This is a genomic window from Mesorhizobium sp. B2-7-3 (assembly GCF_006440715.1).
In the GTDB taxonomy this organism is placed as follows: domain Bacteria; phylum Pseudomonadota; class Alphaproteobacteria; order Rhizobiales; family Rhizobiaceae; genus Mesorhizobium; species Mesorhizobium australicum.
This window is the reverse complement of the sequence record NZ_VFTY01000010.1, coordinates 54603-109011: the sequence shown is the minus strand read 5'-3', so window position 1 is coordinate 109011 and position 54409 is coordinate 54603. Positions and strand designations below refer to the sequence as shown.

The following is a 54409-nucleotide window of genomic DNA, read 5'->3' as shown; positions in this document are numbered from 1 at the left end:
TGGGATCGATCTCGTGCAGCGGCACGCCGCGGTCGACCGCCTCGCGCACCAGCCGGTAGTTGTTGGCGATGCCGCCGACAAAATGCTCGCCAAGGATTTCCTGGACGTCCGCCTGCTTGATGCCGTTGTCGAACATCTTCTGCTCGAAACGGTTGACGATCACGTTCGGCTTCACTTCCTTGCCGGCGGTCTCGTAGACGGCCTGGATCAGCCGTTGCGTATGGCGCAGGCACGGCACCGTCATTTCGGCAACGATGTAAAGCTTGTTGGAACCGAGCAGCACAGTTTCCGTCCACGGAAACCAGGTGCGCGGCATGTCGATGACGACATTGTCGAAATAGGCCGAAACGAGGTCCAGCATGCGCACCACGACATCGGTCTTGAACGAGCGCATTTCGGACGGATGCGTCGGTGCCGCCAGCACACACAGTCCGCTGGCGTGCTTGGACAGCATCACATCGAGCAGTTGCCGGTCGAGGCGCTCAGGCTGGTTCTCGATTTCAGTGATGTCGAAACGCGGCTCGAGATCGAGATATTCGGCGCAGGCACCTTGCTGGAAATTGAGGTCGACCACGCAGGTCGAGGCGCCGCGCGTCACCGAATGATGCAGCTGGAACGCGGTCTGCAGTGCCAGTGTCGTGGTGCCGACGCCGCCGGCGGCGGGCATGAAGGTATAGATCTGCGACTCGGTGTTTTCCTCGCGCCCGGGTCCCTGCAGAGCCCGCACGACCGAACGCACGAGGTCTGCCGTGGTGATCGGCTTGACCAGGAAATCGGCGACCTTGAGCTGCACCAGGATGCGCACGGCCGCGGCGTTGAACTCCTGGGTGACCACGATCACAGGTGCCTTGCCCTCGAGCCGGCGCATGACGCGCTGCAGTGACTCGATCTCCTCGAGTTTCGCCGCATCCATGTCGACGATGACGACGCCGAACTCGGCCTCCTGGACCTCGCCGCGCAGCTCGGTGACGTTCTTCTCCACCGTCATGAGCTGGATGATCTCGGAGGCGGCGAAGGCCGTCTTCGTGTCCTGCGCGAAGGTCCGGTCTGTCGATACGAGCAGGATTTTCTTGGTGCTGTTTGCCATTCTCGCCGCCTGTGAGGTCGATCGCCGTCTGGATCAGTTGTCGGTGGTCGTTTGCGCTGCCTTGGCACCGGCCGCCTGATCGGGCGTGACGGGTCCGGCACTGCCACGCTTGGCAGGCACGAGAAGTCTCGTGTTCTGGACGCCGTACTTCCACGGGTCGACCATCTGCATGACGGTGTTGGCGGCCTGCGCCTCGCCGGCGCCGGACGTCACCCCTTCGCTGCGCACGTAGTCGTCGCTGGTGCAGCCGCTTGCCAGGCCGGCAAGAAGCAGGCCGATGCACGATCTCAGGATCAGACGCATGGCTCAGTCCTTCGGCAGGTCGAGGAAATGACCGACTTTGGTGGCAGGAGCGGCCCGTGCGGCACTGCCGTCGGCCAGCGCCAGCGCGCGGCCCGTATCCGGCGCCTTCACCTCCTCGGTGTTGTTGAGGAAATAGTCGACATTGCTGGCTGGCTGCGTGCCATCGGTCGGCTCAGCCATTTTCTTCGACGGATCGACCGGCTTGACCAGATAGGGCGTGACGATGATGACCAGGTCGGTCTCGCGCCGCTGATAGGATTTCGACGAAAACAGCGCTCCAAGCACCGGCATCTTGCCAAGGCCGGGAATGCGAGACGTGGTGATGTCGTTCTGGGACTGCAAAAGCCCGGCGATCATGAAGCTCTGGCCGTTCTTCAGGTCGACCGAGGTCTTGGCGCGGCGCACGATAAAGCCGGGCACGGAAATGTTGCCGATATTGTAGGACGCCGACGCATCGATCGAGGAGACTTCCGGCGCGATGTCAAGACTCACCAGCCCGTCCTTGAGTACGGTCGGCTTGAAATCCAGGCTAACGCCATATTTCTTGTAGCTGACCGAAATCTTGCCGTTGTCCTCCGAAACCGGGATCGGAAATTCGCCGCCGGCCAGGAAGCTCGCTGTCTCCCCTGAACGCGCGATCAGGTTCGGCTCAGCCAGCCGACGGGCAAGGCCGCGCTCTTCCAGCGCCTTAATGGCAATGTCTATCGAGACGCCGTTCGACAGCAGTCGGCCGATGATCTCGCCGGTCCCCGCCGCTGGGACCGTGCCCGGATCCAGTGAAATGTCGCGACCGCCGAAGCCGTAGGCGAAATTGGCGCTGTATTTCGCGCCCAGGTCCTGCCCTGCCTGGCGGTTGATCTCGACGAACCGGACATTGAGCTGAACCTGCTGCGACGAAGAGATATTGACCGAGTTGATCACTTCCTCATTGCCGGAAAAGCGGCTGGCGATCTTGCTTGCCTTATCCGCTGCAACCGCGTCATCCGCCTCACCCGACAGCACGACACGGCCGTTGGCCGAGCCGACCTTGATCTTGGCGTCCGGCACACTGGCACGGATAGTGTTCGCCAATTGCTCGGTGTCGAGCGTCACCTCGATGTCCACGGTGCCGACGAGCTGCTTGTTTTGGTCGAACAGCGCAATGCCGGTGGTGCCGAGATTGTTGCCCAGCACATAGAAGGATTTGTCGGTCAGCGGGTTGACGTTGGCGATCTCCGGATCACCGATGACGATCTGGTAGAAGGCCGCGCTCGTCATGATCGTCTTGGGCTTGCCCTTGGCAACCTTGATCGACGCATTCTTGGTCGACGAGACATAGACGATGTCGTTGTCCGCCTTCGCCGCTCCGGGCAAGGCAAGCACGCCGCTCGCAGCCAGGGTAAACGCCATTGCCAGGGCGCGCACCAAGCGCGACCGAGCCGTCATTCGATATAGGGTACGCATCAACATTGTCCCGTCCCGCCCGGTCCCCACCGGTCTTTACTTCTGGTCCCGCGTTGGAACCTGATATTCCTCGGCCTGCGTGCCGCGCGTCACGATGATCGTCTTGAATTTCGGCTTCTCCGGCTCCTTCGCTATGGCATCGAACAAGGAGCCGGCCACGGCCTGCGTCTTGGAAGCGACGGATCCGCCGAAGGAAGAGATGGTGGTGACGCCGTTCTTGCCATCGCCGCCTTCGCTGGCGGAGCGAAGCGACAGCGACAGCGTTCCGACGGTGCGGGCAAGCGCCACTTTCTGCGCGCCGTCGCTCGTCACCTCGAGGGTCACGGAATTGGCCACCTGCGGCGTCGTCTGGCGCTCGTCGGCGCCCTGCCCGACGCTGAGCACCTTGGCGTCGGCAACGACGATCTCCGAGGTGATGGTCGAACCGGCAGCCCCTTGCGCGTTCTTGGCGACTTCCTGGATTTCGCCGGCATCGCGCGTCAGCACGACATCGACCCGGTCGCCCGGCGTCACGAAGCCACCGACGCCGGCGATCTCGTCGGTGCGGATGGTGACCGCCCGCATTCCGGGCGTCAGCATGTTGGACAGCGTCGCGCGGCCGTTCGGTCCCGACAGCTTGGCGAGCAGCACCGGCTCGTTGATCTCGATCGGCGACAGCGCGACCCGGCCGCCTTCGCCGAGCAATCCATCGATGGTGGCAAAGGCGCCCTGCGGAAGGGAATCCTGCGGCCACGGGATTTCGCTGAGCTTGGCGCGGTCGAGCTCCATGCCGTAGCGCAACGGCGCGTTCGCCACCACGATGGTCTTGAACTCGATCCTGGGCGCGGCCGGAGCGGCGATCGAGGCCGTTTTCTCCTGGGCATCGGCCTTCGCTTGGCTCTTGACCCAGAAATCCGCGGCAAAGATCGAGATCGCGCCGAAAACGGCGGCGATGCCGATCATCGTTATGGCCTTGCCCCTCACGCCGAAAACCCCTGATGCCCGTCGTTTCTTGTTATGTTGGGCTCACGCTAGGCGGCATTGTTAAAGAATCAGGAATATTGCGCGGCGGCATTTGACCTATTTCCGCCCGCTTGGTTATCGAATGGTTTTAGGGTAAGAGCAGTTAAATCCCCGAACGTAACAGGAACCTCCGTCGCTTGGCGCTGAAAAGCGTGGCAGTATCGACGGGGTGATTCGCAGCTTGGACTCTATGGCAGGCATGGACGACAACAACGATCTTTTCGGCAATCTGGAGAAACAGCCGCAGCCGGTTCGCACGCCGGCGCGCCCGGCGGATCCGCTGGTGCAGGCGGCCGCCAGGCGCCCAGCCGCAACCAAGGATGGCAGCGAGGGCTACAGCGCCGCCGACATCGAGGTGCTTGAGGGCCTTGAGCCGGTGCGCCGCCGGCCAGGCATGTATATTGGCGGCACTGACGACAAGGCGATGCACCATCTGTTCGCCGAGGTCATCGACAATTCGATGGACGAAGCGGTTGCCGGCCACGCCACCTTCATCGATGTCGAACTCTCCGCCGACGGCCATCTCACGGTTACCGACAATGGCCGCGGCATTCCGGTCGACATGCACCCAAAATTCAAGAAGCCGGCGCTCGAAGTCATCATGACGACGCTGCATTCGGGCGGCAAGTTCGACTCCAAGGTCTACGAGACATCAGGCGGCCTGCACGGCGTTGGCGTCTCCGTCGTCAACGCCCTGTCGGATCATCTTGAGGTCGAGGTGGCACGTGGGCGCCAGCTCTATCGCCAGCGCTTTTCGCGCGGCGTCCCGGTGACCGGACTGGAGCAGCTCGGCGAAGTCCACAACCGGCGCGGCACAAAAATCCGCTTCCATCCCGACGAGCAGATTTTCGGCAAGGGCGCGGCCTTCGAGCCGGCGCGTCTCTACCGCATGACGCGTTCGAAGGCGTACCTGTTTGGCGGCGTCGAGATCCGCTGGACCTGCGATCCCTCCCTCATCAAGGAAAAGGATCAGACACCGGCCAAGGCGGAATTCCATTTCCCAGGCGGCCTCAAGGATTATCTGAAGGCGTCGCTCGGCGACGATTTCCAGGTGACGCGCGAAATCTTCGCCGGCAAGAGCGACAAGCAAGGCGGCCATGGCTCGCTCGAATGGGCGGTCACCTGGTTCGGTGGCGACGGCTTCATCAATTCCTACTGCAACACCATCCCGACCGGTGAAGGCGGCACCCACGAAGCCGGCTTCCGAAACGTGCTGACGCGCGGTCTGCGCGCCTATGCCGACCTCGTCGGCAACAAGCGCGCCTCGATCGTCACCTCGGAAGACGTCATGATTTCGGCCGCCGGCATGCTGTCGGTGTTCATCCGCGAGCCGGAATTCGTCGGCCAGACCAAGGACAGGCTGGCGACGATCGAAGCGATACGCATCGTCGAGACCGCGATCCGCGACCCATTCGACCATTGGCTGGCCGACAATCCGCAGGAAGCCTCGAAGCTGCTCGACTGGGTGATCGCGCGCGCCGACGAACGGGTGCGCCGCCGCCAGGAAAAGGAAGTGTCGCGCAAGAGCGCGGTGCGCAAGCTGCGCTTGCCGGGCAAGCTCGCCGACTGCACGCAGAACGCGGCGGCGGGTGCCGAACTCTTCATCGTCGAAGGCGATTCCGCCGGCGGCTCGGCCAAGCAGGCGCGCGATCGTGCCAGCCAGGCCGTCTTGCCGCTGCGCGGAAAAATCCTCAACGTCGCCAGCGCCGGCAATGACAAGCTGGCCGCCAACCAGCAGATATCGGACCTGATCCAGGCGCTCGGCTGCGGCACACGGTCAAAATACCGTGACGAGGATTTGCGCTACGACCGCGTCATCATCATGACCGACGCCGACGTCGACGGCGCACACATCGCTTCGCTGCTGATCACCTTCTTCTACCAGGAGATGCCGGCGCTGGTGCGCGGCGGCCATCTCTATCTGGCGGTGCCGCCGCTTTACTCGATCAGGCAAGGCGGCAAGGTCGCCTATGCCCGCGACGACGCCCACAAGGACGAGCTTCTGCGCACCGAATTCACCGGGCGCGGCAAGGTCGAGCTTGGCCGCTTCAAGGGCCTGGGCGAAATGATGGCCGCGCAGCTCAAGGAAACCACCATGGATCCAAGGAAGCGCACCTTGCTCAGGGTCGATGTGAACGAAATCGATTCCGCCACCAAGGACAGGGTCGACGAGCTGATGGGCACCAAACCCGAAGCCCGCTTCCGCTTCATCCAGGAACGCGCCGAATTCGCCGAGACGGAAGTGCTGGATATCTAGCCGCTGGCGCGTTTAGCTTGCGTTCCTGACATGGAGACCAGCATGTGACCTGGGCGCGGCTGAAAACCTATTTCGAGACGAGCCTGGCCGGGCTGACGCAACCGACACGCTCGGACTGGATTTTCGCGCTGCGCACCGTTTCGGCCGGCATGATCGCATTGCTGGCCGCTTACGCGCTGAAGCTCGACCATCCGCAATGGGCGATGATGACGGTGTTCATCGTCGCCCAGCCGGTTGCCGGCATGGTGCTGGCGAAAGGCTTCTACCGCCTGCTCGGCACGCTGGCCGGCGGTGTCGCGGCAATCGGCATCACCACGGCATTCGGCACCGGCCCGTGGATTCTGGTGACGGTGCTTGCTATCTGGATTGGCATTTGCACCTTCGTCTCGTCGCTGCTGCGCAATCCCGAAGCCTATGGCGCGGCTCTTGCAGGCTACACCGCAATGATCATCGGCCTGCCCGCTTTCGGACAACCGCATCTGGTCGTAGACCTCGCGGTCGCGCGTTGTGCCGAGATCGTGCTCGGCATCGTCTGCGCCGGCCTCACCAGCCGGCTGATCCTGCCAAAACTGGCCAGCGACGCCATCGTCTCGCGGCTGAAACGCTGCATTCTCGACCTCGCCACCTATGCCGGCGGTGCGTTTTCAGGCGGCGACCGGGCAACGCTGATCGGCCTGCACCGGAAGCTTGTCGCCGATACCCAGACGCTTGGCGAGATGCGCGCCTATGCCAGGCTCGAAGCGCCGAGCTTCGCGCCGCGCGCGCATCCGGTGCGGCGCACTATCGGACAACTGCTTTCGGCACTTTCGGCGGCGCGCGCGCTCTATTCGCATGCCGCTCCCAAAAACGCCGCCCTCATCCCGGTGCGCTCGGAACTGCAGGCCCTTGTCAGCGAACTGGCAGCCAAGCCGGGAGCGCTGGACGATACCTCATCCTGGGTGGCGCGGCTCGACGCGATCTCGATCAGGGCCAGGCAAATGCCCGACGCCTCGATAGAGCCGGGTGAGGACAGGGTCGGCACCATTACCCGCCTTACCATAGCGGCCGATTTCGCCGAGGCGCTGAAACAGGTGCTGCGTGGCCTCGACGCCTTGCGCGCGCCGGTCACGCGCCGTCCAGGTCCCGGCAGCCAGCAGCCGGCCCTGGTGGTGCATCGCGATTATCCCGGTGCAGCGCGCAACGCCATCCGCGCGGCCGTTGCCACGCTGCTGGTGGCGGCTTTCTGGCTGACGACGAAGTGGTCGGAGGCGGCCGGCACCGTCATCCTCGTTGCCGTCGTGTCGAGCCTGTTTGCCGCTCGCCCCGACCCCGTGCAAGTATCCTGGGGATTCTTCAAGGGAACGCTGCTCGCTTTGCCTTTTGCCTTTCTCGTCGGGCAGGTTGCGCTCCCTGCTCTGCCCGGCTTCGGCTGGTTCATGCTGTTCGTCGTGCCGATCATGGTGCCGGCGGCACTCGCCATGGCCAATCCGCGCCATGTCGGCGTGGCGACGGCCTTCGCCATCAACTTCCTGGCCTTCCTCAGCCCACATCAGGCGATGACCTATGATCCCGGCCCCTTCTTCGCCGGCTCGGCATCGATCCTGGTCGGCATCCTCTTGGCCATCGGCGTCTTCATCGTCGTATTGCCGGCCGATCCATGGCTCGCGGCCGACCGCATCGTGCGGGCCATGCGGGAGGATCTGGCGCGGCTTTGCCTGCATGAGCGCGTGCCGAGGCGCTCAGCCTTCGAGAGCCTCGCTTACGACCGGGTCAATCAGTTGATGCCGCTGGTGCAGAATTCCGGCAGGAAGGGCGAGGCGGTGCTGGGCGGCGGCGTCGCTTCCGTCACGGTCGGCCTGGAAATCCTGCGGCTGCGCACTGCCAGCCAAAACCATGCCCTCCCATCGGAAACGACGCTTTCAATCGCCACCTTCCTGAGGGGACTGGCGCGCGAGCTGCTTTTCCGTGCCCCTGGCGATCCGCAAACAGCGACCATTGCCGTCGCCCGGCAGTATGCGGCAGGCATCGCCCAGCGAAACGCCACCGGCGACATGCTGCAGATCGCGGCGTCCCTGCGCATCATCGCCGCGGCGATGGAAGATTTCCCGGATTTCTTCGCGAGGGAGAAAACCTAAGCCGCGGCGATCGCCAGTGCATGGCCGCGTGCGTTCTCACGCAGGGCGTCTAGGTGGATCGATTTGATCAATGCGGCAAGATCGCCTTCGGCGGATTGCCCGCCCAATTCCTTGAGCATCAGCCAACTGACTTCCTGCACGCCGGCGACGCGCTTGCCGTTGGCGACCTCGCGCCAGATCTTCAGGGCGCGCAGGATGACGGCATGCGTGGCGGCAGCCATGCCGGCACTGCGGAACAGCGCCTGCAGGGCCACGTCGTGCCCGCCGGCCAGCAGCGCCCTCACCCGTGGTTCGGATTGCTGGCTGAGCGCCACCAGCGCCGAGCCGAAGAAATCGACCTTGCCGTGCGCGATGGTGCGGATCAGGAAGCTCGCGGTCAGATCGCCGCGCAGCCTGAGATGCTCGATCAGCGCGGCGTGCTCTTCTTGGCGCGTGCCCTCGATCAGCGTCACCGAGGCCTTGACGCAAGCATCGCGCATGACCCGGTCGGCACGCGCGGCTCCCATCAATGCCATGACCAGCGGCGATGTCTTCAATGTCTCGCCGAGCTTGACGAGCAGCATATGCCGGCAATCGGCAGGCAGCCTGATATCCGATATCAGCGCCTCGCGCACCAGAGGCAGATGCCCGTGGCGTTCCGCCATGCGCCGGAAGCTGAGTGACGCGATGTCGGCGCCGCTATTGGCCAAAAGCACGGCGCATGCCTCCGCCTCCCCGACCTCGGCGATGGCCGCCGAAAGCGCCATCGAGACTACAGGCCGGTCGGCGATCAGCTTCTGCGTTGCCTTCTGGCTCGCCGCCACGCGATTGATCAGGTCGGCGTCGGTGAGCAGCGGCGAGCGCGCCAGCACGACCCCGGCGACCTCCGGCTGGTCAGCGGCAAGCGCACTGATGATCTGCAACGGTGCGTGATGGCTCATCGAGAACGCTTCCGCCATCGCCAGCCGCACTTTCGACGAGGCGTCGTCGAGCAGCAGCGTCAGCGCGGCCTCGGCGGCGCAGCGATCCTCGAACGGCAATTCGCAATTCACATAGGCTCGGGCCAGCGCATGAGCGGCGGCGGCGCGCTCCGAAACCCTGGCCGTGTAGATCCATTTCAGGAAATGCGAAACAACTACCATGCCCGTCTGCTTACGCCCCATGCCGGAAGGTTTCCGGCCCCGTGAGAAGGGTAGGCAGAAATGGTTTACGAACGGTTCACCATGTTCATTAACTGGCTTGCGAGCGCCTGAAGCAGCGCCTATCAACCGTCAGACAGCGCAGGAGGCGGAAGATGGCCGGGCTATATCTGGAGGAGTTTGTTGTCGGCCATGTCTTCCGGCACACGCTGCGCAAGACTGTCACCGAGAGCGACAACATGCTGTTTTCGGTGATGACGCTGAACCCGCAGCCGCTGCATATCGACTTCGATTTCGCCGCTAGGAGCGAATGGGGCAAGCCGCTGGTCAACTCGCTGTTCACGCTCGGCCTGATGATCGGCATTTCGGTCAACGACATCACGGTCGGCACGACGGTTGCCAATCTCGGCATGAAGGAAACCGTGTTTCCTCACCCGGTCTTCCATGGCGACACCATCCGCGTCGAAACATCTGTCGTCTCGGTGCGCGAATCCAGGTCGAAGCCCGACCGCGGCATCGTCGAATTCGAGCACCGCGCCTACAACCAGCATGGCGATCTGGTCGCCAAATGCATCAGGCAAGCGATGATGCTGAAGAAGGCAGACTGATGCGCTCGCTGCTATTCGTTCCAGGCGATTCCGAACGGAAGCTGGAAAAGGGATTTGGCGCCGGCGCCGACGTGGTTATCGTCGATCTCGAGGACTCCGTGGCGCCGCAGAACAAGGCGCGGGCGCGCGAGATCGCGGCGCGCTTTATCCTCGAACGCAGGGGGCAAACCAACTCGGCGCTTTATGTCAGGGTCAACGACCTCTCGACCGGAATGACGGACGATGATCTTGCCAAGCTCGTTCCGGCAAGACCGGACGGCATCATGCTGCCTAAATCGAACAGCGGCCAGGATGTGCAGCAGCTCGCGGCCAAGCTCAGGGTTTGGGAAGCCGAAAACGGCCTGCCCGACGGGTCGATAAAAATCCTGCCGATCATCACCGAAACTCCGGCGGGCGTGCTCGCCGCCGCCACCTATGCCGGGACAAGCGCACGGCTCGCCGGTCTCACCTGGGGCGCGGAAGACCTGTCGGCGGCGATCGGCGCACGCTCTGCCCGCGACGAGCACGGCCGCTACACCGATCTCTTCCGTCACGCCCGCCTGACGACCATTCTCGCGGCCGGAGCCGCGGAAGTCGCCGCGATCGACACCGTATTTCCTGGCTTTCGCGACATGGTGGCCTTCGCCGCGGAATGTGCCGACGCCGAGCGTGACGGTTTCACCGGCAAAATGGCGATCCACCCCGATCAGGTGCCCGTCATCAACACCGCCTTCACGCCCTCTGCCGAGGCGGTGAGACAGTCGGCGGCCATCGTGGCGGCCTTCGAGGCGGCCGGAAATCCGGGCGTCGTCGGCATCGACGGCAAGATGTTCGACCGTCCGCATCTGCGGCTGGCCGAACGCCTTCTGGCCCGCGCGAAAGCGGCCGGGATATCCGCCTGACGGCTACTCCTTGCCCCAGCGTGGCCGCCGCATCGAAAAGACCTCGTCGACGCTGGCATAATCCATGTAGCCGAGACGCGCGACATTGCCGGCCTTGGTGATGTCGAACAGGCCGTCTTTCAGGAAAGCATCGTCGATGTGAACGCCGATCACCTCACCGGCGACGACAAAGGCACTCGTCGGCGATCCGTCCAGCGCCTTCGGGCGAAACACTTCCGTCACCCGGCATTCGAGCGCCGCGGGTGCCGCCGCCACGCGCGGCGGCTTGACGAGACGCGAGGGCGCCATGGCGAGATCGGCATAGACGAACTCGTTGACGCCACGCGGTGCATCGACGGATGTGTAGTTCATCTTGTCCGCAAGATCGCGGCTGACCAGATTGGCGACGAACTCGCCGGTTTCCTGGGCAAACGAGGCGCTGTCCTTCTCACCCTCCGAGGAAAACCAGACAATGAAAGGTCGCGTCGAAAAGGCGTTGAAGAAGGAGTATGGCGCCAGATTGACCTCGCCGGCCTGGTTCAGCGTCGATATCCAGCCGATCGGGCGCGGCGCGACGATCGCCTTCGAAGGATCGTGCGGCAGGCCATGCCCCTTGGACGGCTCGTAGAACATTCAGCCCGCCCAAGGTCCGGCGTAATCGGTGTAGAGCTTGGCCGGATCGGGCCGTGGCCGCTCCGGCGCCGGACCGGCGTAGGAGCCGATATGGACGAAACCGACGACGCGCTCCTGCGGCGCCAGTCCGAGAATCGCCCTGCCCTCCGGCACGTCGGAATACCAGTTGCTGATCATGTTCGTGCCATAGCCCAGCGCAGTGGCCGCGATCATCAGGTTCATCGCCGCCATGCCTCCGGACAGGAACATCTCCCATTGCGGGATTTTTGGGTTCTCCCTCGGAATAGATACGACACCGATCACCAGCGGCGCGCGCGAGAACCGCGCCAGTTCCTGGTTGCGACGGCCTTCCGGCAACGGCCCCTCGCGCTGTTCGGCCAAGGCCGCTAGTTTTTTGCCGATCTCGATGCGGGCTTCGCCGCGATAAAGGATGAAGCGCCAGGGTTCGAGCCGTCCATGGTCGGGCACGCGCGTGGCGGCGGCGATCATCGTGGCGATATCGGCGTCGCTGGGCGCCGGTTCCCTGAGGTCGGGTATCGGCGCTGAATTTCGGGTCAATAGAAAGTCGATGATCGGCGACGCCATGGGCGCAAGTCTCCTGAAACACTCTGTTTTGAGCTGAAGCGCACCATCGGGAATTCGGGCGGCTCGGGCAAAGGCGCGCAAACGCCGGGCTGAAGAGTCCCGGATCGGACTCTTAAGCCTTGAAATTGCCACCGCCATGGGCTTCAACGCAAGGCATGTTTGAGGGGCGACTGCGTCTTTTCCTGGTTCGGCTCTGCGCCGCGCTGTTCCTGCTGCCGGTCTCCATGGCTGTCGCGCAGGAAAAGGACGGCGTCGGCGACCTGAAACTTCCCGGAATTTCGAGCTATGCAACGCCGAAGAGCGAGACCCCGCTGGCGCTTGGCGGCGGTGGCGCCATCACGCTCTCGGCCCAGTTGACCGACAAGGGCACCGACATCACCCGTGGACTCGTCTGGCGTGTCTTCAAGCCCGAAGCGGTGAACGGCAAATTGCCAATGGTCGCCTCCTCCCATGGCGGCAGCGCCGTCTTCCAGCTCGAGCCCGGCAGTTACCTGGTCCACGCTTCCTATGGCCGCGCCGGCGCCACCAAGCGCATCACCGTCGGCAAGGAAGCCAAGCGAGAAAGCCTCGTGCTCGATGCCGGCGGCCTGAAGCTGGACGCGGTTCTGTCCGGCGGCATGCGCATACCGCCGAAGAAACTGCGCTTTTCGATCTATGAGGGCACCGCCGAGGCCAATGGCGACCGCGCGCTGATCATTCCCGATGTCGAACCCAACAGCGTCGTGCGGCTCAATGCCGGCATCTATCATGTCGTCTCGACTTACGGCGCGGTCAACGCCGTCATCCGATCCGACATCCGCGTCGAGGCGGGCAAGCTGACGGAAGCCACCGTCGAGCATCACGCCGCTGAAATCACCATGAAGCTGGTACGCGAGACGGGCGGCGAAGCGATTGCCGACACCTCGTGGTCGCTGCTCAACGAATCCGGCGATCCGATCAAGGAAACCGTCGGCGCCTTCGCCTCGATGGTGCTGGCCGAAGGCGACTACACCATCATCGCCAAGAACCGCGATCGCATCTACCAGAAGGATTTCACGGTCGTTGGCGGGCAGAACCAGGAAATCGAGGTTCTCGCCACCGAAGCAGCAGCGATGGATCCCGAGGAAGGCGCCGATTAGCCTTCAGGCGGCGAGCTTGGTTCGCGCCGGGAGGAACGGAATGCGACGGCGCGGCAGGCTCGGCGCCAGGTCGAATACACCGCGATAGAGACGATCGAGCAACGTTTTGCGGTCGCGCAACGGCTCCAGTTCATTCCAGCTCAGCACGTTGCCGACGCGCACGTCGATCGCCCTGCCGGACAGCCGCGCGAATTCACGAATGAGCAGCGAGGTGCGCAAGGTCAGCGAGGCCTTGCCGACGAATTTGGCCACCCGCCCGTCGCGCTCGGCCATGTTCATCGGCCCGCTGACGAGATGGAAAAGCCTGCCGTTCTGGCCGGAGAAATGCATAGGGATGACCGATGCCTTGGCCTCCTGGACGAGACGGGCCGGAAACATCTTCCACGGCAGGTCGCGCGCGCGGCCAAAACCCTTGGGCGCAGTGGCCACGCCGCCGGCCGGAAACACCACGATGGTGACACCTTCCCTGAGCAGCCGGACCGCCTCATGGCGCACCGCCATGTTGTTCTTCACCGCGTCCTTGGTCTCGGAAAAGTCGATCGGCAGCGAATAGGGCTCCATCTCGCGGATCCTGAGCAGGTCCTTGTGGATCATCACCCGGAAAGGCCGGCCGAGTTGCTCTGCCAGCGATAGCACGGCAATGCCGTCGCCGATGCCGAAGGGATGGTTGGCGACGATTACCAGTGGCGTGTCGGGCAATTGCGCGGGCGGCCATTGGTCGGGAATTCGCACGCGCACGTCAATGAGGTCCAGCATGCGGCTGAACACACGCTCGCCCGTCGGCACCACCTGGCGGCGCCAGAAATCATAAAGCGCGGCAAAGCGATCGCGGCCCGACAGGCCTTCGACCGAATGGATGAACCAGCGCGCCAGCGCCGGCTGGTGCGGATTGGCGTAGGAAAGCTCTGGGAACGGTCGTTCGCGCGATTTCAGCTTGAGCATAGGGGCTCGTTACAACGTTGCCGTGACAGGGATATGAAAATGGCGGTGGATCGCTCCACCGCCATTCGATCGAAAAACACTCCGATTCAAGCAGCGCGCTTGCGTCGGCGATCAGGCGTGATCGCTTCTTCGGTCAGCCGTTCGATTGCTTCGGCAAGACCAAGCGATTCCTGATCGCGCGAGCCGAGCCGGCGGATGTTGACCGTCTGCTCCTCCGCCTCGCGCTTGCCGCAGACGAGGATGACCGGCACCTTGGCCAGGCTGTGCTCACGGACCTTGTAGTTGATCTTCTCGTTGCGCAGATCGGCTTCCGCCAACAGCCCGGCGGCCTTCAGCTTTGCCACGACCTCGGTCGCATAGCTGTCGGCGTCCGAAGTGATCGTCGCCACCATCACCTGCAGCGGAGCGAACCATAGCGGGAAATGGCCGGAATAGTTCTCGATCAGGATGCCGAGGAAACGCTCCATCGAACCGCAGATGGCGCGGTGCACCATGACCGGCTGCTTCTTCTCCGAATCCGAGCCGATGTAGAAGGCGCCAAAACGCTCCGGCAGGTTGAAGTCGACCTGCGTCGTCCCGCATTGCCATTCGCGGCCGATGGCATCCTTCAACACATATTCGAACTTCGGCCCGTAGAAGGCGCCCTCGCCCGGATTGATCGAGGTCTTGATCCGATTGCCGGACCTTGTCCTGATCGTCTCCAGCACGCCGCCCATGATCGCCTCGGCATGATCCCAGGCCTCGTCCGTGCCGACGCGCTTTTCGGGCCGTGTCGACAGTTTGACGCTGATTTCGTCGAAACCAAAATCGGCATAGGTCGACAGGATCAGGTCATTGATGCGCAGGCACTCGGCCGCCAGCTGTTCCTCGGTGCAGAAGATATGCGCATCGTCTTGCGTGAAGCCGCGCACGCGCATCAGCCCGTGCAGCGCGCCCGACGGCTCGTAGCGATGCACATTGCCGAACTCCGCCAGCTTCACCGGCAGATCGCGATAGGATTTCAGCCCATGCTTGAAAATCTGCACGTGGCCCGGGCAGTTCATCGGCTTCAGCGCAAAGATGCGGTCATCGTCGGTTTCATCGCCGGCGACCGTCACCTTGAACATGGCGTCGCGGTACCAGCCCCAGTGGCCTGACGTCTCCCACAGGCTCTTGTCGAGCACCTGCGGGGCGTTGACCTCCTGGTAGCCCTGCTCGTCGAGCCGGCGCCGCATGTAGTTGACCAGGTTCTGGAACATCTTCCAGCCCTTGGCGTGCCAGAAGACCACGCCAGGCCCCTCTTCCTGGAAATGGAAAAGGTCCATTTCGCGGCCGAGCTTGCGGTGGTCGCGCTTCTCGGCCTCTTCCAGCATCGTTTGGTAGGCTTCGAGCTGCGCCTGGTCGGCCCAGGCCGTGCCGTAGATGCGCGTCAGCATCGGATTGTTGGAATCGCCGCGCCAATAGGCGCCGGCCACCTTCATCAGCTTGAAGGCGTTGCCGATCTGGCCGGTCGAGGCCATGTGCGGACCACGGCAAAGGTCGAACCAGTCGCCCTGCGCATAGATCTTGAGATGCTGGTCCTCGGGAATGGCATCGATCAGTTCGAGCTTGTAGCGCTCGCCCTTGTCGGCGAAGACTTGTCTCGCCTTGTCGCGCGACCAGACCTCCTTGGTGAACGGCTTGTTGCGCGCGATGATCTCGCGCATCTTCTTCTCGATCACCGGGAAATCGTCCGGGGTGAACGGCTCGTTGCGGGCAAAGTCGTAATAGAATCCGTTCTCGATCACCGGCCCGATGGTGACCTGCGTTCCCGGCCACAGCTCCTGAACAGCTTCGGCGAGCACGTGCGCGGTGTCATGGCGGATGAGTTCCAGCGCGCGCGGATCGTCGCGGGTGATGATCTCCACCTTGCCGGATTTGCCTAGGGGATCACTGAGGTCGCGCACGGTGCCGTCAATGGCGTAGGCGACGGCCTTCTTGGCCAGCGACTTCGAGATCGATTCGGCGAGACCCGCACCGGTCATCGCCGCGTCGTAGTCGCGGACGGAGCCATCGGGAAATGTCAGGGAAACGGAATTCAGCATATGGTTCTCCTATCCAGTCCCGCAAACGAGCGCGGGTGGTAAATGCAGATCATCAGCGGTTCGGGGCTGCGACCTGCCAGGGTGCCGGATGCGTCCGGCGGCGGCAGTCTTTTATGAGCAGATGCCGCCGCCGTAAAGCCCGGCTCACTTAATCAGCCGTGGCAGGTCCTTCAGGAACGCGGCCCGTGTCGCCAACCCCTTCGGCATGTCGGTGCGTTTCGTATCGACGACGAGCCGGGCGAACACGATCTGGCGGCCGTCTTTCCCAGCCCAGCCGACAAACCATCCGAGCGAGCGCTTGTCCTTGCCGCCCGCGCCCAGCCTGGTCGTGCCGGTCTTGCCCTGAACGACCCAGTCCCCAGCCTTGAAGTTCGGCATGATGGCGCGTGTCATTTCATGCGCCTTGGCCGACACCGGCATTGTGCCGGCGAGCAGTTGCCGCAGGAAGGCAACCTGTTCGACTGGCGTGATCTTAAGCGAGGAGTTGACCCAGGAATGGGTGAGCCCGTCATCCTTGCCAGGATTGCCGGAAACGTCACCATTGCCATAGTTGAACTTCGATACGTAGCCGGCAAATTTCTGAGTTCCGAGCTTGCGGGTGATCTCGCGCGAGAACCAGATGATGGAATCGCGTTCCCAGATCGTCGGATCGACGGTTTTCTGGTCGCGTTTCACCGCGTTGAACTCGGGCTTGTAGTCCCATGCCGGGGTATGTTCATCGGCAAGGATGCCCGCGTCGTAGCCGATCAGCGAAAGCGGCACCTTGAACGTCGAGGCCGGGCTGAAGCGCTGGTCGCAGGTACCGTCCTGGTAAAGCGTCTTGCCGCTCTGGGCATCGGCGATCAGCGTGCACTGCACATCCGCTAGCGGCGCGGACTGCGCGCGCATCGGAAATCCCAGCAGCCAGGCGAGCAGGAACAGGACACCAGCCATGATAAAGGGAAGACGATCGACATTGCGCATTTTCTGCTCGCTCCAGAAGGGGGTTCGCGAGCGGGCTTAGCGGGGTCTCTTGTCTCGATTTTGTCTCAAATGCGCAGTTGTTGTGCAGGCTTGCGTTAACCCTACCGGAGCGTAAACAGCGCGGCGTGACCAGCCACCCTAGCCCTGCGCTTCGCCGCGCTTGCGGCCGACCCGCCAATAACGCCAGGGCATGAACCAGACGTAACGGTCCGCCAGCGCTTCCGGAACCAGATCGATGCCATGCGTGCCGAATGGGCCGCAGCGCAGCACGCGGAACAACCCCATCCAGCCGCCGGCCCAAAGGCCATGGCGGGCGATCGCCTCATGCGCGTATTCCGAACAGGTCGGCAGATGGCGGCAGGAATTGCCGACAAAGCCGGACAGCGTCAATTGGTAAAGCCGCACTATCGAGGTGCCGAGCAAGCGGCCCGGCGTCTTGCGCCAGGGGCCGGGCCAGTTGCGGCCGCGCCTCGACGCTCCGGCTGTATGCGCATGCCTGTGCTGGTCGCCCACTGCGATCTCCGCGTTTTCCAGCTGATAGATGTGCGCTTGCACCGGAGAACGCAATCCCGATCGCCGTGCGGTCACGGGCGGGAACGGCGAAATGGCCCTCGGTCGGCTGGCGGCGCCCAGCGGCCAGGATGAGACCATTCTTCGTGATGCCTTGTAGCGCGTCTTTCGTCGCGCCATTGGAACGTCGCGATCCGTATGACGTCGCCAAGGATCTCAAGCAACTGCATCATGGCGGCATCTCCTTGAAGACGATTAGACCGCCGCTGGCCTTCGCCTTCAAACGAGTATAATTTCCGCTTCGGATAATCCTGGGTTATGCGAAATGAAGCGTGGACGCTTGCCCCTGACGGCGTTGAGGAGCTTCGAGGCGGCGGGGCGGCATTTGAGCTTCAGCAACGCCGCCGAGGAGCTTTTCGTCTCACAGGCGGCGATCAGCCGGCAGATCCGCGAACTCGAAACCTTCCTGCGCCAACCGCTTTTCGAACGGCACCATCGCCGCGTCGAACTGACGGATGCAGGCCGTCGGCTGCTTGCTCAACTGGTCAGAAGTTTCGACGACATCGACAAACTACTCTCGGAACTGGTTGCGGTTCCCGCGCAGGCCGTGGTTCGTGTCAGCGTCGAGCCGTCGATTGCATCCGTCTGGCTGGTACCCCGGCTCAACCGGTTTCGCCAGTTGCGGCCCGATATCGACGTCTCCCTCGAAGTGGACCCAAGGCTGATCGAATTCCGCAGCGACCAGCCCGAACTTGCCTTGCGTTTCAGCTCGAACGCGACGTCATGGCCCCGCAGCGAAGCCGAGCGGCTGGCCTCGACAGTCGATTCGCCAGTTCTGTCGCCGGCGCTGCTTTCATCAGGCCCAGCCCTCGAGAAGCCGGCCGATCTTGCTCGCTTCACGCTTTTGCACGAGGAAAACCGCCAGGGTTGGACGCGCTGGTTCGAGGCGGCGGGCGTACCCGCCAACGCCATGCCCACGCGCGGGCCGATGCTTGCGGACGCCTCACTCTCCAAGCAGGCCGCGCTGCTCGGCCACGGCGTGGCGCTGGGCGATCTCCTGCAGATTGGAGAAGAATTGGAGACCGGAGCACTGGTCAAACCGTTCGACATCGATGTCGCATCCGGGGCCTATTGGCTGGTGGCCAGGAGTTTGCGCAGTCTCTCCGAACCGGCCGCGGCCTTCGCCGACTGGCTAAGAAGCGAATTCAGCGAAAGCAGGCGAGCGCTGAAAGCCCCGGCCTGAGCCGTGCGCTGGCCGGAGCCGGCTACTTTACCTTCTTGTTTTTTCCGAGAAGTTTATTGAGGTCGTCGATGTCCACGGACGGATGTCCCGCCGCCGGGTCGACCGCCGGGTTGAATGTGACGACGATGTCGCGCCATAAATCATAGTCGGCGCCGTAGGACGCCAGCCCGGGAAACGGCGCGCAACGCGTGATCGCGCGAATGGCGGCTTCGGCAACCTTATGCCTTGCCGATGTCACAGGGCCGACGATTTTTGGCGGTCCGGCGAGCGATCCGTCCTTGTTCAGGCTGATCCGGACGCGTGCAGTACTTGTGGCATTTGCGGGCACGTTCCAACAGGGCTGGACGGCCCTCATGAGATAGTCGCCGATATCGCGCTCGACTGCTGGTTCCGCCCCGCTTGAGCCACCGGCCGACACAAGTGAAGCGGCAAGAGTACCGGCGAACACCAAGCCATGGCATGAACGACCGCTCTGGCGCGATCCGCTCACCTTAAGGTCGAAGCCCACTCTCAGGCCGCTTCGTCGGCGCGCTTCTTCTCGATCTGACCGATGGCGTCGACCACGGCGTCGAAAGTCAGCATGGTCGACGCATGACGCGCCTTGTAGTCGCGCACCGGCTCCAGATAGCCGAGGTCGGCGAAGCGGCCTTCCGGCGGCGCGCCGTTCTCCTTCAGCATCTTCAGCATGGTCTCGCGCACCGCGCGCAATTCCTCGGCGCTGGCGCCGACGACATGTTGCGCCATGATCGAGGACGATGCCTGTCCGAGCGCACAGGCCTTCACGTCGTGGGCGAAGTCGGTGACCACGCCGTCCTCCATCTTGAGGTCGACGGTAACGGTCGACCCGCACAGCTTGGAATGCGCCTTCGCGGTCGCGTCGGGATGATCGAGCCGGCCGATGCGGGCGATATTTCCGGCAAAACCGAGAATTTTCGCGTTGTAGACGTCGTTGATCATTATTTTCCAATCCGTCGCCGCCAAGCGAACAGCGATTGCCGTTGTTGCGTCTTTCATTCGCTCGGCACGACCATATATAATGCTGGCAGTCCGGTATCGACAAGGCGGCGAACGCCACTGTCCTTGCCGGGAAGTTCACGCCGCTTACGGGGCTGGAAACGGGGCGAGTTTCCGACACCGAAAGGTCGTGGTCCGTTCAACTCGTTCCTCCTCAGAGAGGAACTACGGGAGACGCCTTTTATGGATGCCGTCATCAAGAAACTAATGCCCCAGTCCGCCTATATGGAAAAGCCGGTCACCGACCGCCCGAGCGAGGCCGAAGTCGAGGCCGCCGTACGCACCTTGCTGCGCTGGACCGGCGACAATCCGGATCGCGAGGGTTTGATCGACACGCCCAAGCGCGTGACCAAGGCCTATCGCGAAATGTTCGGCGGCTACGACATGTGCCCGGCCGAGGAGCTTGGCCGTACTTTCGAGGAGGTCGCCGGCTACGATGACCTGGTCATCGTCAAGGACATCCAGTTCCATTCGCATTGCGAACATCACATGGTGCCGATCATCGGCAAGGCGCATGTCGGCTATCTGCCCGACGGCAAGGTCGTCGGCCTGTCCAAGATCGCGCGCGTCGTCGATATCTTTGCCCATCGGCTGCAGACGCAGGAAGCCCTGACCGCCCAGATTGCCGGCGTCATCCAGGACGTGCTCAACCCGCGCGGCGTTGCCGTCATGATCGAGGCCGAGCACATGTGCATGGCCATGCGCGGCATCCGCAAGCAAGGTTCCACCACGCTGACCTCCACCTTCACGGGCGTCTTCAAGGATACGCCCGAAGAGCAGGTTCGTTTTGTCACCATGGTGCGCGGCGGCAGGGCGTAAGCCCCTTGCCGACGTCGCGGTCAACAGGAAGATAGACCGGCAATGTCGGCACTGGAATTTCCGGAAGCTCCCTCGGACAAAAAAGCCTTGGAGGAAGGCGCGGTGTTTTCGCCGCGCTTCGATGCCGCCGGTCTTGTCACCGTCGTCGTCACCGATGCCGCCGACGGCATGCTGCTGATGGTCGCGCATATGAATGCACGGGCGCTGGCTCTGACGCTGGAAACAGGCATTGCCCATTACTGGTCGCGCTCGCGCAACACGCTCTGGAAGAAGGGCGAAACCTCGGGCAATTTCCAGCATGTTGTCGAGATGCTCACGGATTGTGACCAGGATGCGGTGTGGCTTCGCGTGAAAGTGTTGGGCCACGACGCAACCTGTCACACCGGCCGGCGTTCATGCTTTTATCGGACGGTGGGGCTGATCGACGGTAAGGGGACGCTTGCCGACGACGGCAGCAAGCCGCTGTTCGATGCGGAAAACACGTATCGGAAGCCATCAGCTTGAACCTTCTGCCTGACACCGACCACATAGATTCATCATTTCGATACGGCCCGTCCGTATACTAGCTTGGGACAAGGGAGATCATGATGCTCGAATGGGCGTCATTGCGTAACAGACCAGATGTCAGGGAGGCCAATGGCCTGTCCTCGGCAGGCGGCGCATCCGAAACAACCTCCCCCAAGAAAACAGGTATATCGCTCGCGCTCGGTGGCGGTTGCGCCAGAGGCTGGGCTCATATCGGCGTGCTGCGCGCGCTCGATGAAGCCGGCATCGAAGTCTCGATGATCGCTGGCACCTCGATCGGCGCCCTGGTCGGAGGCTGTTATCTCGCCGGCAAACTGGATGAGCTGGAAGAGTTCGCCCGCAGCCTCACCAGACGACGTATCTTCGGCCTGCTCGATCTCAACCTGCGCGGCAGCGGCCTCTTCGGCGGCATGAAGCTGGACGCGCGCCTGCGCGAGCACGTGGCCGGCATCCGCTTCGACGATCTGCCCAAGCCATTTGTCTGCGTCGCGTCGGAAATCCGCACCGGCCACGAGATCTGGCTGTCGAGCGGTTCGCTGATCACCGCCATGCGCGCGTCCTACGCGCTGCCCGGCGTGTTCGAGCCTGTCGATTGCAACGGCCGCGTGCTGGTGGACGGAGCGCTGGTCAACCCGGTGCCCGTTTCGGTCTGCCGCGCCTACGAGCAGCCGCTCGTCGTGGCGGTCAACCTCCACTACGACCTGTTCGGCCGCGCCGCCGTGATCAAGCACAGCGCTGGCGAGCTGGTTATCGAAAAGGATGCGCCAAGGCCCGGCCAGGTCGACGCCCAACACCAATCGCACCAGACGCGTTTGGGCATCACCGGCGTGATGGTCGAAGCCTTCAACATCATCCAGGACCGTATTTCACGGGCGAGACTTGCCGGCGATCCGCCTGACATGTCGCTGCAACCCAAGCTCAGCCATATCGGCCTTACCGAATTCCACCGGGCCGACGAGGCGATCCAGCTCGGCTACCAGGCGACGATGGCGCAGATCGGCGAACTGACGCGGCTGCAGACGGTTCTCGCCTAGACCGTTCCTCAAGTTGTATTGGCCTCAGGACAAACTGATTGCAAAACGCAATTGGTTATGGTGATCTGCGTCGATCGAGGCGGAGGTGCCGATGGCCAGGATTGTCTATTCCATGCTGACGTCGTTGGACGGCTATATCGCCCGATCGAACGAGGACATCGGCTTGCCAGTGCCCGAGGCGGAACTGCACCAGCACTTCAACGACATGATGAGGCAGGCTTCCGCCGTGCTCGCCGGACGGCGCATGTACGAAACCATGCGCTTCTGGGACAGCCCTGAACGCGAGACCGGCGCCACCGAGGTCGAGCGGAATTTTGCCCATGCATGGCGCGAAACGCCGAAGATCGTCTTCTCGACCACGCTTCGGCAAGTCGGGCTCAATGCCCGGCTGATGGATGGCGATGCGGAGGATGCGGTACGATCTCTCAAGGCGCAGGCCGATGGCCTCGTCATCCTTGGCGGCGCCGATCTTGCCGCCTCTCTGGCACGAGCCGGCCTCATCGACGAATACCGGCTCTATATGCATCCCGTGGTGCTGGGTGGCGGCAAGCCATATTTTCAATCCGGCCTGTCGCTGGCGCTGACCCCGCTCGGCACGCAAAGTCTCCCCCAGGGCGTGACGTTGCTGCGTTATGCGCCGGCCGGCTGAATTGCGCGGGTTTCCGGCGCGCCCTACGCCCGCGCGGCGTCGATGATGCGAAACTGCACCGTACGGTTGCCGTTCCAGTAATTGCCCGACAGCGAGCCGGCGACATGCACCGTCTTGCCGCGGTTCTTGGAAAGGAACTCGCCAAGCACCGTATCGACGGCGCGAAAGGCGATCGCCTGGATGCGGCCGCCGCTCTCCGACTGTAAATCGGCGCGAATATGGTTGGTGCCGACCGGCCTGATGTCGGCCAGCCGATGGCGCGGCAGCACGAAAACAGGCGCGACATGCCCGGCACCGAAGGGCCCCGCCTTTTCCAACGCATCGAGCAGGCCGAGCGTCGCGCCTTCGGCGGCAAGCGCGCCGTCTATCGCCAGGCTTTCCTCATCCTGCAACCTGAAAACGTCGGCGGCTGCCCGCTCCTCGAAGAAGGCCCTGAGCTCACCCAGTCTTGCCCGCTCGACGGTGATGCCGGCAGCCATGCCATGGCCGCCGCCCTTGACGATGAGCCCGGCATTAGCGGCTTCGCGCACCAGCCGGCCAAGGTCGAAACCCGACACCGAACGGCCCGAGCCCGTGCCGGTGCCGTTGGCGTTGAAGGCGATGGCGAAGGCCGGCCGCCGTGCGTGATCCTTCAGTCGTGAGGCAAGCAGGCCTACGATGCCGGGGTGCCAGCTGTTGCTGGCGGTGACGACGATCGCCGGCCCGCTGCCGCCCGCGAGCTCGGCATCGGCTTCGGCGCGCGCGGCGGCGAGCATCTCCTGCTCCATCAGCTGCCGCTCCTGGTTCAGCCGGTCTAGCGTCTCGGCGATGGTCTGCGCCTCGACGGGATCGTCCGTTGCAAGCAGCCGGCTGCCGAGTGCCGCATCGCCAATGCGCCCGCCCGCATTGATGCGCGGGCCGATCAGATAGGCGAGATGGAAGGTGCTGATCGGCTCGCCAACGCGCGACACTCGTGCCAGCGCGGCCATGCCTTCATTCTTCTGCTGTCGCGCCACTTGCAAACCCTTGACGACGAAGGCGCGATTGACGCCCGTGAGCGGCACCACGTCGCAGACGGTGGCAAGCGCCACGAGATCGAGCAGGGAAAGCAGGTCGGGCGGCGTGACATCGCTCAGGCCACGCAGCACCTTTGCGGTCTGGACCAAGGCGAGGAACACGACACCGGCGGCACAGAGATGGCCCTGTCCGGAAAGGTCGTCGTCGCGGTTTGGATTGACGACGGCAATTGCCGCAGGCAAGACGCCGCCGACCTGGTGGTGGTCGAGCACCACGACATCGGCGCCGGCGGCATTGGCCGCGTCGATCGAAACGGCGCTGTTGGTGCCGCAATCGACTGTGACGATCAGCGTCGCGCCGCGCGATACCAGTTCGCGCATGGCATCGGGATTGGGACCGTAGCCCTCGAAAATACGATCCGGGATATAGATTTCCGACGGCACCGAGAAATGCGTGAGAAACCGCTTCAGCAAGGCCGACGAGGCCGCGCCATCTACGTCGTAATCGCCGAAGATCGCAATTTTCTCCCGCGCCATGACGGCGGCGGCGATGCGGATGGCGGCCTTGTCCATATCGGTCAGCGAGGCCGGGTTCGGCAACAGGTCGCGGATCGTCGGGTCCAGAAACCGCTCGGTCTCGTCGGCGGCCACGCCGCGTCCGGCAAGAACGCGCGCGACGATGTCGGGCACGCCATGACCCTGTGCGATGGCGAGCGCGATCATGTCCTGCCGTTCGGTCAGCCGGTGCTCCCAGGAGAGACCGGTTGCCGACTGCCTGACATCGAGGAAGAGGCGCCTTTCGCCCATCATGCGCTTTGCCAACTCATGGTTGGCGGTAGGATAAGCCAAAGGCCGCGGGAGACTTCAAGAAAAACTACGCTTTCCGCCTTTCAGCCGTGCACCCACCGTTCGCTGGCCGCCCGAGACATCAGAGGCCGCATGCCGATCAGGCGGTGTCATCGTTAAACCCTTGCCGCCATCGGAGGCAGCCAGATGGCTAACAACTGCGGCCCGGCTTCGCAAGCGGGTCTAGAACTTATCCATATCCTGGTGCCTGGCCTTGATCTCGCGCACGGTCCGCGATGACGATCGCAGCACGATCGTGTGGGTGGTGATGTATGTGCGGCCGAACTTGACGCCAGCCAGCATGTTGCCATCGGTGACACCGGTGGCCGCAAACAGCACGTCGCCGCGCGCCATGTCTTCCGCTTGATAGATCCGCTTCGGATTGGAAATGCCCATCTTTGCGGCACGTGCGACCTTTTCCGGCGTATCAAGGATCAGCCTGCCTTGCATCTGGCCGCCGGTGCAGCGCAACGCCGCAGCGGCCAGCACGCCTTCCGGCGCGCCCCCGGTGCCGAGATAGATATCGATGCCGGTTTCTTCCGCGTCCGTGGTGTGGATGACGCCGGCGACGTCGCCGTCGCCGATCAGCCGGATCGCGGCGCCCGTGGCGCGCACGGCATCGATCAGCTTGGCGTGGCGCGGACGGTCGAGAATGCAGGCCGTGATGTCGGACACAGCAACGCCCTTCGCTCGCGCAAGGCTGGCGACGTTTTCGGCCGGCGAGGCGTCGATATCGATGACTCCGTCGGCGTAACCGGGACCGACCGCGATCTTGTCCATGTAGACGTCGGGCGCGAACAGCAGGCTGCCCTTCTCGGCGATCGCGATCACGGCGAGCGCGTTCGGCAGGTTCTTGGCGCAGATCGTCGTGCCTTCGAGCGGATCAAGCGCGATATCGACCGCGGGCCCTTTGCCGGTCCCGACCTCCTCGCCGATATAGAGCATCGGCGCCTCGTCCCGCTCGCCCTCGCCGATCACCACCGTGCCCTTGATCGCGAGGCGGTTGAGCTCCTCACGCATGGCATCGACGGCGACCTGGTCGGCAGCCTTTTCGTCGCCGCGGCCGCGCAGCCTGGCGGCCGCGACCGCGGCCCGTTCGGTGACGCGCACCAGTTCCATGGTGAGTATCCGGTCAAGGCCGGCGACGATGTTCTGGGCCACATTCATTCGACAAATCCTCGTTTGATGCCGCCTCCCGCCAAGAGGCGTGCTTGTTTTGTCAAACGACCATGACAACGGCAAGACCTGCCGGATGGTTTATCGAAAGGATAGCAATATCAATCGATTGAACCGAATTTTTGAAAACAATGCCGGCCCGGTTTGAGATGAACCGAGCCGGCACGAAACAGAAATTGCCGTCTTCGTGGTCCTAGAAAACCGCGAGGTATTTGAGCAGCGAAATAATGCCGATGATGATGACGATGACCTGGACGATCTGCCTCATCCTGGCATCAAGCGGCAGCCGCTGCACCAGGTAGAGAACGAGAATGATGACGAGAAATGTGATCAGGATGCCGATTAACACGGACGAAGCCATAATGCCCTCCTTAAATGACTTGCTGAAACGGAGAAATGAGCCGGCATTGCCGGCTCAATATCGGCGCGGTCAATACCAGCGGCGCGAGGTGTCGTTCATCGACTGGCCGACGGCAATCCCGGCCAGAAACCCGAGCAGGCCGATCACGCCAACCACGGCGGTCGTCGTGCCCGGATTTTCACGCGCGACTTCCGAAACGGACTGGGCCTGGCTGCGCAACTGCTGCGCTGTCCGCGAGGCGCGGGAAGCGGCAGTATCGTAGAAATCCGATGCTTGCTCACTGGCATCATCGAGCATTTCCGCGCTGCGCTGCGAAATGCTCTTGTTGATCTTGGTGATCTCCTTGCGCAGGTCGGCGATCTGCTTTTCCAGCGTCTTCTGGATGTCGCCGATGTCAGGGGCGTCGGATTTGTTGGTGTCGGCCATGAAGCGGCTCCCTTGGTTGCTGACCAAGAGAACGGTACCGACGCCAATTCGTTCCGGCGGCAGCGGGACGTCCTCACCGAACCGAGATACACCGCCGGTGGTTATGCCCACGGCAACGAGGCTGCCTGCTACCCTGCCCGCTCGATGCGGATGACCTGTGGCTTGTCGGTCAGATGGCCGTCCTTGGTAATGCCGTCGACAGCCTTGCGCACGGCGGCCTCGGTAGTCTCGTGGGTGACGAGGATCACCGTCTTCTGCGCCGCCGCCTCGCCGCTGACCGCATGCTGGACGATCGATTCCAGCGAAATATCGTTGTCGGCCATGCGCTTGGCGATCGCCGCGAACACGCCGATGCGGTCGTGCACGGTCAGCCGGATGAAGTAGCCGCCGGCATGGCTGCGCATCTGCGCCTTCTTATACGGTCTCAGCTCCTTCGCCGGCCGGCCGAAGACGGGACCATGCTGGAAGCCGGGCCGGCTCTTGGCGATGTCGGCGATGTCGCCGATGACCGCCGAGGCGGTGGCATTGCCGCCGGCGCCGGGGCCCGAGAGCAGCAACTCGCCCAGGATATCGGTCTCGATCGCCACCGCGTTGGTGACACCATGCACCTGCGCGATGACCGAAGCAGTCGGCACCATGGTTGGGTGCACACGCTGCTCGATGCCGCTTTCGGTGCGCTGGGCGACGCCGAGCAGCTTGATCCGGTAGCCGAGATCGCCGGCGGCACGGATGTCGGCCTGGGTAATGTTAGAAATGCCTTCCATGTAGATGTCGTTGGCGGCGATTTTGGTGCCGAAGGCAAGGCTGGTCAGGATCGACAGCTTGTGCGCGGTGTCATGGCCCTCGATGTCGAAGGTCGGGTCGGCTTCGGCATAACCCAGCCGCTGCGCGTCCTTCAGCACGACGTCGAAGGAGACGCCCTCGGCCTCCATGCGGGTCAGGATATAGTTGCAGGTGCCGTTGAGGATGCCGAAGACACGAGTGACGGAATTGCCGGCCATCGCCTCGCGCATCGTCTTGATGACCGGGATGCCGCCTGCCACCGCGGCCTCGTAATTGAGCAGCACGCCCTTCTTTTCAGCGATTTCGGCAAGCGCCACGCCATGCTTGGCAAGCAGCGCCTTGTTGGCGGTGACGACATGGCGGCCGGCTTCGAGCGCGGCCTTCACAGAGGCGCGCGCCGACCCCTCATCGCCGCCGATCAGCTCGACGAACACGTCGATCTCGGCGGTCTGCGCCATCTTGACCGGATCGTCGAACCAATTCGCGGAGCTCAGATCGATGCCACGCTCGCGTTTCCGGTCGCGTGCGGAAATCGCCGACACGATGATGTCGCGCCCGCATTGGCGGGTCAGTTCCGCCGCCTTGTCGCGCAACACGCGCGCCACCGATGCACCGACCGTGCCAAGTCCAGCAATTCCAACACGCAGTGCTTCAGCCATGGAAGGCGACGCCCCTCAAATAAGATCGAATTTGTATTTACCGGTGGGCGGACAGCGGCACCACATTGTTGGGCTGCTTGGCGCTGGCCGACAGGAAGCGCTTGATGTTGCGTGCCGCCTGGCGAATCCGGTGTTCGTTCTCGACCAGTGCTACGCGCACGAAATCGTCGCCATGTTCGCCGAAGCCGACACCGGGCGCCACCGCCACATCGGCGTGCTCGATGAGCAGCTTGGAGAATTCGAGCGAGCCCAGATGACGGAACGGCTCAGGGATCGGCGCCCAGGCGAACATCGAGGCCGCGGGGGCCGGAATGGTCCATCCCGCGCGGCCGAACGCATCGACCATCACGTCGCGGCGTTTGCGATAGATGTCGCGCACCTCGGCGATATCGGCGCCGTCGCCATTGAGCGCGTGCGCCGCCGCCACCTGGATCGGCGTGAAGGCACCGTAGTCGAGATAGGATTTGACCCGGGTCAGCGCCGAGATCAGCCGTTCGTTTCCGACAGCGAAGCCCATGCGCCAGCCGGGCATGGAGAAGGTCTTCGACATCGAGGTGAACTCGACGCACACGTCGATGGCGCCCGGCACCTGCAGCACGGAAGGCGGCGGATTGCCGTCGAAGTAGATTTCCGAATAGGCGAGATCGGACAGGATGATGATGTCGTTCTTCTTGGCGAAGGCCACCACGTCCTTGTAGAAATCGAGCGAGGCGACCAGTGCCGTCGGGTTCGATGGATAGTTGAGGATCAGCGCCAGCGGCTTCGGGATCGAATGGCGGACGCCGCGCTCGAGCGCCGGAATGAAGCCGTCATCGGGCTCGACTTGCAGCGAGCGGATGACCCCGCCCGACATGATGAAGCCGAAGGCATGGATCGGATAGGTCGGGTTGGGGCACAGGATCACGTCGCCGGGCGCGGTGATCGCCTGCGCCATGTTGGCGAAGCCTTCCTTCGAACCGAGCGTGGCCACCACCTGGGTGTCGGGGTTGAGCTTCACGCCGAAGCGGCGGGCATAGTAGTTTGCCTGGGCGCGGCGCAAACCGGGAATCCCGCGCGACGAGGAATAGCGGTGCGTGCGCGGATCGCGCACGACCTCGCACAATTTGTCGACGATGGCCTTGGGCGTCGGCAGGTCCGGGTTGCCCATGCCGAGGTCGACGATGTCGGCGCCCCGCGAACGGGCGCTCGCCTTGAGCCGGTTGACCTGCTCGAACACGTAAGGCGGAAGCCGGCGGACCTTGTGAAATTCTTCCATGGCAGTTCCAGACAGCAAGGGAGCGTTGGGCGCGCGCTATATACTCATTTGCAGGTAGGGTCGAGGGCGGGGTCGCATTTGCCTTCGATCTGCTTCAGGGTCTGCGGACCATGTTTCTTGGCGAGATCGGTCAGCGCCGCCTGGTTGGTGACGGCCGCGCCGCCGCCCTTGGCGCCCTGCCCGTTCTCGTCGGCCTTCAACTGGGCGAGCTTGGCTTTCTTCTCGGCCTCGGTGAATTGTTTCGCCGCCACCTGCGGCGGGATGTTGAGGTTCGGAAAGGTGCCGGTGTCCTTCGGGCCCGCGTCGGTGGCCATCGGCACCGGACCGCTGGTATTCGTGCTCGAGCATCCGGCAACGGCCAGGAGCATGAGGGCCGCGCTGATGCGGCAAAAGTGGCCGGCACCGAAAAAAACAGTCTCGCCAAACTTAATCGTCATATTGTTTCCTTGGCAGCCGGGGTAGAGCGAGATTGGACCCTGTCGGATGTCCCATGTTAATATGTCAAGAAAACGCTTCCGGAGGAACCCCGCGAACCATGTCCAAAACACCCGATTCGGGCAAAGCGGAAGATGGCGGACCTTCGACGGTCGAGCAATATCTGGTGAAGGACCCGGAACGCTTCGCGCTGAACATGGCGCGGATGATCGAGCAGGCTGGCAAGGCGGCTTCCGCGTGGGCCGAACCGCGCGAAAAAGGTGAGGTGCGCGACCAAGTCGCCGAGCCGGTGGTCGACATGGTCAAGACCTTCTCCAAGCTCAGCGAATACTGGCTCGCCGATCCGCAGCGGGCGCTCGAAGCGCAGACGCGGCTGTTCGCTGGCTACATGACGGTTTGGGCGAACGCCATCCAGCGCGTCAGCCCCAATGCCGAGGGCGCCGACGATGCCGTCAAGCCGGAGCGCGGCGACAAGCGGTTCCAGGACCCGGAATGGGGCCGCAACGCCTTCTTCGACTTCTTGAAACAGGCCTATCTGGTCACCTCGCGCTGGGCGTCCGAACTGGTCGACCATGCCGAAGGCCTGGACGAGCATACCCGCCACAAGGCGAGCTTCTACGTCAAGCAAGTATCCAACGCCATCTCGCCGTCCAATTTCATCCTGACCAATCCCGAACTGTTTCGCGAAACCGTCGCCTCCAACGGCGAAAACCTGGTGCGCGGCATGAAGATGCTGGCTGAGGACATCGCCGCCGGCAAAGGCGACCTCAAACTGCGTCAGGCTGACTATTCACCCTTCGAGATCGGCAGGAACATCGCCACCACGCCCGGCAAGGTGGTCGGCCGCAGCGATGTCGCCGAGATCATCCAGTATGATGCGGCGACCGAGACGGTGCTGAAGCGCCCGCTGCTGATCTGCCCGCCTTGGATCAATAAGTTCTATATACTCGACCTCAACCCGCAGAAATCCTTCATCCGCTGGGCGATCGAGCAAGGTCACACCGTTTTCGTCATCTCCTGGATCAATCCGGATGAACGCCACGGCGCCAAGAACTGGGAAGCGTATATCAGGGAAGGCCTGCAATACGGCCTCGACACGATCGAGAAGGCGACCGGCGAGCGCGACGTCAATGCTATAGGCTACTGCGTCGGTGGCACGTTGCTGGCGGCGGCCTTGGCGCTGATGGCTGGGGAAGGCGACGACCGCATCAAGTCGGCGACCTTCTTCACCACACAGGTCGACTTCACCCATGCCGGCGATCTGAAAGTGTTCGTCGACGAGGAACAGGTCGCGGCGGTGGAAAAGTCGATGAACGAAAAGGGCTATCTCGACGGCACCAAGATGGCGACCGCCTTCAACATGCTGCGCTCGGGTGACCTGATCTGGCCCTATGTTGTCAACAACTACATGCGCGGCAAGGACCCCCTGCCCTTCGACCTGCTCTACTGGAACGCCGATTCGACCCGCATGGCGGCGGCCAACCACTCCTTCTACCTGCGCAACTGCTATCTCGAGAACAACCTCTCGCGCGGCACGATGGAACTGGCGGGCCACACGATCTCGCTCGGCGATGTCACTATTCCGGTCTACAATCTCGCCTCCCGGGAAGATCACATCGCGCCGGCTCTGTCCGTCTTCCTTGGCTCGAAATATTTCGGCGGCCCGGTCGAGTACGTGATGGCGGGATCGGGCCATATAGCTGGCGTCGTCAATCCGCCCGCATCCAACAAATATCAGTACTGGACCGGCGGTCCGCCGAAGGGCGACTTCGACCAGTGGATAGCCTCCGCCACCGACCATCCGGGATCCTGGTGGCCGCACTGGCAAGGCTGGATAGAGGCCAAGGACAACACCCGTGTGCCTGCCCGCAAACCCGGCAAGCATATGAAAACCTTGGGCGATGCTCCCGGGACCTATGTCAAGGTGCGTGTGTAACGGACTGTAATGTCTGGTGAGTTGACGCCCCCGCAAAAGCGGGCGAAATGGTGTCGTCAACCATCAAGCGGCCGCAATTCGGCAATCGCTGCAAAAATACTTACAGGCTTGCTGATTTGACACAGGTCTCGTTTCCGGATCGGAGACAAAGGTCCACCTGACGCGGACATACCAGTCGGCGCCAGGTATATACCGATCGGACACCGAGGGGGAATTTGACTTTGAAATCAGCAGGATGGAGCCTCGCAAAGGGAGAACGCCGCGCCATTGTGGCAGCGCTCTGCTCCATACTTCTGGCCTCCTGCACATCGGCTGGCGATCCGACAATGTCGGTTGGAATGCCCGGCTATAATGCTTCCGAATCGGACCTCCACGCCGCCTCCGCGGGCAAGCCTCTCGCCGCTGATTCGTCGTCGCAAGTGGCGACAGAGCAGACGACCGTGATGAGCGAAAGCGACACGGCACTCCCCGAAAAGGTTGCTTACGTACCGATTGCCAAGCCTGGGGCCACTTTCCCGCTCACCATACCGGCCGGCGCGGAAACGATCGCGGGACAGACACCGCAGTCCTTGCAGCAGCCGGTACAGACGGCGCGGCAGACAGACGCGGTCGCCCAGAAGATCGCCGCCGCCGATGCCGCCGCGACGGCGCCGACGCCAGCCGCGGCACCGGTGATGAACAATCCGGTGTACGTGACCGCCGGCGAGGCGCCGCAAGCCGACGCGCCGAAGAAAAAAGGCTTCCTGGCCTCGATGTTTGGCGCCACCCCGGCTTCGGCGACGCCTGCTCCGCTGGTCAACACCCGATCGGGCGAACAGCCTGCCGTGCAGCCTAAGCCTGCCCCGGCCGCGGCAAAACCGATCATCACATTTGCCTCTGCTGATTCCACGCAGAAGCCACTGCAACTGGCTTCACTCGGCGGCGATGCCGGTCACATCACCGGCAGTGACGCCTTGCCCGGCGTGCGCCAGACGGCCCTGTTCGAGATCAAGCGCAAATCCGGCCTCGACGATGAAAGCGACGTCGACCTCAACGAGGACGAAGGCTCGGGCGGCTCCTATCAGGTTGCCTCCGCCGCCGGCATGGCTCGGCTCGCGCCCAACGGTCTCTTGAAGCAGAATGAGAGCGTCGACGTGGCCTGCTTGAAGCCGTCCCTTGTGCGCGTGCTGAAGACGATCGAAGGCCATTACGGCCGCAAGATGATGGTGACCTCGGGCTATCGCGATCCGGCCCGCAACCGTCGCGCCAACGGCGCCAAGAATTCGCTGCACATGTATTGCGCCGCCGCCGACATCCAGGTGCCCGGCGTCTCCAAGTGGGAGCTTGCGAATTACATCAGGACCATGCCCGGCCGCGGCGGCGTCGGCACCTACTGCCACACCGAATCGGTTCATGTCGACGTCGGCCCCGAGCGTGACTGGAACTGGCGCTGCCGCCGGCGCAGCGGCGGTGACGACGGCTAGCGGCGATTTGGCAGGCTGGAGCCTGCCAGCGGAAGTCCCCGACTTCGTCATCCACCGGCAGAGCAGGAGCGAAGCTCCATCGCGGACACCCGAGGATGCCGGGGCGCCTGACGTCACCGCAAATCGCAAGCTCTTCCGCCCCCGCGAAAACGCTGATTTGGCAGGCTGGAAAAAAGTTGTCCAAGGCGGCACCTAACGGGTTGCCGGTTGCGCGCAACGCCAGTATAAGCCGCTTCGTCTGAGCGCGCCCATCGTCTAGCGGTTAGGACACCGCCCTTTCACGGCGGTAACAGGGGTTCGATTCCCCTTGGGCGTACCAGGTTTTTCAAGCACTTAGCTGTTTTCTTTCGGCTCTTGTCCAAGATTTGGCCAATATTCATCCAGAATCGCGCGTTTGCCGGCAGGTCCATACGAAGATGCTAGATGCGCCTAGTGCTGTTCTCTCGGCTACCAAAATGCCGCGTCGGCATAGGCCGATCGCCGCTTCGCTCTTGGACTGATCCGCCGCCCACCTCAATGATTCCGACCAGTGCGCGAACAAACTGAACCATGTCGTTGGCCGTTACGGCTGCCTCGTCAGGGCTTTGCCCAATGTGCTCGGCGGCCGCGCAACATGACAGACGGATGAGATCGTAGTGTGAATCCCTTTCATCCTCCGGAAACGCCGCTATTTTAAGGGCTCGGCGATAAATCAACCGCAGCAATTGTTCGAGAGCTGTTCCGACGACACTCATGCGTTTTGCTCCGCATTGGTCGAGCGTTTTCCGGCGTCCAGAGCGCGCGTTGTAACGTCGATGAGGGAGGTGGTTTTCCCGTCCCGTGATGTGGAAGGGTGCGTCACAGCCGTTAACATATCGTTTCTTGCTAATATAAGACGCGTCGCAGAAGCCGCCCTGCAATTAGGCTGGGGCCACGTCTCCTCAGAAATCGTTCGTGTGTAGGACCCATGACGGGGCTTCGCGGGCCGATTCTACAATTGACGATGATCTTACGTAGCGTTAACTTCTTATTAGCTTTTGCTAACAAAGAGGGCTTCCAATGAAAACCGCTATCGTTTGCGCGGCGATTGTGAGCAGTCCCCAGGTGTTCTCTTTCGGGCTCTAGGGGTTGATGGTCGATTTTAGGGAGACGCTCACGCACGAGGCCGGCGAGTTGGCTTTCGCCGAGGAAAGGCGGGCCGGAGCATTACGGCGCAAGCTCGCGCTTCACGATGAAACGGGGGCAAAGCTTAAATCTGCCTTGGACTACGCTGCCTCTGCGGCTGCTCGCATTCATAGATTTCACCCCCTCATTGAGGAATCCCCGCAATGCCCGCGCTGCTGGATATTGCGGGCAAAAAAGGAGCCTTTGAGCAATCAAGTGAGCGGCGAAAAAAACCATTTGTTCAAGTGCCGCGAATGCGGGTACGAGGTGTCCTCGGAGCCTTGAGGCCCGGAAGCCGAAGCCGCCGGGCCAAATCAATCAACCTGTTTCTGGTTAATAGTGGTCGGGCTGCTCGCGGTCGACGCAAACCTCCCGCTCATGGTCGCCACGGGCTCCAGCCGCCCAATGCTCTTGATTGTGGTGGCGGTTCGGCGCGCCTAGTGTCGGCTCCATCGTGCCGTCGTCCTCGTCGTCGCTGTTGTCCAGTTCGCGATCGTCGTAAGGGCTGCCCCTGCCCTCATGGAAGCCACTACTGACGGTCTGCGGGCCGAGCGTACACCAGCCAAGCCACGGTTCGGCATCCGCGCCGTCCTCCAGGTCGCAGTCGGCTTCCATCAGGTCGAGCGCCGTAATGAGGCTCATGGCGCGGTCTAGGAGGTCGTTAAGCTGCTTCTCGACGGCTTGCCGCCATGTCCGGGGATCTACCCCGGCAGGCATCCCGTATGGCTTGAGAAGGCTGACAGGCGCATTCATAGCGTCGTCCCCGACAATGCCGCCTTGAATCGATCGAAGACTTCATCGTTGTACCTCATGCTGCGAATGTAGGCGTGAATTTCAGCGCGAGGCGCGCCGCTCTCATGCATCCATGCAATATGGTCAATCCACCCGTACAGTTGCGCACGATAGGCGGCGGCGATTTCTGGCGGCAGCGTGTCTAACAGGGCTTCGAGGCGCCCAAGTTTGGCATGAGCGCTTTCCCTGGTCGGCAGTGTCGGCGGTGTGATCAGAAGGGCCAGCGGTGCCGGTAACGCCGCTGTAGCGCCAGCTATGGCCGGCAGAGAGGCAAGCCCGGCCAGGATGAGCCGGCGGGAAAACCTTCCGGTGATGATGTGCATTTCCTCAGCAGCGGGCATAGCTTCGCCGGCCGCCGGAAACGTCAGTTTCGGCATGTGGATTGCTCCTGTGTTTATAAAAAGACTACACTGTTCTTTTAACGTGACGCCGTGATAACGTCAATCTGAAATGATAACAGGGTTATAATGCTGCCAATTCAATGCAAGATGGCGCGGGTTGCGCTAGGTCTGGGTGTGAGGGATTTGGCCGCCATCGCGAAGGTGGCGCAGGCTACGATTTCCCGATTCGAAGCTGGCGAGGAACTGAAGGAAAGAACAGTTGATGCCATCCGCACTGCGCTGGAAGCAGCCGGCGTCCAGTTCATCCCGGAGAACGGTGGCGGCGCTGGCGTGAGACTGCGCAATCCCCAGGCATCCGGCGGTATCGTCGGCAACGGCTGAAATCGACAAGCCGCTCCCTTCGGGGAGCCTGCTTGCGTGCGCGCCTTGTTTGCGCAATTGTTGGCCGGGGAAATAAACAGGGGGGATTACACTATGCCGCATATAGAGCGCATCGAGAAACGTAAGCGCGGTTTCTTCGGAATGATTTTCTGGTGGATGTTCCTGGCCTTCAACGCGCTGATGGGGCTCTGGATATTCTACGCCATCAAGCTTTCCAGCGAGCACTACCAAGCCACAACAGATGCAGCCGGACAGGCTGGCACTGCGATCGGCGGGACACTTGCGGTTGGCATGCTGCTTTGGCTGTGGGTGTTCGGCGACATCATTCTCGGACTGCTTGTCGCTCTTTCACGCGGGAAGAAAGTCACGATCGAGAGGACGGTGGGATGACGCCTTTTCGCGCAATCCATGCAGATGCGATGACATTAGAGGCCTTGGAAGGCTTCGACGACATGATGATGGAATGCGTGGCGAAGGTCGAAAACTTCGCTTCACTCGCCGTCATGGTGTGGTCCGACGTTTTGAAAGAACTCGACAAGCGCGGTCGGGTTCGGCTGGTGTCGGGGTCTTACGACGAAGTTGGAAGCGCGATCATCCAGCGTCTTAGGTGAGCATCCTTCGTGTTTCGAACACGCCAACACAGGCGCCAGCAAATCACCACGATGCGTTGATGCTCCACGGCTAATGCCCGCTCTGCCGGGGAATCGCAATTAACGGATCGTTGACCGCGCTGTCCTATTCTGAGACAGCGCGGTCAGATCCCAACCCGGACTGCGCAGGCGGCTTCGGCAACCCAGCATCCCCATGCACTGTCGGAGCCGCCACCACACTCTGGGATAAATACCAGCAATGGTTGAATCAACCGTTACTGCAGTTGTTAAAAAGCTGACGGCTCAGGCGGGCGCTGAGAACAAACCGGGGATTCACATTTGCCCGGTTCCGATCTAGATTCTAGGCATGGACCATGCTTTTGATGATATCGCCAGCGCCCTGAAAGCCCCTCAGAACAGCCAGGGGAGCCGCTACAGCGCGTTTGCCCTGAAGATGGCAGCGAACTTGGTGCTGGGCTTCGCAATCGGCCTAGGAATCGCCATAGGTCACGCTGTAGCCGGGTAACGGCCCCGACTTCGGCTTTTAGATCGCCTTTGCCATTGCCTCTTTGCGCTGCTTGGTCTCGTTCATCTGCTCACCACGGTGATGGTTGCAGTGCCAGCAGGCGGCGGCGAGGTTCTTAAGGTCATCCTTGCCACCCTTCATCTTGGCCTTCCGGTGCTCGATGGTCATTCGGGTTGGGCCGCTCTTGGTGAACTCGCGGTTGCAGTAAACACACCTCCCGCCCTGCCGTCTATAAAGCTCACGGCGTGCAAACGCGCGGTATTGTGGATCTCTCAGTGTCGGCATGCTGCCCCCACCGAAAAGAGGACCATGGTCGCGACCAGAGGTCAAGTTCCTACATTAGCAACTCCTTGACGAAGAAGGCGCCGGCCGCACCGGTCCGGTGGTGTTCCACTGGATGAACTCGACTTCCTTCCCCGTCACTTCCCGCACTGACTTCAACAGCGCCTCATGCAGGGTTCGCGTGGCGCGGTAATGCTCACAGTGTGGTGATATAAACGGCTCTATGATGCTCTTGTGCAGCGCTTCCGCCGCGACGAGAAAGCGCTCGATTTCAGCTTGGGAAAGCTGTTTTGATGGTTTGGACCTGGCCATTGGCGATCTCCGTTTCGTTGAAGGGTCGCCGCAACAGAGAGGATTATATTCCTTTTCTCGACATGGTTGGCAAGCCCTATCGTCAATCGGCCAAGCTGCCATCGCGGTGCTGGCAACACCTTCGCGATCATTTGCCATCGGTGGCTGGAACATACCCGTCCGTTCATTGTTGGAAAGGATTCGCGCGCCAACGCTCAACGGACGGTCCACGATGCATGGCTGCAAAGTCCTGGTTGCCGAAGACGAGCCGGTCATATTGCTTGACCTTGAATTCGCACTCGCCTCAGCGGGCTTCGAAGTGCTCCTCGCCAGCAATGCCGAAATTGCAATGATGGTTTTCGACGGCCAACCATCGCAAATCGGCGCTCTCGTCACGGATATTCATCTCGGGCCAGGAAAACAGCGGGGCTGGGAAGTTGCCCGATACGCTCGGCTGGGAAATCCCAAGATTGCAGTCGTCTACGTCACCGCCGACCCCGCTGCTTCACGTGGGGGAGTGTCGAATAGCATCATGATCCACAAACCCTTTTTCATGGCTCAGGTGGTCACAGCGCTGACGACGTTACTCAAGGCCCCGGTGTGACATGAGCAAGGCAAGGAACGGGTGGCGTGTAGTAACGCCGACGTCAGACTCCCGCACAGATTTTAAGGGAGAATTCGCCAATGTTTGGACTCTGGGAGTTCCGTAAGATTGCGGCGACACGAGGTGACGGCTTACGTCCAGAGTTCCTCAGGCTGTTTCCGGGACAGCCCGTGAGCGAAGGGCTGACATGCACCCAAGGTGGGATAGCCGACACTGAGCGCATGTCGCCTGCTGCTGATGCGAACCGCGAGCGGTCGGCTTCGATGTCGCCGATCCAATCCGAATTCCAACTGACCTGCCGATGTGAGCGGGCCAGTCAGTCGGCCAACCCGGCATTGTGGTGGACGATCGCATCAAGGACCGTCTCATAGACGCTGCCGGTGTCTTCCTCGATCTCAGTGCTGCTGATGCCGAGCGTTTTGGCATCGGCGAAAAGCTTTTGTGTCAGCTCGGCGACTGAGATGACGTCCGCACCGACTGTCGTCGGAACGTTGGACCGGATCCACTGGTCGAGGAAGTTCGTGCCGCGCGTACTCATGCAGCGATAAAGCTCACAGTGACGTTAGGTTCCGCTAATTGACAGTCCGAGAGGCCGTACCAGTTCAGCCAATGACCATTCCAGCGAATATCACAGTGAGGAGCAGTGACACTGGCACGGCTATAAGACAGCACATCTCGATGGTTCTCGTATTTTGCCGCTTGTCCATTTTCGCCGTCTCGCATTGTTCGCTGTCATTTTGACGCTAACGGGTGGCCCGATGGAAGCCGTTCCGCGCGAGACCGATTGAGAAGCAGTCGGGGTGCTGTATATTAGCAACACCTTGCCGATCCCAGGAATATCTTTCATCGTCGTCTCTCCGACTGCGATCGGTGAAGCGCATTAATATTGTGCCGGGTCGCCTTGCCTAGCGTGTCGATGGGTTCGTGGGCCATCAGAACAAAAAAGGAACAAATTCCTTGCCCGTCAAGCCGTCTTGTGGAATCTTTCGGCGATGAGCGACGAACCGATCAGGCTTCCCGACGGCATAACACCAGCGCCGCGCGAGCGCGCCAGAGTTTTATGGCACATGTGCGAGCACACGGGTTGCGCGAAGCACGGAGGGTTCGGCTTTGCTCGGCCTCGCCACGAGCCGCATTGGTTCTGTTTCGAGCACCGAGGCGACGGCGAACGCTATCTCTGAAGGAGGAAACCCATGGCAGATAGACCACCGTATATGCCCACCGGAATTGGCATCGGCATGCTGCGGGACGACGAAACGAAGGTCGGCGTCCTGATTTTCGAGACGGCCGAAGGTAATTTCGATTTCGCACTCAATTTGCAGGCGGTCGACGTCATTCGGAAGGCGCTCAGCAAGATCGAGACGCACCTCACGAACGGCAGAACCTAGACCTCAAACAGATCAGTAGGCCCGCGACCGATCTCGTCGATGATATCGGGCGTGTTGTTGCGCGGCGAACCGACCTTGCTGTCGATCGGCCACATCTTCATCAGATCGGACGGGAAAGGCTTCATCAGATCGCGAGGGTCTTGCTCCGGCCCAAGCCAGCGCATGTAGTTGGCCGGCGCCAGGATCACCGGCATGCGGTCGTGGATGGTCGCCATAAGCGAATTCGGCTCGCAGGTGGCAATGGCAAAGGTCCGCACCAGTTCGCCGGTGACCTTGTCGGCATACTCTTCCCAGATGCCCGCCATGGCGAAGGGCTCATCAGACTTCATCGCGATGGCGTAGGGCTGCTTTTTCTTGCCCGACGCGTCCAGCTTCTGCCATTCGAAATAGCCGTCGACGGGCACCAGGCAGCGGCGCGAATTGTAAGCCTTGCGGAACAAGCCATTGCTGGCGATGGTCTCGCAGCGGGCGTTGACAGGTGGCGGGCGCCCGCCACCGTCGCGAGCCCAACCGGGGACCAAGCCCCAGCGCGCCGAAACGAAGCCGGCCATGCTGGTCGAGAGCTCTTCACGGATGATGATCGGATAGGTCAGGCTGGGTGCGCCGTTCCACAGCGGGAAGCTGTTGCCGAGCCGTTCGACCTCGCCGGGATGGGCGAATTCGAACCGACGAACCATGTCGGGGATTGTGGTCTTTACGAATACGCGTCCGCACATGCACCAGAGATAGGGACCCGAAAGGCAAGAGTCTACTTCGGGACGGCTACTCGATCGCGCCGCCCTCGCCGACAGCCTCCGCCTTCCTGACGGCAGGCAAGCGTTGGCTATTGCTTATCCCGGAAATCGAGCAGCTTGGCGTGACGTAGCTTCTCCTCGCCCTTCAGGAACCGCACGCGGCCGACCAGACCCGGCTTCAGCCATTCTGCCTTGTCGCTCTTAAGCCCCTTTGGAACAGGTCCGCCGACCTTCCCCTGCACGCGATCCCATAACGCTTGCCGTTTGTGAGCCTTGACAGTGACGAAGGCGCCACCGGCATAGCGGCCTTTGTCGGCCATGAGCACCATCGCGGGTTTCCCCGCCTCACGCTGCACGCCAATGATGTCCATTTCCTTTTCGGCATAGCACTTGATCTTGCGCCAGTTCATCGTCGGCCCGCTGCGGTATGTACTGTCCTTGCGCTTTGAAACCATGCCCTCCAGGCCGGCTTGGTCGACAAGGTGATAAACGGCATCGCCGGTCCCCGGCATTGCTTCGCTGAACTGGATGCGGCCGCCGGTCGGGATCAATGCCTGGAGAATGTCGCGGCGGTCTTCCACCGGCATGTCGCGCAAATCGTGACCATTGAGGTGCAGGAGGTCGAACGCCACCAGATAGAGGTCGCGAGATGGCGTTCGGCTGGTGACGGCTGACTGCATTGCATGGAAGTCAGACAGGCCGGCTTCGTTGATGGTGATCGCCTCGCCGTCGATGATGAAGTCTTTCGCTTCGATCGCTGCTGCTTCGCCGGCAAGCTGGATATAGCGGCCGGTCCAGTCATAGCCGTTTTTGGTGATCAGCCGAATCCCGTCGTCATCCTTGATGACCTGGGTCCTGTACCCATCGAATTTTATCTCATGGATCCACTCATCGCCTTGTGGCGGGGTATCGACCAGTTCGGGCTCCATTGGCTTAACAAACTTCAGACGCATCAACTCACTCACGACCACCGTCGATTCAATAAGCTTTAGCTAAAATAGTTCCGGAACGTTTGGCGTGGCCGGATGTTGCCACCCGCATGACGAAGCTATCTGACCTTGGCCCCCCGATTCCCGGCAAATTGCATGGAGGGAGGCACATTGAAGAGCATCTGCACTTCTACAAGTGCCCGCACTGCGGTCAGCGGGTCGACCAACGCGATCTGCGGCAAGTCTTCTGGCATGAGCGGCCCGGTCATGAGCCGCTGGAGCCAGAGCCTGAGGCGAAGGTGATCGCATTTCCAAAGCGGAAATCCAGCGAGGACGGAAATCCATGATGGGCGCGAGTCAGTCGGCCAAGCTGCCATCGCGGTGCTGCATCGCCTCCAGAATGACTTCGAAGACGCTGCCGACTTCGTCGGTGATCTCCGCCGGGTCGATGCCCTCGCGCTCGGCCGCCCGCATTGCCTCGTCGGCGAGGTCGCTCGCCGCGATCGGATCGTCCGTGATCGCATTTGGCAGATGCTCTGCCATCCACCGGTCGAGGAAATTGGCGCCGCGAGTGCTCATCGGGGCATAAGCCGCCGGGAGATATTAGGTTCCGCTTATCCTTCCAGCCACCGAAGGGCGGCCTGCGCGGATTTTAGATTTTCGACTAAGCTTTCAAGCAGCCGCTCGTGCTATGCCTTTCACATGACGCAGAGGAACGACGATTTAGGCTGGCGTGTCCCAGCGGGCTTTGCCGCCGTCGCCGTGGCCGCCCTGCTGCTTTCAAGGATCTGGCCAGACTATTCGACCATTTGCCGTGACGGAGAAGGTGGCGCGATATGCGCCAGAGAATGGATCGGCGCAGCGAGCGGATGGATGGCCGCCATCGCGGCGGCGATCGCAGTCCGGCCGTTGTTGGGTCAGTTACGGGAGCAGCGTAGACAGACGGAATTTGCCCTGGGCTACGCGCCCGCAACCCTAAGCGCCGCTCACGTCATCAACAGCCTCGAGGATGCGGTTCTTCACGTAGTAAATTGGAATCGGTTTCCGTCTGACGTTTTAGCCGTGCGCATGGACGAAAACCAATTTGCAGCTGGGATGGCGATGTCGAAGGTTTCGATTTCCGGAACGCCGGTAGAGCGGGACACAAGGATGGGAACACTCAAGGGCATCGTGCGCATTCCTGGGTGGGAGGATCGCAACGGACCGCCACCCTTTGCCGACGTCACGGTCTACATCACTTTCCACAACGACGCGCCGGAGATCGTTCCTGTCGAGTTCGAAGTTGAACTTATTGTCTATGCGGAAGCGCCATATCGAACGACGCTCCGCGCATCGATGAATATCCGCGCCAATGATTTTTAAAGATGGAGCGATAAAGCTCAACAGTGAACGTTGAGGTTCCGCTAATTGACAGTCCGAGGCGATCATCGTCCCCAAGTGGAGAAAGCTGACCAGCTAGACGAACCACCAAATGGCCGCCAGCACAATTGCTGCAGCGATGAGACCCGCCGATCCAGTCCTGGCATACCTGCGACGCGCCGCTTTGCGGGCTGCTGCTGGCGCATACGCGCTGTAAAGATGCTGGCCGTCTTCGGAGAAGCGGTCGCTGTTCGGGTAAGCTTTTTTTGGCTTCTGCCGTGGTCGAAGTATCCCCATGAAGGACGATGATAAACGAGATGCAGAACGCCCGCCACCCCGTGGGCCCGCCTCCTGGCAGTACGGGCCCCGCTGCTGGTCAGGATGTCCCCCCTGACCGGGCCCGCTTTCCCCGCGAGCTGCCACGTTTCGAACTTGCCGAGAAATACCAAGTTCCCACATGCGCACAAAATGCCCGCCGGCCGGAGCCAGCGGGCAGCTGACAGAAGTGGAGAGCCGCCGGAGTGGGCGGCTGGCTCCCGAACCTTTGTCTCTGACTTATGTTCCATTGAGGCCCGCACCCCACCCCACTGTAGAGCGCGGGCCGGCCAGCGTCGCGAAAGACCCGGACGCGCCGCCGCCTTCGCCGAAACTTGCGACTGGTCGAGCTGTTCCCGACCAGAACACTAAAAAGCTGCCGGGCGTAGCCCAGCGGGCTGCTTTGTCTGGATCGGTTAGCCGGCCGACTTCGAGATGACGATCACCTGGGCTGCGATCCTGCCCGGACGCGACCGCGACGCCGCTTCCTATCGATATGGGCGGCGGGGCGCCACAGTATCAAAAAGCAGCAAGCACGCTGCGACCGATAGGACGTCGACTAGCAGTTCGTCCCCGGTCAACCCGAGAAAATGGACGAAATCAAAAGCCAACACCACTGCCATCGCTCTTTGCCGATCATAGGGTCCGGGGAACACATCGCATAGGTAGAACCGTTAGATGACGCTAATGTTCCGATCGGGAATCTACGCGAGTGCCGCCGAAGCGCAAAAGGCCGCTAGTCGATAAGCCGACTTAAAGACTGGGCAGGTCAGCGGGCGTTTGCCAAGTTCACGAATCGCGAGATAAAAAGAAACCCCAGACACCGGCCGAGGCCTCGCGCTGGGGCTGTTCCGCTGAAAACAGCGGGACGTTGTTGCCAAAAAGGTAAGGGAACCGTGGGGGAAAATCAAGGGGGGAAGGTTGCAAACCGGGCGGCCGCATACATCGACGGCTTCAATTTGTATCATCCTATTCGTGAAATGAGCGAGCCGTTTCTCAAATGGTGTAACCTCTGGCGACTGTCTGAACTGCTATGTGCTCCCCACGATCTGGCTCTTCAAAAGGTGGTGCTTTGCACAGCTATGCAGATGCACAGAGCCGACACAATCGGACGCCACAGAACGTTTAACAATGCTCAAATCGCGAGCGGCGTCCAGGTTATCGAAGGGCACTACATCTTTAACGAAGAACTTGGCCGGCACTCTGAGAAGCAATCCGACATCAACGTAGCGCTTTCTTTGATTATGGACGGGATTGATGACATTTATGATTGGGCATTCCTAGTAAGCGCCGATTCCGATCAAGCGGCCACTGCGCGGGTGTTTAAGGAACGGTTCAAGGAAAAGAGACTGGTAGTGGTGGCACCACCCAATCGTTCCCCGCCAGACAAGGCAAATGCTTACGCCGATCTGACATTTACGATCAGCAAAGACCAGATTGAACGCTCTTTGCTCCCCCAACTTGTCCCGAGTCTCGGTGGCGGGTTCATTAGACGCCCAAAGGAATATGATCCGCCTGATTGGTGGATGCCGCCGGACAAAAGACCGAAGCGCAACCGTTAGAACGGCCACGCCAGCGCCAACACGATGGCGCAAGAGGCAATGAGGGCGAGCGCCGGCTTCATGCGGACCCGCCCGGCTTGACGTTGGCGAGTTGTCGCGTCCCCACGTATTCGATCGCTCCGGCAAGCTCGGTGAAGAACGAATCGACGTTCTGCCAATGGATCGCGATCCGCTCAATGGTTCCGTCCGGCCGATCGAACTGGAGCGCAAGGTATTGGCCATCTGGCGAGCTGCCCAGCCAGAAGCCATCACATGCCGCCGCTTCGAAGTCGCCGAACTGCTTCATGAAGTCCTGGCGGTTCTGCTCGACGCGCGCGACGTGCTCGGCCGGCGGCGCCCACCATCTCTCTGGCGTTTCCTTGTCAGACATTTTCATCTCCTACCTGGCCTGCGGCCGGCGCTGGCCGTCGCTTCACTGAGGGCGAACTGCTGAAGCCGCTGCACAGGATCAAACTGCCCGATCAGGTCTATGACATCCTGCGGGCTCGTGCCGTATTGAAGCCTTACGTTCACGGTCTTGCCGGAGAAGCCGGAGGCAGGCGCGAGCTTCACGTCCGCGAAACCGCCGCCAGCAAAGCTCGGCATTGCCATCGAGCGATTGAAGCTGTCAGCAAAGCCGCCGAGGCTGAAGCCGCGCAAGCCGCGAAGAGCGTTCATCAGGTTTTCTCGTGGAATGCGCATGTCGTTGAGTGCAGCGAAGAAGCCGCGCCCATAGTAATTCACAGCCGGTGTCTGAGTGATCGCCTCGCCATCCGACAGCCATGCCGGGATCTTGTCGCCCTTCGGGCCGCCCGGGCCGCTGGCGAAGCCGCCAGATGCAAATCCGGACGAGGAATCGCCACCAGATCCGGACGAACCGCCAAGGCCGACAAGCTGTTTCGCAGCGCTGATCGCCGCCTGGATCTTCGAGACGATGCTGTCGACCAGCGACGAGACGCGACTGAGCACGCTGCTGGCGATGCTAACCAGGCTGTTGAAGACTGCAGTGATCCGTTGCGGCAAGGTGCCAAACCAGTTGGCGATGGTGTCAACGATCTGTTGCGCGATCGATCCCAGGCGATCGACAAGGCCGTTCCAGGCTGAGACGATAGATTCGACAATGCCGTTGAAGGCATCCACGGCCTGTTGCTGGCCCCCCTGGAAGGCATTGACGATCTGCGCCCACAAGTCAGACGCGCCCTGTACGATCGCCTCCCAGGCCGCGCTAGCGCCTTCGGTGATGAACTGCCACGCAGCGGCGGCGCCGGCCTGAATATCGGCCCAGAACACGCCTATGGCGATGCCAGCCCCGACCGCAGCCGCAGCAATGGCCAACGGAATTCCGCCGACAAGACCGGCCAGGAACCCGATGCCCGCCACAACAGCCGCGATGGTCGACCCGAGCGCGGCGAAGGCGCCGACGGCCGATAGCACGGCAGCGCCAAGCGCAAGCTCACCGGCTGTTATGTCGGTGCCGAAAACTCGGTTGATTTGATCGGCGACGAATTGTGCGCCCTCACGAAGCAACTTGAAGGCAGGCAACACCAGGCCATTGAAAACGCCCGCGACATCATTGCCGAACTGGATGATTGCTGCCGACCACTCGCGGATCCAAGGGCTTTTGATGTTTTGCGAGTTGCCGCTCAGGAGGTGTAGAAGATCCCCGAGCACGCCAGCGGTGAGGCTGGCCACCCGCTGCCCGAAACCGACGATGGCGTCTCGATTTTTGTTGATCTCGTCGCGCAGCCCCGCTGCAAGCGTGGTGAACAGCGGCGCGAACAGCAGCCCGAGTTGAATGCGCGTGCCCTTGATCGACTTGCCGAGCGATGCCAGCGTATCGTTGAAATCTTCCGCGACCGCGACCTGTTCGGGACTGAAGACTATTCCCAGGGCTTTGGCTTCCTTGCCGAGATCGATCAGACCTTTCTTGCCGGCATTGAGAAACGGCAGCAATTCCGCGCCAGCCTTGCCGAACAACTCGATTGCCAGAGCCGATTTCAGCGCGCCGTCTGGCAGCTTGGCGAAGGCGTCGGCGACGTCGAGCAAAATCTGTTCGTTGGTCTTCAGCTTGCCGTTCGCGTCTCTGATGTTGACGCCCAGCCGCGTGAAGATGTCGGCAACCGGCTTTGCCGAAGTCGCAGCATCCTTGGCCTTGGCGCCGAAGCGGATCACCTCCACGCCAGTCTGATTGATAGCGGTTGCCGCCTTGGTGCCCAGCGCCGCCGCTTCCGCAATCGCCTTGTTCAACTTCGACATGCCAGAGACGAATTGCTCGTTACCGACATCGGCTTGGCTGGCCGCAAATTCGAGCTTTCCATAAGCATCGATCTGCAAGCCGGTTTTCTGTGCCGCTTTACCGGCAGCGTCGGCCGCTTCGGATCCGGACTTGGCGAGCCCCAGCACTGCCGCACCAGCGCCGCCGGCCGCCGCCGCGAGTCCAGTACCCAGCAGGGCCAGGTTCTTGCCGACGGTTGCGAGGTCAGTTCGCGCCTTCGAAAGGCTCGCTGTGAACTTGTCGAAATTCGCCTTGTCGACCGCCGCCTTAAGTTGCTTGAAAGCTTTCTCGCCGGCCGCGCCCAATGCCAGAAGTTGCGCCTTGATATCGTTGCCGCCGTCGAGCGCGATGCGCTGGGTGATGGTTTTTGCCATTAGTGTTGCGCCCTTTATTTCTAGCGGCGGATGATGATGTATTTGGCGGCGAGACCAGCGATAGCACCGGAAAGAACCGTGCCATCCGTCTGTTCGGTCGACGTCACGAGATTGCCGTTTATCTCAGCGAAACCGGCGATGTAGGTGACAAAGTCGCCCGCTCGGGCCGCATACAAAGCGATACCGACGACGGTGCCGGTTCCGTCGTAGGAGACGAGTTGGTTCGCCGTCATCTTCAGAACTTCGCCGACTGCGAAACTGCCGCCAGCGACGGCGCTTCCACGCGTAATGCCCATTTTGCTCGCGTCGTAAAGCAAGAATGCGCCAGTCGGCTGGCGTTCAGTTAAAGCAGCCATCAGACGCCCCTCGCCAGTTTTTCATTGGTGGCAGCGATGGCGCGGTCCCAAGCGCTCACCTTCGACTTTTCGGGAACCTTGGCGGCAGCCGCAGCAACAGCGGGATCGCCACCGCCAAGATTGGCCCTGTTCTTGGCAATGATGGCCTGTGCCGCCTCGCTCCGCTTGGCGTGAGCGCGAGTTGCAGCCTCAAGAGATTCGCCGGAATAGCGGCTGCGCATTTCGACCACGTGGTCCTTTTCGTCGTCCGTCAGTTTCATGAACGTGTCATAAGCGCCGGTATTGGCGCCCGTTGCGGTGAAAAAGCCGACGAGGTCTTCACGGTCTTTGAAGCCGGATGCATCGCCGCTTTCGATTGCGCGGCGCCAGTGGGCAGCGAAGGTGTTGGGGATCATGTGTCTTCCTCTTTTGCTACGCCCGCGATGCTTGCCGCGCCGATCTTGGCCAGCAACCGGGCGAGTTCGTCGAACGTCTTGATTGTGATCTTCTGGCGGCGCGCTTCCTGCGCGGCCTTCCTTAGGTCGGTCTCGATTTCGTGCCGGCTGGCAATCATCCAATTGTGGACATTGCCGGCGATGATTTTTGCATCCTTCTGCAACCCGTGCTGGCTCATGGCGTCGTGCAGCCAGGTCGAAACCAAGATCGCCCTTAGGTGCCAGTATGCCGCCAGGACGCCGATGACGGACTCCTGCCAGTCGATCTCGTCGACAGTCGATTCCTTGAATTCGTTATCCAGCTCAAGCCGGCGCCGTTGGGCTTTCATCAAGCCGATACGCTCGCGTCGAAGTTCGTCCGACTCGTCCGCCTCCATGGTGGCGATGTAGGCCTGCACTGAAGCGGCCAAAGGGTATTGCCCGCGCTCGACGCGGTCGAACACACCTTCCTCGGCAAGCTGACGAACGCGCCTGTCCGTAAGGTCGAGGACATCGCCCAATTGCCGCGCCGAAACCGTCAACGTCGCCAAATTCATGGGCTCGGCCTCGAAACGGAAACGGAAGTGAAGTTTGAAATCCTGTCCCTAGACGTGCGATGTGCTACGCCGCTCCGCATACGGTTTATGAGCTGGGAAGTACCTTGGAGTTGTGGGAGCGGGCCGGACGATGCACCCGCAATCATCCGACCCTTGCCGCCAGTCTGCCGATCTTCGCCGGCACAGTGGCAACCCGAATTGAGCGGGCCGAGATCAACCGCTGTGAAGCTCTCGGCCCTATGCCGTTGCGGACTGACAGGAACGCAATGGCAATCTGAGGTGCAGGCAGGGCAGCGGAACCAAACGCCGTCCTGCCTGCTGTGCTCACGCGTCATGACGAGAAACGCGCAAGCGATTGGTAGGACCGGGCAGCTTTCACCGTCCGGCCTGATGGTGTGATACCCAAAGGACATGCCCATCGGTGCTTACTCGGCCGCTTCTGCCATGGCAGGGTCGGCGCTTGTGGTCTCGTGATACTCGATGCGGATCTCGCTATCGTTCACCGCTGGTGCGGGGCGCATTGATGCGATCTTGTCCAGATTGGCTCGCACTGAACCCAGATCCGAATAAGGCAGTGCTTGCCAGAATGGCACGTCGCCTATCTTCAGCCCCGGCATCTTGATGGTGAGGATGCTGTCGGGCCTCTCGGTCTGGGATGCGGGTAGATAGGAGCGCTTGGTGAGTCGACGCCTTACAACGCTGGTGTGGCCTCCGCTGCTATCGCTACTTACCGTCCCTTGATCCGAGCCTTTGAAGCGAGCGTCCAATTCTAGCTGCTTCTCCGGAGGGAGGACCTGGATGCCCGATGAGTTGGCATAGCACCAGAGTGCGACCTCCTCAGTTTTGAGGGTTCGCTCCGGCTCGCCATGCCTGCCACGGACGGCGAACTCTGGATCGAGCAGCGGCGACACACCATCGGGGAGATTCTGGTTTGCCTGTTCGATTGCGGTTCGCGCCTCGATCACCGTCTTGATCAGCGTTACGAACTTGCGGCCAATCTCGGGATATTCCTTCGCCAGCGCTTTGGCCGCTGCATCAGCCTGGGCTTTGGCGGCTTGGTATCGAGCAACCTTGTCCTGGTCTGCCTCCGAATTGCGGGCCTGCTCAATCCTGCGCTCCAGTTCGGCCTTGGCGGCATAGGCGCGCTCGACCTCACGGTTGGCGACCTCGATCTTGCGCTCGACCAGTTCGACATCCTTGTCGGTGCCATCCAGCAGTGCGATGCGCCGATCTCCCTCCAGCTTATCGGCATCAGCTTCGAGCCCGGGGATGTCGATCTGACCAAGTGCGCGCTCCAGATCGGCAACGCTCTTTGCCTGGCCACGGATGGTCTTAAGGATGTTTTGGATCACGGCGCACTCGCCTTTTGTTGGGTTTCGATGCCACAGAGAGTGAGCTTCGAAACGTCCATCCCCAACAGGCGGAAACGTTCAAAACGTCCAAAACGTACACGCTACTCGAAGCCCAGTGTCACCCTCATCCCAGGCACAGATACGTACCAGCGACCAACCACCTTCCACGACAGCCGGTCGTCATCCCGACACAACCTTCGGACTTTCGATTTCGAGATGTTGAATCGGCTCGCCGCTTCTCCGGATTCAATCCAGTCCCTGCCGATCAGTTCGGGGCGGCGATCGGGCTCCGGAAAGGGTGCCGGCCGTTCTTGTACGATGGGGATTGGCTCGCTCCTGACGTAGCGACGTAGGTCCGCCAGCGCGGCTTCTGCGGCTGCGACGTAGGCTTCCAGTTGCGGATCGGGCGCTGTCATACGCTCCCCATCGCAAGCAGGGAACGAGGAACCAAAGCAGAATATGAGGGTTTCCTAATGGAAGGGATTCCAACGGACGCGAAACAATGCTTGAACTTTTCGATCTGGAGCTTGCCAAGGCCAGGCTGAGCGTGAGCCAAGCTGAATCCGAGCTCAAACGTGTCGAGCGGATGCAGGACAAGCGCTACGGCGTGGGCATCGACCTTACCCTCTGTGACACGATACGAGGCGCGCACAGACGTGTCTGTGAAGCCAGAGAGCACCTGACGAAGATCAAGACCAGCAACATGGGCTGAGGTGGTGCTATGATCTACAATTCCGAATTTCACACTCCGACAATGCCCGACACAGATCGGGCAAAAAGGATATCGGCGCTTCGCCGACAGTTGGCGGAGCAAGCCGCACACACGGATGCATCGGCTCGGCTGGTCGAGAAAGCGGTTGCCAGGATGGCTGAGGCAAGCGGCTCTGGAGGCTTCGGACGGCGGCGCATTCGCCGCTGGCTGGCATTTGGCAGCTGACCAACTCGGGGGCCGAGCCGGCGGTCGGGAAATTCCTTTGCGAACGTCCTGAAGAAGCGTAGCTTCACAGTGCGGGAGGGCGTCTGGGAGGAGCCCTTTATGTTCGAGGTGCGGAGCTTTGTCGCCAAGCTGGTGAAACGCGAGCGCGTAGCTGCTAAGCAGCACGTAAACTCGCCGATGGTGAAAACACTCGCCAATAGGCCGGTTCACATCAAACCCCGGCCCGCCAGGAACAGACCGGCTCCGCCTCAGCATCACGCAGCCAGCAACATGTAGGCTCTTCGGGGCGCCGTCGCAGACAAGCTTTTGAGGGAGGACGAACGTGGCTGCCGAATACCAAGGAAACGATCTGACAGTCGTCTCGAAAGACCCGCTTGTTGGCAGCGTGGAACTTGTTGGCGACGACGACGAGGTGATCGAGTTGCAGCTCGATTCCGAAACGGCGGAAGATCTTATTTCGGCGTTGATACAGTTCTTCCAATTAGGCCAGCGAGTTTCCTGACGCGAGCCGACGTTCGATCCTGGCTCCCTCTTTCTCCAAAGCCCTCTTGCGGCGCTGATGGCGGGTTGGGCCTTTGCGATTTGAGCCGGTCTCAGGTCTCGGTCTAAGGTCTCGGTCTTGGTCTTGGTGTGTGCACACCCTGGCACAGGGTGTAAAATTACCCCTACAGAGGGTGTGCACAGGGTCACTACAGGGTGTCTACAGGGTCTCATTGGCCACCCCGCATCAATCGAGTGCCCATCAGACGCGAAGTGGTTCCGATGGTCTCAGCCACCGATCTGGACATTCCAGCGGCCTTTGCGGCCTTGTCCGCTGCCTTCTGTGCTTCCCGTTCGATACGAGCCGCGTTGACCTCATCGAAGCCCGCGACGGCCTTCTCTCGCAACCGGTCGCTCTCGATTGCCTGGAGGCGGCGCCGTGTGCCTATGGCGTGGTCATCGTTGGTCGGCGGGTTATGCTTGAACCAGCGTTCTATGAGGATCACGTCGCGGTCGCGGTCGATCAACTCAACCTCGACCAGCTCGCGAAGTGCGCTCTCATACGCCGCATCAGTCCAGCCGAGATCCGCGCAAGCGTACCCAGGCGGGAGGTCGTAGACCCCGGCACTCGTCACATGGGCATTGGTGAGGAGATAGAGAAATCCCACCTTCGCCTCGTCCGGCAAGCTGATAAACCGCCGGGAGCGCCAGACGGCCGGCGCTACCTTGGTGAAGCTGCGGGCGCTCATTCGGCTGCCTCGCACCGAAGGCGCCGATGCTCTGCCTGATGGTCACGCCGGCAAAGCCAATCCACATCCATCGGCCGGTCATAGTCCGGATGATGTGCTTCGGCATCGAGATTGCCGCAGACCCTGCACGGCTCCTGAATGACCAGCCCCCGCTTCAAGGCACTCCGCAAGGACTGTTGAGCCCAGACTTTTTTCGGGTTGGCGCGCTTCCACCTCTCTTGCGGCGTAATGCGGTCGGCGTTAGACTTACGCGTCAACCTTCCTTTGCCGCCGTTCCCGACTGCAATCGGGGCGGCGGCCTCGTTTTCAAGAGGCGTCTGCATTGCTGATGCCTCCCTTCACGATCTTGAACAACGTCAACGCTTCGTCCGGTGTCAGTTTGAAGCGCTGCGCCAGCATCTCCCGCGTGGTCCAATGGGTCCGGCCTTCGCCAGCATAGGCGATGAACCAAGAGGCCTTTTCGATCATGTCATCGCTGAAGGTCATCAATGCGCCCTCGCCAAACGAAGGGCGTTGGCGAGGCGAATGGCCTCGATTGCCTGGGGTGCCGTGATGCCGAAGCGGCTGCGCAACTCAGGAACGGTTGCCGCGCCGGTCTTGCCGCCACCGGCGAGCCATTCGGCTGCGTGCTGGACTTGCTGGTCGGGATTGAGATCGAACTGCATTATGCGGCCTCCGCCTTGGCCGCGCCAAGTTCGCAGGCTTTGCGCCAATCCGCCGCCGCTTCCCTGGAGATCAGGACGCGGGCGCCCACCTTCATGGTGCGCGGTGCATGACCATCATTGACGAGATTGTAAAACGTCGCGCGGCTGATCCGATGAGCGGCGCAAAACTCGGGAATGCTGTAAGCTTCGAAAGAGTAGTCCATTTGGGTTTCCCTGTGTTGTTACAGGCCCAAGATGGACGGCAGTTTCCACTGTCGCTAATTGTCGATGGTGGTAGATAGTTTCACTTAAACTCCGACAATTCCCGACGAGCGCGGCGGCAAGTATCGCGGGAAGCTTTAAACTGCGCGACCATGGCTTCCTCGGTCATGGCGTCGAGAATGGCCCGGTCGAAATCGGCCATCGCCGCCTTCACACCGAGAAGCTTTTGCGGTGCAGGCCCTCGCCGCCGCGCCGCCGGGGCAACAGTTGCCGATTTGGTCGGCAATGCTGGTTGCATGGAATTGGCGCGCTCAATTTCTGTGCGGATCGGATCATCCGCCGGAACGTCGGCGATGAAGGCGCACCGCAATGCACGAAACTCCATGCCCTCGCCTTTGGCTGTGGCGTTTTTCATGTCCAGTTCGAGGAACGGCCAATATCGAGCGGGGATAGCTTCTTCGTCCTTGTCAGCAACACGGCGACCGACAGCAAACCATTTGCCACGCGCGGCAAGGTCAAGCATCAATCGAAGTGTCTCGGCGTTCGATGCTGCTATGAGTTCCTTCGTCGGCGCGACGGTCGCCTCATAGACGGGCAGATCTTCAGGCTGCATCCCCGAAGCTTCCCAGACACGGGCCTCTTGCAAGAGCACCTGGTGCCATTTGTCATGCAGTTTGTGCACAGACACATATTTCCCGTCCACTTCGGCCATGGCCTCGCGTTCGAAAGTGGCTCGGAAAATCTCACGCGGCGTTTTCCAGAAGGACGGCATTTCATGCCCCTCCCATCGAAACGACGTTGGTTATCTGCACTGTGCCGAACCGTGGCGCCCCTGCCCTCACCGCATCGGCCACATAGGACGGCGCCAGATGACCGTAGTGCTTTTCCACCATCCTCGTATCAGTGTGCCCCAGGTTCTTCGCCACCACCAGAAGCGGCATTCCGTTCATGACGGAAAGGCTTGCCCAAGTATGCCGCAAGCCGTGGAAGCCGATCGCCGGAACGATCTTGGCGTTCTTGCAAGCCTCGTTCATCGGCCGGAACTGATGGGACTTTTCCCATACCCCGCCGGCTTCGGTGGTCAGCACCAGGTCGCCATGATTCTTGCCGGCAGTGAGCTGCTTGAAAAGCTCTGCGCCTTCGTCGGTCAGCACCACATGGCGCGCCTTGCCGGATTTGCTGGCGCGAATGGTTAGGGTGCCGACATCGGCGTTGAAATCTTCCACACGCAGCCGTGCAAGCTCACTATAGCGGGCGCCGGTCTGTAATGCGGTCTGTACAAGATCCCGGAACTTGCCGCCGCTGGCGTTCACAAGGCGCTGCGCCTCGGCGATGGAGAGGTATTGAACGCGGGCCGTCTCGACATCTTCGAACGGTTCGACGCGGCGCCATTCCCTATCTGAAGTTGCCTTACCTTCCCGCCATGCATAATTCAGGGCGGCTTTGAGAGTGGTCAGGACGCGATTGGCTGTTGCTCGGCGCTGGCGGGTTGCGTCCGCATCTTCCCCGAGATCTTTGAACCGCTGTTCTTTGCCCGCCTTGGTGCGGAGCCTCGGCGCGGTTGTCGCAACCTTGCGATGCCATTTCCGGATTTGGTTGGCCGTAAGCT

The 54409-nt window shown here is 61.7% G+C and carries 64 protein-coding genes and 1 tRNA gene (2 of these 65 only partly in view); 22 read left to right on the top strand and 43 right to left on the bottom strand.

What is annotated here, in order from left to right:
* The 4 genes in view from FJW04_RS22215 to cpaB are tightly spaced (at most 33 nt apart) and all read right to left on the bottom strand, a layout consistent with a single transcriptional unit that may run on beyond the window.
* A protein-coding gene (locus FJW04_RS22215) for a response regulator (RefSeq protein WP_140716744.1) crosses the window boundary here: on the bottom strand, positions 1–1087 show its 5' portion. It extends 122 nt beyond the left edge of the window; only the first 1087 of its 1209 coding nucleotides appear in the window; its start codon is at positions 1085–1087; its stop codon lies off the left edge, out of view.
* Positions 1088–1120: 33 nt separating this feature from the next.
* Positions 1121–1390, bottom strand: a complete 270-nt coding sequence (locus FJW04_RS22210; RefSeq protein ID WP_015317594.1) for a hypothetical protein — start codon at positions 1388–1390, stop codon at positions 1121–1123.
* A 3-nt stretch (positions 1391–1393) separates the two neighbouring features.
* Positions 1394–2839: a type II and III secretion system protein family protein gene (locus FJW04_RS22205; RefSeq protein ID WP_140716742.1), complete on the bottom strand. Its 1446-nt coding sequence runs from the start codon at positions 2837–2839 to the stop codon at positions 1394–1396.
* A gap of 30 nt (positions 2840–2869) precedes the next feature.
* Positions 2870–3796 carry a Flp pilus assembly protein CpaB gene (gene cpaB, locus FJW04_RS22200; RefSeq protein WP_245262879.1) on the bottom strand — a complete coding sequence of 309 codons (927 nt, stop codon included), beginning with the start codon at positions 3794–3796 and terminating at the stop codon, positions 2870–2872.
* Positions 3797–4034: 238 nt separating this feature from the next.
* Between cpaB and parE the strand changes: the two genes are divergently transcribed.
* Both parE and FJW04_RS22190 read left to right on the top strand, forming a co-directional pair.
* Entirely contained in the window at positions 4035–6092 is a 2058-nt protein-coding gene (gene parE, locus FJW04_RS22195; protein ID WP_023770024.1) for a DNA topoisomerase IV subunit B, read from the top strand.
* Between the two features lie 44 nt (positions 6093–6136).
* Complete coding sequence (locus FJW04_RS22190) at positions 6137–8206, top strand: FUSC family protein (protein ID WP_140716740.1); 2070 nt, start codon at positions 6137–6139, stop codon at positions 8204–8206.
* On the opposite strand, the gene FJW04_RS22185 is transcribed toward FJW04_RS22190, so the two are convergent.
* On the bottom strand, positions 8203–9327 hold the full coding sequence (locus FJW04_RS22185; protein ID WP_140716738.1) for a DUF2336 domain-containing protein: 1125 nt from the start codon (positions 9325–9327) through the stop codon (positions 8203–8205). The genes FJW04_RS22190 and FJW04_RS22185 overlap by 4 nt on opposite strands.
* Positions 9328–9479: 152 nt before the next feature.
* Between FJW04_RS22185 and FJW04_RS22180 the strand changes: the two genes are divergently transcribed.
* A complete protein-coding gene (locus FJW04_RS22180) occupies positions 9480–9932 on the top strand; it encodes a MaoC family dehydratase (RefSeq protein ID WP_015317588.1) in 453 nt (150 codons plus the stop codon).
* Positions 9932–10813 carry a CoA ester lyase gene (locus tag FJW04_RS22175; RefSeq protein ID WP_140616141.1) on the top strand — a complete coding sequence of 294 codons (882 nt, stop codon included), beginning with the start codon at positions 9932–9934 and terminating at the stop codon, positions 10811–10813. The genes FJW04_RS22180 and FJW04_RS22175 overlap by 1 nt, the downstream gene beginning before the upstream one ends.
* Positions 10814–10816: 3 nt before the next feature.
* Here the strand turns inward: FJW04_RS22175 and FJW04_RS22170 are convergent, their stop codons facing one another.
* Positions 10817–11425 (bottom strand): flavin reductase family protein, encoded by a 609-nt coding sequence (locus FJW04_RS22170; RefSeq protein WP_140661155.1) that lies wholly within the window; start codon positions 11423–11425, stop codon positions 10817–10819.
* Positions 11426–12010 carry a nitroreductase gene (locus tag FJW04_RS22165; RefSeq protein WP_140716736.1) on the bottom strand — a complete coding sequence of 195 codons (585 nt, stop codon included), beginning with the start codon at positions 12008–12010 and terminating at the stop codon, positions 11426–11428.
* A gap of 155 nt (positions 12011–12165) precedes the next feature.
* Between FJW04_RS22165 and FJW04_RS22160 the strand changes: the two genes are divergently transcribed.
* Positions 12166–13128 carry a hypothetical protein gene (locus tag FJW04_RS22160; protein WP_140716734.1) on the top strand — a complete coding sequence of 321 codons (963 nt, stop codon included), beginning with the start codon at positions 12166–12168 and terminating at the stop codon, positions 13126–13128.
* 3 nt (positions 13129–13131) lie between these two features.
* Here FJW04_RS22160 and FJW04_RS22155 read toward each other — a convergent pair whose 3' ends face one another.
* The 4 genes from FJW04_RS22155 to yidD form a co-directional block, all read right to left on the bottom strand.
* Positions 13132–14070: a GNAT family N-acetyltransferase gene (locus FJW04_RS22155; RefSeq protein WP_140716732.1), complete on the bottom strand. Its 939-nt coding sequence runs from the start codon at positions 14068–14070 to the stop codon at positions 13132–13134.
* Between the two features lie 86 nt (positions 14071–14156).
* A complete protein-coding gene (thrS, locus tag FJW04_RS22150; protein WP_140716730.1) occupies positions 14157–16133 on the bottom strand; it encodes a threonine--tRNA ligase in 1977 nt (658 codons plus the stop codon).
* 144 nt (positions 16134–16277) lie between these two features.
* The gene (gene blaOXA / locus FJW04_RS22145; protein WP_140716728.1) at positions 16278–17096 is read right to left on the bottom strand and encodes a class D beta-lactamase; all 819 of its coding nucleotides are present in this window, start codon (positions 17094–17096) and stop codon (positions 16278–16280) included.
* A 138-nt stretch (positions 17097–17234) separates the two neighbouring features.
* A complete protein-coding gene (gene yidD / locus FJW04_RS22140) occupies positions 17235–17609 on the bottom strand; it encodes a membrane protein insertion efficiency factor YidD (RefSeq protein WP_140716726.1) in 375 nt (124 codons plus the stop codon).
* 322 nt (positions 17610–17931) lie between these two features.
* Here yidD and FJW04_RS22135 point away from each other — a divergent pair, with 322 nt between their 5' ends.
* A complete protein-coding gene (locus FJW04_RS22135) occupies positions 17932–18849 on the top strand; it encodes a LysR substrate-binding domain-containing protein (RefSeq protein ID WP_140716724.1) in 918 nt (305 codons plus the stop codon).
* Between the two features lie 22 nt (positions 18850–18871).
* Here FJW04_RS22135 and FJW04_RS22130 read toward each other — a convergent pair whose 3' ends face one another.
* Entirely contained in the window at positions 18872–19357 is a 486-nt protein-coding gene (locus FJW04_RS22130; protein ID WP_140716722.1) for a cell envelope integrity protein TolA, read from the bottom strand.
* 2 nt (positions 19358–19359) lie between these two features.
* Positions 19360–19806: an iron-sulfur cluster assembly scaffold protein gene (locus FJW04_RS22125; protein ID WP_015317578.1), complete on the bottom strand. Its 447-nt coding sequence runs from the start codon at positions 19804–19806 to the stop codon at positions 19360–19362.
* 240 nt (positions 19807–20046) lie between these two features.
* On the opposite strand from FJW04_RS22125, the gene folE reads away from it, so the two are divergent.
* The 4 genes from folE to FJW04_RS22105 all read left to right on the top strand — a co-directional run bounded on the left by folE (position 20047) and on the right by FJW04_RS22105 (position 22890).
* Positions 20047–20682, top strand: a complete 636-nt coding sequence (folE, locus tag FJW04_RS22120) for a GTP cyclohydrolase I FolE (protein ID WP_015317577.1) — start codon at positions 20047–20049, stop codon at positions 20680–20682.
* 42 nt (positions 20683–20724) lie between these two features.
* Positions 20725–21186, top strand: a complete 462-nt coding sequence (gene hisI, locus FJW04_RS22115; RefSeq protein WP_015317576.1) for a phosphoribosyl-AMP cyclohydrolase — start codon at positions 20725–20727, stop codon at positions 21184–21186.
* 83 nt (positions 21187–21269) lie between these two features.
* On the top strand, positions 21270–22241 hold the full coding sequence (locus FJW04_RS22110; protein ID WP_015317575.1) for a patatin family protein: 972 nt from the start codon (positions 21270–21272) through the stop codon (positions 22239–22241).
* 91 nt (positions 22242–22332) lie between these two features.
* Positions 22333–22890 (top strand): dihydrofolate reductase family protein, encoded by a 558-nt coding sequence (locus FJW04_RS22105; RefSeq protein WP_140716720.1) that lies wholly within the window; start codon positions 22333–22335, stop codon positions 22888–22890.
* A gap of 23 nt (positions 22891–22913) precedes the next feature.
* On the opposite strand, the gene recJ is transcribed toward FJW04_RS22105, so the two are convergent.
* The 7 genes from recJ to FJW04_RS22070 all read right to left on the bottom strand — a co-directional run bounded on the left by recJ (position 22914) and on the right by FJW04_RS22070 (position 29828).
* The gene (gene recJ, locus FJW04_RS22100) at positions 22914–24695 is read right to left on the bottom strand and encodes a single-stranded-DNA-specific exonuclease RecJ (protein ID WP_015317573.1); all 1782 of its coding nucleotides are present in this window, start codon (positions 24693–24695) and stop codon (positions 22914–22916) included.
* A 219-nt stretch (positions 24696–24914) separates the two neighbouring features.
* On the bottom strand, positions 24915–25898 hold the full coding sequence (gene glpX, locus FJW04_RS22095; RefSeq protein WP_015317572.1) for a class II fructose-bisphosphatase: 984 nt from the start codon (positions 25896–25898) through the stop codon (positions 24915–24917).
* Between the two features lie 202 nt (positions 25899–26100).
* On the bottom strand, positions 26101–26268 hold the full coding sequence (locus tag FJW04_RS22090; protein WP_015317571.1) for a Thivi_2564 family membrane protein: 168 nt from the start codon (positions 26266–26268) through the stop codon (positions 26101–26103).
* Positions 26269–26337: 69 nt separating this feature from the next.
* Positions 26338–26694: a hypothetical protein gene (locus FJW04_RS22085; protein WP_015317570.1), complete on the bottom strand. Its 357-nt coding sequence runs from the start codon at positions 26692–26694 to the stop codon at positions 26338–26340.
* A 128-nt stretch (positions 26695–26822) separates the two neighbouring features.
* The gene (locus FJW04_RS22080) at positions 26823–28136 is read right to left on the bottom strand and encodes a homoserine dehydrogenase (protein WP_015317569.1); all 1314 of its coding nucleotides are present in this window, start codon (positions 28134–28136) and stop codon (positions 26823–26825) included.
* A gap of 37 nt (positions 28137–28173) precedes the next feature.
* Positions 28174–29391, bottom strand: a complete 1218-nt coding sequence (locus tag FJW04_RS22075) for an LL-diaminopimelate aminotransferase (RefSeq protein WP_140716718.1) — start codon at positions 29389–29391, stop codon at positions 28174–28176.
* 44 nt (positions 29392–29435) lie between these two features.
* A complete protein-coding gene (locus tag FJW04_RS22070; protein WP_015317567.1) occupies positions 29436–29828 on the bottom strand; it encodes a hypothetical protein in 393 nt (130 codons plus the stop codon).
* Positions 29829–29926: 98 nt separating this feature from the next.
* Here FJW04_RS22070 and phaC point away from each other — a divergent pair, with 98 nt between their 5' ends.
* The 3 genes from phaC to FJW04_RS22055 all read left to right on the top strand — a co-directional run bounded on the left by phaC (position 29927) and on the right by FJW04_RS22055 (position 33544).
* Positions 29927–31762, top strand: a complete 1836-nt coding sequence (gene phaC, locus FJW04_RS22065; RefSeq protein WP_140716716.1) for a class I poly(R)-hydroxyalkanoic acid synthase — start codon at positions 29927–29929, stop codon at positions 31760–31762.
* Positions 31763–31977: 215 nt separating this feature from the next.
* Entirely contained in the window at positions 31978–33225 is a 1248-nt protein-coding gene (locus FJW04_RS22060; RefSeq protein WP_140716714.1) for a YcbK family protein, read from the top strand.
* A gap of 244 nt (positions 33226–33469) precedes the next feature.
* Positions 33470–33544 (top strand) — tRNA-Glu (locus tag FJW04_RS22055).
* Between the two features lie 100 nt (positions 33545–33644).
* Here the strand turns inward: FJW04_RS22055 and FJW04_RS22050 are convergent.
* The 3 genes from FJW04_RS22050 to FJW04_RS22040 form a co-directional block, all read right to left on the bottom strand.
* On the bottom strand, positions 33645–33959 hold the full coding sequence (locus tag FJW04_RS22050; protein WP_140716712.1) for a hypothetical protein: 315 nt from the start codon (positions 33957–33959) through the stop codon (positions 33645–33647).
* Positions 33960–34701: 742 nt separating this feature from the next.
* Positions 34702–35010: a hypothetical protein gene (locus FJW04_RS22045; RefSeq protein WP_140716710.1), complete on the bottom strand. Its 309-nt coding sequence runs from the start codon at positions 35008–35010 to the stop codon at positions 34702–34704.
* 107 nt (positions 35011–35117) lie between these two features.
* Complete coding sequence (locus FJW04_RS22040; RefSeq protein ID WP_140716708.1) at positions 35118–35537, bottom strand: hypothetical protein; 420 nt, start codon at positions 35535–35537, stop codon at positions 35118–35120.
* A 111-nt stretch (positions 35538–35648) separates the two neighbouring features.
* Between FJW04_RS22040 and FJW04_RS22035 the strand changes: the two genes are divergently transcribed.
* From FJW04_RS22035 to FJW04_RS22025, 3 genes are read left to right on the top strand one after another with little or no spacing between them, the layout of a single operon-like run.
* A complete protein-coding gene (locus tag FJW04_RS22035; RefSeq protein WP_210241314.1) occupies positions 35649–35882 on the top strand; it encodes a transcriptional regulator in 234 nt (77 codons plus the stop codon).
* A 36-nt stretch (positions 35883–35918) separates the two neighbouring features.
* Positions 35919–36272: a hypothetical protein gene (locus FJW04_RS22030; protein WP_140716703.1), complete on the top strand. Its 354-nt coding sequence runs from the start codon at positions 35919–35921 to the stop codon at positions 36270–36272.
* Entirely contained in the window at positions 36269–36493 is a 225-nt protein-coding gene (locus tag FJW04_RS22025; RefSeq protein ID WP_140716702.1) for a hypothetical protein, read from the top strand. Before FJW04_RS22030 ends, FJW04_RS22025 begins: the two co-directional genes overlap by 4 nt.
* A 523-nt stretch (positions 36494–37016) precedes the next feature.
* Here FJW04_RS22025 and FJW04_RS30610 read toward each other — a convergent pair.
* Positions 37017–37283: an HNH endonuclease signature motif containing protein gene (locus tag FJW04_RS30610; protein WP_140716700.1), complete on the bottom strand. Its 267-nt coding sequence runs from the start codon at positions 37281–37283 to the stop codon at positions 37017–37019.
* A gap of 54 nt (positions 37284–37337) precedes the next feature.
* Positions 37338–37592: a hypothetical protein gene (locus FJW04_RS22015; protein WP_140716698.1), complete on the bottom strand. Its 255-nt coding sequence runs from the start codon at positions 37590–37592 to the stop codon at positions 37338–37340.
* On the opposite strand from FJW04_RS22015, the gene FJW04_RS30445 reads away from it, so the two are divergent.
* A complete protein-coding gene (locus FJW04_RS30445; protein ID WP_224598859.1) occupies positions 37579–38175 on the top strand; it encodes a hypothetical protein in 597 nt (198 codons plus the stop codon). The genes FJW04_RS22015 and FJW04_RS30445 overlap by 14 nt on opposite strands.
* Positions 38176–38491: 316 nt before the next feature.
* Here FJW04_RS30445 and FJW04_RS22005 read toward each other — a convergent pair whose 3' ends face one another.
* Positions 38492–38713: a DUF768 domain-containing protein gene (locus FJW04_RS22005; RefSeq protein ID WP_140716696.1), complete on the bottom strand. Its 222-nt coding sequence runs from the start codon at positions 38711–38713 to the stop codon at positions 38492–38494.
* Between the two features lie 655 nt (positions 38714–39368).
* On the opposite strand from FJW04_RS22005, the gene FJW04_RS21995 reads away from it, so the two are divergent.
* A complete protein-coding gene (locus FJW04_RS21995; RefSeq protein WP_140716692.1) occupies positions 39369–39563 on the top strand; it encodes a hypothetical protein in 195 nt (64 codons plus the stop codon).
* Here the strand turns inward: FJW04_RS21995 and FJW04_RS21990 are convergent.
* From FJW04_RS21990 to FJW04_RS21975, 3 genes are all read right to left on the bottom strand, one after another.
* Complete coding sequence (locus FJW04_RS21990) at positions 39560–40279, bottom strand: SOS response-associated peptidase (RefSeq protein ID WP_140716690.1); 720 nt, start codon at positions 40277–40279, stop codon at positions 39560–39562. The genes FJW04_RS21995 and FJW04_RS21990 overlap by 4 nt on opposite strands.
* A 107-nt stretch (positions 40280–40386) precedes the next feature.
* Positions 40387–41250, bottom strand: coding sequence for an RNA ligase family protein (locus FJW04_RS21985; protein ID WP_140716688.1), 864 nt, complete (start codon positions 41248–41250; stop codon positions 40387–40389).
* 333 nt (positions 41251–41583) lie between these two features.
* Positions 41584–41805 carry a DUF768 domain-containing protein gene (locus FJW04_RS21975; protein WP_140716684.1) on the bottom strand — a complete coding sequence of 74 codons (222 nt, stop codon included), beginning with the start codon at positions 41803–41805 and terminating at the stop codon, positions 41584–41586.
* Between the two features lie 123 nt (positions 41806–41928).
* Between FJW04_RS21975 and FJW04_RS21970 the strand changes: the two genes are divergently transcribed.
* Positions 41929–42588: a hypothetical protein gene (locus FJW04_RS21970; RefSeq protein WP_140716682.1), complete on the top strand. Its 660-nt coding sequence runs from the start codon at positions 41929–41931 to the stop codon at positions 42586–42588.
* A gap of 1208 nt (positions 42589–43796) precedes the next feature.
* On the top strand, positions 43797–44462 hold the full coding sequence (locus tag FJW04_RS21965) for an NYN domain-containing protein (RefSeq protein WP_181173025.1): 666 nt from the start codon (positions 43797–43799) through the stop codon (positions 44460–44462).
* A gap of 58 nt (positions 44463–44520) precedes the next feature.
* Here FJW04_RS21965 and FJW04_RS21960 read toward each other — a convergent pair whose 3' ends face one another.
* The 7 genes from FJW04_RS21960 to FJW04_RS21930 form a co-directional block, all read right to left on the bottom strand.
* Positions 44521–44832 carry a hypothetical protein gene (locus FJW04_RS21960; protein WP_140716678.1) on the bottom strand — a complete coding sequence of 104 codons (312 nt, stop codon included), beginning with the start codon at positions 44830–44832 and terminating at the stop codon, positions 44521–44523.
* A 2-nt stretch (positions 44833–44834) separates the two neighbouring features.
* Positions 44835–47021 (bottom strand): hypothetical protein, encoded by a 2187-nt coding sequence (locus tag FJW04_RS21955; protein ID WP_140716676.1) that lies wholly within the window; start codon positions 47019–47021, stop codon positions 44835–44837.
* Positions 47022–47110: 89 nt separating this feature from the next.
* The gene (locus tag FJW04_RS21950) at positions 47111–47446 is read right to left on the bottom strand and encodes a hypothetical protein (protein WP_140716674.1); all 336 of its coding nucleotides are present in this window, start codon (positions 47444–47446) and stop codon (positions 47111–47113) included.
* The gene (locus FJW04_RS21945) at positions 47446–47841 is read right to left on the bottom strand and encodes a hypothetical protein (protein ID WP_140716672.1); all 396 of its coding nucleotides are present in this window, start codon (positions 47839–47841) and stop codon (positions 47446–47448) included. The genes FJW04_RS21950 and FJW04_RS21945 overlap by 1 nt, the downstream gene beginning before the upstream one ends.
* Entirely contained in the window at positions 47838–48323 is a 486-nt protein-coding gene (locus tag FJW04_RS21940) for a hypothetical protein (protein WP_140716670.1), read from the bottom strand. The genes FJW04_RS21945 and FJW04_RS21940 overlap by 4 nt, the downstream gene beginning before the upstream one ends.
* A gap of 518 nt (positions 48324–48841) precedes the next feature.
* Positions 48842–49768, bottom strand: coding sequence for a hypothetical protein (locus tag FJW04_RS21935; protein WP_140716668.1), 927 nt, complete (start codon positions 49766–49768; stop codon positions 48842–48844).
* Positions 49769–49869: 101 nt separating this feature from the next.
* Positions 49870–50184 (bottom strand): hypothetical protein, encoded by a 315-nt coding sequence (locus FJW04_RS21930; protein WP_140716666.1) that lies wholly within the window; start codon positions 50182–50184, stop codon positions 49870–49872.
* 86 nt (positions 50185–50270) lie between these two features.
* Here FJW04_RS21930 and FJW04_RS21925 point away from each other — a divergent pair, with 86 nt between their 5' ends.
* On the top strand, positions 50271–50480 hold the full coding sequence (locus FJW04_RS21925; protein ID WP_140716664.1) for a hypothetical protein: 210 nt from the start codon (positions 50271–50273) through the stop codon (positions 50478–50480).
* A gap of 547 nt (positions 50481–51027) precedes the next feature.
* Positions 51028–51207 (top strand): hypothetical protein, encoded by a 180-nt coding sequence (locus tag FJW04_RS21920; RefSeq protein ID WP_140716662.1) that lies wholly within the window; start codon positions 51028–51030, stop codon positions 51205–51207.
* Positions 51208–51415: 208 nt separating this feature from the next.
* Here the strand turns inward: FJW04_RS21920 and FJW04_RS21915 are convergent, their stop codons facing one another.
* The 7 genes from FJW04_RS21915 to FJW04_RS21885 form a co-directional block, all read right to left on the bottom strand.
* Positions 51416–51934: a hypothetical protein gene (locus FJW04_RS21915; RefSeq protein ID WP_140663838.1), complete on the bottom strand. Its 519-nt coding sequence runs from the start codon at positions 51932–51934 to the stop codon at positions 51416–51418.
* The gene (locus FJW04_RS21910) at positions 51931–52257 is read right to left on the bottom strand and encodes a hypothetical protein (protein WP_140663841.1); all 327 of its coding nucleotides are present in this window, start codon (positions 52255–52257) and stop codon (positions 51931–51933) included. Before FJW04_RS21910 ends, FJW04_RS21915 begins: the two co-directional genes overlap by 4 nt.
* Positions 52241–52420 carry a hypothetical protein gene (locus FJW04_RS21905; RefSeq protein WP_140716660.1) on the bottom strand — a complete coding sequence of 60 codons (180 nt, stop codon included), beginning with the start codon at positions 52418–52420 and terminating at the stop codon, positions 52241–52243. Before FJW04_RS21905 ends, FJW04_RS21910 begins: the two co-directional genes overlap by 17 nt.
* On the bottom strand, positions 52420–52599 hold the full coding sequence (locus tag FJW04_RS21900; protein ID WP_140663846.1) for a hypothetical protein: 180 nt from the start codon (positions 52597–52599) through the stop codon (positions 52420–52422). The genes FJW04_RS21905 and FJW04_RS21900 overlap by 1 nt, the downstream gene beginning before the upstream one ends.
* The gene (locus FJW04_RS21895) at positions 52599–52802 is read right to left on the bottom strand and encodes a helix-turn-helix domain-containing protein (RefSeq protein ID WP_140663848.1); all 204 of its coding nucleotides are present in this window, start codon (positions 52800–52802) and stop codon (positions 52599–52601) included. Before FJW04_RS21895 ends, FJW04_RS21900 begins: the two co-directional genes overlap by 1 nt.
* 80 nt (positions 52803–52882) lie before the next feature.
* On the bottom strand, positions 52883–53572 hold the full coding sequence (locus FJW04_RS21890) for a hypothetical protein (RefSeq protein ID WP_140716658.1): 690 nt from the start codon (positions 53570–53572) through the stop codon (positions 52883–52885).
* Between the two features lies 1 nt (position 53573).
* Positions 53574–54409, bottom strand: partial view of a site-specific integrase gene (locus FJW04_RS21885; protein WP_140716656.1) — the 3' portion only. Its footprint extends 439 nt past the window's final position; only the last 836 of its 1275 coding nucleotides appear in the window; the start codon falls outside the window, past its right edge; its stop codon occupies positions 53574–53576.

Excerpts from the sequence above, each read along its gene's own strand:
- FJW04_RS22210 (WP_015317594.1), bottom strand. The coding sequence starts at position 1,390 with ATGCGTCTGATCCTGAGATCGTGCATCGGCCTGCTTCTTGCCGGCCTG.
- FJW04_RS22205 (WP_140716742.1), bottom strand. The coding sequence starts at position 2,839 with ATGTTGATGCGTACCCTATATCGAATGACGGCTCGGTCGCGCTTGGTG.
- parE (WP_023770024.1), top strand. The coding sequence starts at position 4,035 with ATGGACGACAACAACGATCTTTTCGGCAATCTGGAGAAACAGCCGCAG.
- FJW04_RS22185 (WP_140716738.1), bottom strand. The coding sequence starts at position 9,327 with ATGGTAGTTGTTTCGCATTTCCTGAAATGGATCTACACGGCCAGGGTT.
- FJW04_RS22180 (WP_015317588.1), top strand. The coding sequence starts at position 9,480 with ATGGCCGGGCTATATCTGGAGGAGTTTGTTGTCGGCCATGTCTTCCGG.
- FJW04_RS22175 (WP_140616141.1), top strand. The coding sequence starts at position 9,932 with ATGCGCTCGCTGCTATTCGTTCCAGGCGATTCCGAACGGAAGCTGGAA.
- FJW04_RS22170 (WP_140661155.1), bottom strand. The coding sequence starts at position 11,425 with ATGTTCTACGAGCCGTCCAAGGGGCATGGCCTGCCGCACGATCCTTCG.
- FJW04_RS22165 (WP_140716736.1), bottom strand. The coding sequence starts at position 12,010 with ATGGCGTCGCCGATCATCGACTTTCTATTGACCCGAAATTCAGCGCCG.
- FJW04_RS22160 (WP_140716734.1), top strand. The coding sequence starts at position 12,166 with ATGTTTGAGGGGCGACTGCGTCTTTTCCTGGTTCGGCTCTGCGCCGCG.
- FJW04_RS22155 (WP_140716732.1), bottom strand. The coding sequence starts at position 14,070 with ATGCTCAAGCTGAAATCGCGCGAACGACCGTTCCCAGAGCTTTCCTAC.
- thrS (WP_140716730.1), bottom strand. The coding sequence starts at position 16,133 with ATGCTGAATTCCGTTTCCCTGACATTTCCCGATGGCTCCGTCCGCGAC.
- blaOXA (WP_140716728.1), bottom strand. The coding sequence starts at position 17,096 with ATGCGCAATGTCGATCGTCTTCCCTTTATCATGGCTGGTGTCCTGTTC.
- FJW04_RS22135 (WP_140716724.1), top strand. The coding sequence starts at position 17,932 with ATGAAGCGTGGACGCTTGCCCCTGACGGCGTTGAGGAGCTTCGAGGCG.
- FJW04_RS22125 (WP_015317578.1), bottom strand. The coding sequence starts at position 19,806 with ATGATCAACGACGTCTACAACGCGAAAATTCTCGGTTTTGCCGGAAAT.
- folE (WP_015317577.1), top strand. The coding sequence starts at position 20,047 with ATGGATGCCGTCATCAAGAAACTAATGCCCCAGTCCGCCTATATGGAA.
- hisI (WP_015317576.1), top strand. The coding sequence starts at position 20,725 with ATGTCGGCACTGGAATTTCCGGAAGCTCCCTCGGACAAAAAAGCCTTG.
- FJW04_RS22110 (WP_015317575.1), top strand. The coding sequence starts at position 21,270 with ATGCTCGAATGGGCGTCATTGCGTAACAGACCAGATGTCAGGGAGGCC.
- FJW04_RS22105 (WP_140716720.1), top strand. The coding sequence starts at position 22,333 with ATGGCCAGGATTGTCTATTCCATGCTGACGTCGTTGGACGGCTATATC.
- recJ (WP_015317573.1), bottom strand. The coding sequence starts at position 24,695 with ATGATGGGCGAAAGGCGCCTCTTCCTCGATGTCAGGCAGTCGGCAACC.
- glpX (WP_015317572.1), bottom strand. The coding sequence starts at position 25,898 with ATGAATGTGGCCCAGAACATCGTCGCCGGCCTTGACCGGATACTCACC.
- FJW04_RS22090 (WP_015317571.1), bottom strand. The coding sequence starts at position 26,268 with ATGGCTTCGTCCGTGTTAATCGGCATCCTGATCACATTTCTCGTCATC.
- FJW04_RS22085 (WP_015317570.1), bottom strand. The coding sequence starts at position 26,694 with ATGGCCGACACCAACAAATCCGACGCCCCTGACATCGGCGACATCCAG.
- FJW04_RS22080 (WP_015317569.1), bottom strand. The coding sequence starts at position 28,136 with ATGGCTGAAGCACTGCGTGTTGGAATTGCTGGACTTGGCACGGTCGGT.
- FJW04_RS22075 (WP_140716718.1), bottom strand. The coding sequence starts at position 29,391 with ATGGAAGAATTTCACAAGGTCCGCCGGCTTCCGCCTTACGTGTTCGAG.
- FJW04_RS22070 (WP_015317567.1), bottom strand. The coding sequence starts at position 29,828 with ATGACGATTAAGTTTGGCGAGACTGTTTTTTTCGGTGCCGGCCACTTT.
- phaC (WP_140716716.1), top strand. The coding sequence starts at position 29,927 with ATGTCCAAAACACCCGATTCGGGCAAAGCGGAAGATGGCGGACCTTCG.
- FJW04_RS22050 (WP_140716712.1), bottom strand. The coding sequence starts at position 33,959 with ATGAGTGTCGTCGGAACAGCTCTCGAACAATTGCTGCGGTTGATTTAT.
- FJW04_RS22045 (WP_140716710.1), bottom strand. The coding sequence starts at position 35,010 with ATGAGCCTCATTACGGCGCTCGACCTGATGGAAGCCGACTGCGACCTG.
- FJW04_RS22040 (WP_140716708.1), bottom strand. The coding sequence starts at position 35,537 with ATGCCGAAACTGACGTTTCCGGCGGCCGGCGAAGCTATGCCCGCTGCT.
- FJW04_RS22035 (WP_210241314.1), top strand. The coding sequence starts at position 35,649 with ATGGCGCGGGTTGCGCTAGGTCTGGGTGTGAGGGATTTGGCCGCCATC.
- FJW04_RS22025 (WP_140716702.1), top strand. The coding sequence starts at position 36,269 with ATGACGCCTTTTCGCGCAATCCATGCAGATGCGATGACATTAGAGGCC.
- FJW04_RS30610 (WP_140716700.1), bottom strand. The coding sequence starts at position 37,283 with ATGCCGACACTGAGAGATCCACAATACCGCGCGTTTGCACGCCGTGAG.
- FJW04_RS22015 (WP_140716698.1), bottom strand. The coding sequence starts at position 37,592 with ATGGCCAGGTCCAAACCATCAAAACAGCTTTCCCAAGCTGAAATCGAG.
- FJW04_RS22005 (WP_140716696.1), bottom strand. The coding sequence starts at position 38,713 with ATGAGTACGCGCGGCACGAACTTCCTCGACCAGTGGATCCGGTCCAAC.
- FJW04_RS21995 (WP_140716692.1), top strand. The coding sequence starts at position 39,369 with ATGGCAGATAGACCACCGTATATGCCCACCGGAATTGGCATCGGCATG.
- FJW04_RS21990 (WP_140716690.1), bottom strand. The coding sequence starts at position 40,279 with ATGTGCGGACGCGTATTCGTAAAGACCACAATCCCCGACATGGTTCGT.
- FJW04_RS21985 (WP_140716688.1), bottom strand. The coding sequence starts at position 41,250 with ATGCGTCTGAAGTTTGTTAAGCCAATGGAGCCCGAACTGGTCGATACC.
- FJW04_RS21975 (WP_140716684.1), bottom strand. The coding sequence starts at position 41,805 with ATGAGCACTCGCGGCGCCAATTTCCTCGACCGGTGGATGGCAGAGCAT.
- FJW04_RS21970 (WP_140716682.1), top strand. The coding sequence starts at position 41,929 with ATGACGCAGAGGAACGACGATTTAGGCTGGCGTGTCCCAGCGGGCTTT.
- FJW04_RS21960 (WP_140716678.1), bottom strand. The coding sequence starts at position 44,832 with ATGTCTGACAAGGAAACGCCAGAGAGATGGTGGGCGCCGCCGGCCGAG.
- FJW04_RS21950 (WP_140716674.1), bottom strand. The coding sequence starts at position 47,446 with ATGGCTGCTTTAACTGAACGCCAGCCGACTGGCGCATTCTTGCTTTAC.
- FJW04_RS21945 (WP_140716672.1), bottom strand. The coding sequence starts at position 47,841 with ATGATCCCCAACACCTTCGCTGCCCACTGGCGCCGCGCAATCGAAAGC.
- FJW04_RS21930 (WP_140716666.1), bottom strand. The coding sequence starts at position 50,184 with ATGACAGCGCCCGATCCGCAACTGGAAGCCTACGTCGCAGCCGCAGAA.
- FJW04_RS21925 (WP_140716664.1), top strand. The coding sequence starts at position 50,271 with ATGCTTGAACTTTTCGATCTGGAGCTTGCCAAGGCCAGGCTGAGCGTG.
- FJW04_RS21915 (WP_140663838.1), bottom strand. The coding sequence starts at position 51,934 with ATGAGCGCCCGCAGCTTCACCAAGGTAGCGCCGGCCGTCTGGCGCTCC.
- FJW04_RS21910 (WP_140663841.1), bottom strand. The coding sequence starts at position 52,257 with ATGCAGACGCCTCTTGAAAACGAGGCCGCCGCCCCGATTGCAGTCGGG.
- FJW04_RS21905 (WP_140716660.1), bottom strand. The coding sequence starts at position 52,420 with ATGACCTTCAGCGATGACATGATCGAAAAGGCCTCTTGGTTCATCGCC.
- FJW04_RS21900 (WP_140663846.1), bottom strand. The coding sequence starts at position 52,599 with ATGCAGTTCGATCTCAATCCCGACCAGCAAGTCCAGCACGCAGCCGAA.
- FJW04_RS21895 (WP_140663848.1), bottom strand. The coding sequence starts at position 52,802 with ATGGACTACTCTTTCGAAGCTTACAGCATTCCCGAGTTTTGCGCCGCT.
- FJW04_RS21890 (WP_140716658.1), bottom strand. The coding sequence starts at position 53,572 with ATGCCGTCCTTCTGGAAAACGCCGCGTGAGATTTTCCGAGCCACTTTC.